52 protein-coding genes and 1 pseudogene (1 of these 53 running past the window's edge) are annotated in these 57,671 nt (G+C 54.5%); 20 read left to right on the top strand and 33 right to left on the bottom strand.

From position 1 onward, the window contains the following. Window positions 1-1,250, top strand: partial view of an MFS transporter gene (locus BC440_RS00265; RefSeq protein WP_063092115.1) — the 3' portion only. The gene continues 25 nt to the left of window position 1, outside the view; the window shows 1,250 of its 1,275 coding nt (coding positions 26-1,275); its start codon lies off the left edge, out of view; the stop codon is at window positions 1,248-1,250. A 188-nt stretch (window positions 1,251-1,438) separates the two neighbouring features. Here BC440_RS00265 and BC440_RS00260 read toward each other — a convergent pair whose 3' ends face one another. Continuing rightward, window positions 1,439-1,621, bottom strand: coding sequence for a hypothetical protein (locus tag BC440_RS00260; protein WP_007088277.1), 183 nt, complete (start codon window positions 1,619-1,621; stop codon window positions 1,439-1,441). 142 nt (window positions 1,622-1,763) lie between these two features. On the opposite strand from BC440_RS00260, the gene BC440_RS00255 reads away from it, so the two are divergent. Then, a complete protein-coding gene (locus BC440_RS00255) occupies window positions 1,764-2,753 on the top strand; it encodes a LysR family transcriptional regulator (protein ID WP_037989424.1) in 990 nt (329 codons plus the stop codon). Between the two features lie 12 nt (window positions 2,754-2,765). On the opposite strand, the gene BC440_RS00250 is transcribed toward BC440_RS00255, so the two are convergent. Together BC440_RS00250 and fmt are read right to left on the bottom strand one after the other, a co-directional pair. Further along, entirely contained in the window at window positions 2,766-3,281 is a 516-nt protein-coding gene (locus BC440_RS00250) for a GNAT family N-acetyltransferase (protein WP_063092114.1), read from the bottom strand. A gap of 4 nt (window positions 3,282-3,285) precedes the next feature. Beyond that, a complete protein-coding gene (fmt, locus tag BC440_RS00245; RefSeq protein ID WP_063092113.1) occupies window positions 3,286-4,215 on the bottom strand; it encodes a methionyl-tRNA formyltransferase in 930 nt (309 codons plus the stop codon). 75 nt (window positions 4,216-4,290) lie between these two features. Here fmt and BC440_RS00240 point away from each other — a divergent pair, with 75 nt between their 5' ends. Beyond that, complete coding sequence (locus BC440_RS00240; protein ID WP_223304952.1) at window positions 4,291-5,277, top strand: methyltransferase type 12; 987 nt, start codon at window positions 4,291-4,293, stop codon at window positions 5,275-5,277. Between the two features lie 45 nt (window positions 5,278-5,322). On the opposite strand, the gene def is transcribed toward BC440_RS00240, so the two are convergent. Together def and rmuC are read right to left on the bottom strand one after the other, a co-directional pair. Beyond that, window positions 5,323-5,841 (bottom strand): peptide deformylase, encoded by a 519-nt coding sequence (gene def, locus BC440_RS00235; protein ID WP_037989353.1) that lies wholly within the window; start codon window positions 5,839-5,841, stop codon window positions 5,323-5,325. Between the two features lie 125 nt (window positions 5,842-5,966). Then, complete coding sequence (gene rmuC / locus BC440_RS00230) at window positions 5,967-7,427, bottom strand: DNA recombination protein RmuC (RefSeq protein WP_063092111.1); 1,461 nt, start codon at window positions 7,425-7,427, stop codon at window positions 5,967-5,969. A 534-nt stretch (window positions 7,428-7,961) separates the two neighbouring features. Between rmuC and acs the strand changes: the two genes are divergently transcribed. The 3 genes from acs (at window position 7,962) to BC440_RS00215 (ending at window position 12,522) form a co-directional block, all read left to right on the top strand. Next, the gene (gene acs, locus BC440_RS00225; RefSeq protein WP_007088284.1) at window positions 7,962-9,908 is read left to right on the top strand and encodes an acetate--CoA ligase; all 1,947 of its coding nucleotides are present in this window, start codon (window positions 7,962-7,964) and stop codon (window positions 9,906-9,908) included. 256 nt (window positions 9,909-10,164) lie between these two features. After that, window positions 10,165-11,655 carry a SulP family inorganic anion transporter gene (locus BC440_RS00220; RefSeq protein WP_063092110.1) on the top strand — a complete coding sequence of 497 codons (1,491 nt, stop codon included), beginning with the start codon at window positions 10,165-10,167 and terminating at the stop codon, window positions 11,653-11,655. A 12-nt stretch (window positions 11,656-11,667) separates the two neighbouring features. Further along, window positions 11,668-12,522: a universal stress protein gene (locus BC440_RS00215; protein ID WP_071239327.1), complete on the top strand. Its 855-nt coding sequence runs from the start codon at window positions 11,668-11,670 to the stop codon at window positions 12,520-12,522. Between the two features lie 124 nt (window positions 12,523-12,646). Here BC440_RS00215 and BC440_RS00210 read toward each other — a convergent pair whose 3' ends face one another. The 4 genes from BC440_RS00210 to BC440_RS00195 form a co-directional block, all read right to left on the bottom strand. Next, window positions 12,647-13,519, bottom strand: coding sequence for an anti-sigma factor (locus tag BC440_RS00210; RefSeq protein ID WP_063092108.1), 873 nt, complete (start codon window positions 13,517-13,519; stop codon window positions 12,647-12,649). After that, window positions 13,516-14,055: a sigma-70 family RNA polymerase sigma factor gene (locus BC440_RS00205; protein WP_063092107.1), complete on the bottom strand. Its 540-nt coding sequence runs from the start codon at window positions 14,053-14,055 to the stop codon at window positions 13,516-13,518. Before BC440_RS00205 ends, BC440_RS00210 begins: the two co-directional genes overlap by 4 nt. A 201-nt stretch (window positions 14,056-14,256) precedes the next feature. Next, complete coding sequence (locus BC440_RS00200) at window positions 14,257-15,732, bottom strand: beta-propeller fold lactonase family protein (RefSeq protein WP_223304950.1); 1,476 nt, start codon at window positions 15,730-15,732, stop codon at window positions 14,257-14,259. A 181-nt stretch (window positions 15,733-15,913) separates the two neighbouring features. Further along, a complete protein-coding gene (locus tag BC440_RS00195) occupies window positions 15,914-16,420 on the bottom strand; it encodes a DUF305 domain-containing protein (RefSeq protein WP_007088290.1) in 507 nt (168 codons plus the stop codon). Between the two features lie 76 nt (window positions 16,421-16,496). Here BC440_RS00195 and BC440_RS00190 point away from each other — a divergent pair. Together BC440_RS00190 and BC440_RS00185 are read left to right on the top strand one after the other, a co-directional pair. Beyond that, window positions 16,497-16,736: pseudogene (locus tag BC440_RS00190) on the top strand (integrase core domain-containing protein); the annotation flags it as partial. A gap of 141 nt (window positions 16,737-16,877) precedes the next feature. Further along, entirely contained in the window at window positions 16,878-17,933 is a 1,056-nt protein-coding gene (locus BC440_RS00185) for an alpha/beta fold hydrolase (RefSeq protein WP_063092105.1), read from the top strand. Here the strand turns inward: BC440_RS00185 and BC440_RS23460 are convergent. The 6 genes from BC440_RS23460 to BC440_RS00155 all read right to left on the bottom strand — a co-directional run bounded on the left by BC440_RS23460 (window position 17,893) and on the right by BC440_RS00155 (window position 24,083). Beyond that, a complete protein-coding gene (locus BC440_RS23460) occupies window positions 17,893-19,026 on the bottom strand; it encodes an AraC family transcriptional regulator (protein ID WP_063092104.1) in 1,134 nt (377 codons plus the stop codon). The two genes, BC440_RS00185 and BC440_RS23460, sit on opposite strands and share 41 nt — an antisense overlap. 139 nt (window positions 19,027-19,165) lie before the next feature. Continuing rightward, a complete protein-coding gene (locus tag BC440_RS00175; RefSeq protein ID WP_063092103.1) occupies window positions 19,166-19,762 on the bottom strand; it encodes a hypothetical protein in 597 nt (198 codons plus the stop codon). Between the two features lie 116 nt (window positions 19,763-19,878). Then, window positions 19,879-20,832: an Hsp33 family molecular chaperone HslO gene (locus BC440_RS00170; RefSeq protein WP_007088292.1), complete on the bottom strand. Its 954-nt coding sequence runs from the start codon at window positions 20,830-20,832 to the stop codon at window positions 19,879-19,881. A gap of 137 nt (window positions 20,833-20,969) precedes the next feature. Beyond that, window positions 20,970-21,887 carry an ornithine carbamoyltransferase gene (gene argF / locus BC440_RS00165; protein ID WP_007088293.1) on the bottom strand — a complete coding sequence of 306 codons (918 nt, stop codon included), beginning with the start codon at window positions 21,885-21,887 and terminating at the stop codon, window positions 20,970-20,972. An 11-nt stretch (window positions 21,888-21,898) separates the two neighbouring features. Continuing rightward, window positions 21,899-23,056 (bottom strand): aspartate aminotransferase family protein, encoded by a 1,158-nt coding sequence (locus BC440_RS00160; RefSeq protein WP_063092102.1) that lies wholly within the window; start codon window positions 23,054-23,056, stop codon window positions 21,899-21,901. Window positions 23,057-23,288: 232 nt separating this feature from the next. Continuing rightward, window positions 23,289-24,083 (bottom strand): ABC transporter permease, encoded by a 795-nt coding sequence (locus BC440_RS00155; RefSeq protein ID WP_037989340.1) that lies wholly within the window; start codon window positions 24,081-24,083, stop codon window positions 23,289-23,291. A gap of 94 nt (window positions 24,084-24,177) precedes the next feature. Between BC440_RS00155 and BC440_RS00150 the strand changes: the two genes are divergently transcribed. The 5 genes from BC440_RS00150 (at window position 24,178) to BC440_RS00130 (ending at window position 27,398) form a co-directional block, all read left to right on the top strand. Further along, window positions 24,178-24,888, top strand: coding sequence for a RecX family transcriptional regulator (locus tag BC440_RS00150; RefSeq protein ID WP_063092101.1), 711 nt, complete (start codon window positions 24,178-24,180; stop codon window positions 24,886-24,888). Between the two features lie 122 nt (window positions 24,889-25,010). Beyond that, window positions 25,011-25,751: a MauE/DoxX family redox-associated membrane protein gene (locus BC440_RS00145; RefSeq protein WP_063092100.1), complete on the top strand. Its 741-nt coding sequence runs from the start codon at window positions 25,011-25,013 to the stop codon at window positions 25,749-25,751. 78 nt (window positions 25,752-25,829) lie between these two features. Continuing rightward, a complete protein-coding gene (gene arsC / locus BC440_RS00140) occupies window positions 25,830-26,171 on the top strand; it encodes an arsenate reductase (glutaredoxin) (RefSeq protein ID WP_063092099.1) in 342 nt (113 codons plus the stop codon). Window positions 26,172-26,304: 133 nt separating this feature from the next. Further along, window positions 26,305-26,673 (top strand): CidA/LrgA family protein, encoded by a 369-nt coding sequence (locus tag BC440_RS00135; protein WP_062960199.1) that lies wholly within the window; start codon window positions 26,305-26,307, stop codon window positions 26,671-26,673. Continuing rightward, a complete protein-coding gene (locus tag BC440_RS00130; protein ID WP_062949716.1) occupies window positions 26,673-27,398 on the top strand; it encodes an LrgB family protein in 726 nt (241 codons plus the stop codon). The genes BC440_RS00135 and BC440_RS00130 overlap by 1 nt, the downstream gene beginning before the upstream one ends. Before the next feature lie 29 nt (window positions 27,399-27,427). Here BC440_RS00130 and BC440_RS00125 read toward each other — a convergent pair whose 3' ends face one another. The 3 genes from BC440_RS00125 to BC440_RS00115 form a co-directional block, all read right to left on the bottom strand. Continuing rightward, entirely contained in the window at window positions 27,428-29,131 is a 1,704-nt protein-coding gene (locus BC440_RS00125; protein ID WP_063092098.1) for a methyl-accepting chemotaxis protein, read from the bottom strand. A gap of 255 nt (window positions 29,132-29,386) precedes the next feature. Beyond that, on the bottom strand, window positions 29,387-30,133 hold the full coding sequence (gene truA, locus BC440_RS00120; protein WP_063092144.1) for a tRNA pseudouridine(38-40) synthase TruA: 747 nt from the start codon (window positions 30,131-30,133) through the stop codon (window positions 29,387-29,389). 82 nt (window positions 30,134-30,215) lie between these two features. Continuing rightward, the gene (locus BC440_RS00115) at window positions 30,216-31,436 is read right to left on the bottom strand and encodes an argininosuccinate synthase (RefSeq protein ID WP_063092097.1); all 1,221 of its coding nucleotides are present in this window, start codon (window positions 31,434-31,436) and stop codon (window positions 30,216-30,218) included. Between the two features lie 220 nt (window positions 31,437-31,656). Here BC440_RS00115 and BC440_RS00110 point away from each other — a divergent pair, with 220 nt between their 5' ends. After that, window positions 31,657-32,373, top strand: coding sequence for a SprT family zinc-dependent metalloprotease (locus BC440_RS00110; RefSeq protein ID WP_063092096.1), 717 nt, complete (start codon window positions 31,657-31,659; stop codon window positions 32,371-32,373). A gap of 23 nt (window positions 32,374-32,396) precedes the next feature. Then, complete coding sequence (locus BC440_RS00105) at window positions 32,397-33,029, top strand: LysE family translocator (RefSeq protein WP_063092095.1); 633 nt, start codon at window positions 32,397-32,399, stop codon at window positions 33,027-33,029. Between the two features lies 1 nt (window position 33,030). On the opposite strand, the gene BC440_RS00100 is transcribed toward BC440_RS00105, so the two are convergent. Then, window positions 33,031-33,936: a LysR substrate-binding domain-containing protein gene (locus BC440_RS00100; protein WP_007088306.1), complete on the bottom strand. Its 906-nt coding sequence runs from the start codon at window positions 33,934-33,936 to the stop codon at window positions 33,031-33,033. A gap of 151 nt (window positions 33,937-34,087) precedes the next feature. Between BC440_RS00100 and BC440_RS00095 the strand changes: the two genes are divergently transcribed. The 4 genes from BC440_RS00095 to argE are packed head-to-tail and all read left to right on the top strand — an operon-like array spanning window position 34,088 to window position 38,370. After that, a complete protein-coding gene (locus tag BC440_RS00095) occupies window positions 34,088-35,077 on the top strand; it encodes a tripartite tricarboxylate transporter substrate binding protein (protein WP_007088307.1) in 990 nt (329 codons plus the stop codon). 37 nt (window positions 35,078-35,114) lie between these two features. Continuing rightward, window positions 35,115-35,645: a tripartite tricarboxylate transporter TctB family protein gene (locus BC440_RS00090; protein WP_063092094.1), complete on the top strand. Its 531-nt coding sequence runs from the start codon at window positions 35,115-35,117 to the stop codon at window positions 35,643-35,645. A 17-nt stretch (window positions 35,646-35,662) separates the two neighbouring features. Next, complete coding sequence (locus tag BC440_RS00085) at window positions 35,663-37,162, top strand: tripartite tricarboxylate transporter permease (RefSeq protein WP_063092093.1); 1,500 nt, start codon at window positions 35,663-35,665, stop codon at window positions 37,160-37,162. A 44-nt stretch (window positions 37,163-37,206) separates the two neighbouring features. Then, window positions 37,207-38,370 (top strand): acetylornithine deacetylase, encoded by a 1,164-nt coding sequence (gene argE / locus BC440_RS00080; protein ID WP_230729507.1) that lies wholly within the window; start codon window positions 37,207-37,209, stop codon window positions 38,368-38,370. 275 nt (window positions 38,371-38,645) lie between these two features. Here the strand turns inward: argE and BC440_RS00075 are convergent, their stop codons facing one another. The 9 genes from BC440_RS00075 to mutM all read right to left on the bottom strand — a co-directional run bounded on the left by BC440_RS00075 (window position 38,646) and on the right by mutM (window position 52,233). Beyond that, window positions 38,646-40,667 (bottom strand): PBP1A family penicillin-binding protein, encoded by a 2,022-nt coding sequence (locus BC440_RS00075; RefSeq protein ID WP_063092092.1) that lies wholly within the window; start codon window positions 40,665-40,667, stop codon window positions 38,646-38,648. 183 nt (window positions 40,668-40,850) lie between these two features. Then, window positions 40,851-42,770, bottom strand: a complete 1,920-nt coding sequence (locus BC440_RS00070; RefSeq protein WP_063092091.1) for a transglycosylase domain-containing protein — start codon at window positions 42,768-42,770, stop codon at window positions 40,851-40,853. 137 nt (window positions 42,771-42,907) lie between these two features. Beyond that, a complete protein-coding gene (gene gyrB, locus BC440_RS00065) occupies window positions 42,908-45,367 on the bottom strand; it encodes a DNA topoisomerase (ATP-hydrolyzing) subunit B (protein ID WP_063092090.1) in 2,460 nt (819 codons plus the stop codon). Between the two features lie 19 nt (window positions 45,368-45,386). After that, window positions 45,387-46,547 carry a DNA replication/repair protein RecF gene (recF, locus tag BC440_RS00060; protein ID WP_007088332.1) on the bottom strand — a complete coding sequence of 387 codons (1,161 nt, stop codon included), beginning with the start codon at window positions 46,545-46,547 and terminating at the stop codon, window positions 45,387-45,389. Between the two features lie 64 nt (window positions 46,548-46,611). Next, entirely contained in the window at window positions 46,612-47,730 is a 1,119-nt protein-coding gene (gene dnaN, locus BC440_RS00055; protein ID WP_007088333.1) for a DNA polymerase III subunit beta, read from the bottom strand. A gap of 309 nt (window positions 47,731-48,039) precedes the next feature. Beyond that, window positions 48,040-49,620 carry a chromosomal replication initiator protein DnaA gene (gene dnaA / locus BC440_RS00050; RefSeq protein ID WP_082822665.1) on the bottom strand — a complete coding sequence of 527 codons (1,581 nt, stop codon included), beginning with the start codon at window positions 49,618-49,620 and terminating at the stop codon, window positions 48,040-48,042. Between the two features lie 392 nt (window positions 49,621-50,012). Then, on the bottom strand, window positions 50,013-50,273 hold the full coding sequence (gene rpsT / locus BC440_RS00045; RefSeq protein WP_007088335.1) for a 30S ribosomal protein S20: 261 nt from the start codon (window positions 50,271-50,273) through the stop codon (window positions 50,013-50,015). Between the two features lie 176 nt (window positions 50,274-50,449). Next, window positions 50,450-51,226 (bottom strand): enoyl-CoA hydratase, encoded by a 777-nt coding sequence (locus BC440_RS00040; protein ID WP_063092089.1) that lies wholly within the window; start codon window positions 51,224-51,226, stop codon window positions 50,450-50,452. Window positions 51,227-51,393: 167 nt separating this feature from the next. Next, entirely contained in the window at window positions 51,394-52,233 is an 840-nt protein-coding gene (mutM, locus tag BC440_RS00035) for a bifunctional DNA-formamidopyrimidine glycosylase/DNA-(apurinic or apyrimidinic site) lyase (RefSeq protein WP_063092088.1), read from the bottom strand. 195 nt (window positions 52,234-52,428) lie between these two features. On the opposite strand from mutM, the gene BC440_RS00030 reads away from it, so the two are divergent. Further along, a complete protein-coding gene (locus BC440_RS00030; protein WP_063092087.1) occupies window positions 52,429-53,232 on the top strand; it encodes a TSUP family transporter in 804 nt (267 codons plus the stop codon). Between the two features lie 80 nt (window positions 53,233-53,312). On the opposite strand, the gene BC440_RS00025 is transcribed toward BC440_RS00030, so the two are convergent. The 5 genes from BC440_RS00025 to sppA form a co-directional block, all read right to left on the bottom strand. Continuing rightward, window positions 53,313-54,521 (bottom strand): MFS transporter, encoded by a 1,209-nt coding sequence (locus BC440_RS00025; protein ID WP_063092142.1) that lies wholly within the window; start codon window positions 54,519-54,521, stop codon window positions 53,313-53,315. A 234-nt stretch (window positions 54,522-54,755) separates the two neighbouring features. Next, window positions 54,756-55,478 (bottom strand): orotidine-5'-phosphate decarboxylase, encoded by a 723-nt coding sequence (pyrF, locus tag BC440_RS00020; RefSeq protein WP_063092086.1) that lies wholly within the window; start codon window positions 55,476-55,478, stop codon window positions 54,756-54,758. 134 nt (window positions 55,479-55,612) lie between these two features. Next, window positions 55,613-55,927 (bottom strand): LapA family protein, encoded by a 315-nt coding sequence (locus BC440_RS00015; RefSeq protein ID WP_063092085.1) that lies wholly within the window; start codon window positions 55,925-55,927, stop codon window positions 55,613-55,615. Between the two features lie 189 nt (window positions 55,928-56,116). Next, complete coding sequence (gene ihfB / locus BC440_RS00010; RefSeq protein WP_007088342.1) at window positions 56,117-56,392, bottom strand: integration host factor subunit beta; 276 nt, start codon at window positions 56,390-56,392, stop codon at window positions 56,117-56,119. Between the two features lie 73 nt (window positions 56,393-56,465). Beyond that, a complete protein-coding gene (gene sppA, locus BC440_RS00005) occupies window positions 56,466-57,389 on the bottom strand; it encodes a signal peptide peptidase SppA (RefSeq protein WP_063092084.1) in 924 nt (307 codons plus the stop codon). Window positions 57,390-57,671: the final 282 nt, after the last annotated feature.

Raw genomic sequence — 57,671 nt, 5'->3', positions numbered from 1 at the left:
AGGCACCCCGCCCGTTGGCATTCGGGGCGCTTCATAGTTTTGGCTCGTCATTCGGTCAGACCTTTCTGGTCGCCCTTTTCGTTCCGTTCATCGGCGCCAGCCTTTCGATCAATGAAACCGAGTTTGCCAATATTTATGCCGGGATCACCATCGCAAGCGCGCTTTGCCTGCCTTTCATCGGGCGATTGATCGACCGCATCGATATGCTGCGCTACAGCCTGGCGACCATGGTATTGCTGACCATCGGCTGCCTTGTGATTGCCGCCGCACAGTCGGCCTGGATGCTGATTGCGGCCCTGTTTATTCTGCGTCTGGCTGGACAGGGATTGATGAGCCATGTCAGCATGACCGGCATTGCGCGTTATTTTGACCGCAGTCGTGGACGTGCCCTCGCCATTGCAAGCTTTGGCTTTCCATTGGCAGAGGCAATCATGCCGGTAACCCTGCTGGCACTTATTGCCGGATTTGGCTGGCGGGCCACCTATGCCGGGGCCGGTATTTTCATCGTGGTTATCCTGATGCCGATTGCGATCCTGCTGATCCGCGATAACGCGAAATTCCGCGAAGCACCGGGCAAAATGGAAAACAACAGCAAGACCGCTAGTGCGAATCAGGAGGTCGCCCGGGATACGTCACCCACAGGCAGCCATCCGCGCCTGTTCCGGTCACGCTATATCTGGTTCTGCATGCCGATGCTGGCCGCCCCGCCGCTGGTGATGACCGCCCTGTTCTTCCATCAGGGATCGATTTCAGCCAGTAAAGACATCGACCTCACCTGGTTTGCAGCGGGCTTTACGGTTTTCGCCATCACATCGGTGATCGGGGCCTTTGGCAGCGGACCGCTGATTGACAGCCATACCGCTCGCAAGCTGTTCCCCTATCATCTGATCCCGGCCATCGGGGCGGTATCGTTGCTGGCGATCACCGAAACCCCGGTCATGATCCCGGTTTATATGGGGATGCTGGGGATCACCACCGGCTTTGCCACAACATTACGCACCGCGATTATCCCGGAACTGGTGCCACTGGATGAAATTGGTGCGGTTCGAAGCACTTTGACTGCGGTCATGGTTCTGGCATCGGCGATTGGCCCGGCGATCTATGGCTGGATGTTTGCCGCCGATATTGATATCGGCACGACGCTTTGGATCACCATCGTCGCAATGGCGGTTGTTTCGGTGCTGTCATGGATGTCGGAACGGCCGGGCTTCTATATCCCGCCGGGCGTCGCCCGCCAAACCGGTGAATAAGGCCGGGGGATTTCAAAGTCGGAAATCGACGATGAGACAAAAAAATGGCCCGGAGCTCAAAAGAGCCCGGGCCAGTCGGGAAAACAGCGTCGTCTAGGGAGGAAGACGCTAGAAAAAACGCGGTAGTCCATCGCGGGAGCGTCGTTTGGGGAGGAAGATCAAACGTCGCTCGACCGCGAGGTCGTCAATTAGGCAGCACCGCCAACGGTGCCAGCCGGATGCTTGATGTCGGCGGACTTGTCAGAGCCTTTGAACAGGCTGCGGAACAGGCTGCCGATATATTCAGCGCGAAGCTGTTGGCCTTTGCGCACGCCAGCTTCAATCTCGCTGGTTTTGATGTTCAGCTTGGTGATGTCAGCATAAGTGGTCATGGCAGACCTCCTTTAAGAATTTGGTTCATTGCGACAACGTGTCGCGTTTGATGAACCCAATCTAATTTCCTTTACGGCAGAAGAGAATTACCTCAATATGCACATTACTTGTGAATATTGGTCATAAATAGGAAATACACCGATGGATCGCGCCGCAGAAATGGAAATCTTTGTCCATGCCGTTGAAGAAGGCAGTTTTTCAGCTGCTGCACGGACCATGCGTCTGTCACCTTCGGCGGTTTCAAAATACATTTCGCGCCTTGAAGACAGACTTGGCGCGCGTCTTTTGATGCGCACCACCCGCCAGCTTAGCCTGACCGAAGAAGGCCGTGCCTTTTACGAACGCGCCCGCACGATCTTAAACGAGATCGAAGAAGCCGAAGAAGTCGTGACCCAGCTTTACGCAGCCCCGCGCGGAACGTTGCGTATCAACGCATCGGTGGCCTTCACCAAATATCAGGTCGTGCCGTTGATTCCGGAATTTCTGGCGCGTTATCCCGATGTAAGGATTGAATTGACGCTGGATGATAAATTCACCGATCTGGTCAACGATGGTTACGATCTGGCGATTCGCCTGTCCGCCCTTGAAGATTCATCCCTGATCGCGCGCAAATATGCGGTCAACCGCCGCATGATCGTCGCATCGCCGGAATATCTGGAAAAGAACGGTATCCCGCGTAAACCCCAGGAACTTGAAAACCACGACTGTCTGCATCTGTCTTCGCGCGAAAGCTTCAACGACTGGCATTTCGATACCCCCGAAGGTCATGTTTCGTTCCGGGCACAGGGCAGTTTTTCCGCCAATGACGGTGACGCATTGCACGAAGCGGTCGTTGCCGGACTCGGCATGGCGCGACTGGCCGAATATCTGGTTCATGAAGATATCCGTGCGGGCCGCCTGACGCCGGTTCTGACAGAATATGTTCACGATCTGGCGTGGATTTCGGCTGTGTATCCACACAAACGTCACCTGTCGCCAAAGGTCCGTGCCTTTGTAGACTTTCTGGCCGAAAAATTCACCCCGATCCCGCCATGGGAGCTCGGCCTGCGCGATGCTCGCTCCGTCCGCAAACCCGAAGCTGTTACCGAAACCAAGGCCATTGCAGCCCCGGTTACCGGGCAGCAAAGCTGAGTTCGCAAGCGGTCAGGTAATCCGAAGCAGAACATCGTTCGGTCGAGCTTTGAACCGGTATTCCGACGAGGCACTAAGATCATCAAGAATGCGGGTTTCGCCAGTTCGGGTGAACCCGCATTTTTCATAAAAGCGATGTCCGGCTTCAAACCGTGTATCGGTCCAAAGGACAAGTTCGGTGCTATCAGGATGGGTTTGCATCAGCCAATCAAGTGCCTTTGTCAGCATGCGTTGTGCAACGCCCTGCCCGCGGGTGGCCCGATCCAGATAGACCTTGTGCAATTCCGCCTGCTTTTGTGCCGGATCGTATTTGATGCCAAGGCATCCCAAAACACGCCCATCCCCCTCGACAACCCAGATACAACCATTCCCGGCGGTGAAATCATCGGCAATCGCATCAAGTTCAGGAAACTCGCCCGCACGGTCAAAGATGCAACCGGGATAGTCAGAAAAGACCGCATCAATCAGGATTGCGATTTGATCGCCGTCCCGGTTAGTGGCTTTGCGAATGTCGAATACCATTTCCATGGACTTAGCCCTGCAAAACCACGCCCTTGGCAAGCTTGTCATAGCCGCGCAACACCGCATCGGTATCCATAACTGCCTTGCCCGGCCGTTGAATGCGGGTCGGGCGCAGCGCACCGGTGCCGCACGCAATCGTCAGATTATCGTCAAGGATGGTGCCCACCGGACCGGTCTGGTCGGTAACGATGGCGGCCTGCACCTTGATACGTTCCTTGCCAAATTCGAAATAGGCACCCGGCCATGGGGTAAATGCGCGGATCTTGCGTTCAAGTGCCGCAGCATAATCGGTGAAATCAAGCTTTGCCTCGGATTTTTCAAGCTTGGCAGCGTAGGTCACGCCGTCTTCAGGCTGTTTGGTTGCCCGTAATCCACTGACCGGAAGCTTTTCAAGCGCCTCGACAATCAGTTTGCCCCCCAGCTCGGCAAGATCGTCATGCAGGGCATTGGCATAAGTTTCGGACGTGATCGGAATATCACCGACCAACAGCATGTCACCGGTATCAAGCCCGACATCCATCTGCATGATGGTCACACCGGTCTTGTCATCCCCCGCCAGTATGGCGCGCTGGATCGGGGCCGCACCACGCCAGCGCGGCAAAAGGGACGCATGAATGTTCAGACAACCATATTTCGGCGCATCGAGAATAGCCTTTGGCAGGATCAGGCCATAGGCCGCGACCACCGCAACATCAAGATCAAGGTCGGCAAAGGCCTGTTTCTGGTCATCTGATTTCAGGGAAACAGGCGTGCGGACCTCGATCCCCTGTTCTTGCGCCCATGCATGAACCGGGGTCGGCGTTTCCTTTTGCCCGCGACCGGCCGGGCGTGGCGGCTGGGAATAGACGCAGACAATATCATGACCGGCTGCGACCAGTTGCTTTAACGCCACAAGGGCAAAATCCGGAGTTCCCATAAAGGCAATGCGCAGCTTGGTCATCGGTCACGTCCATTCATCACAATGTCGGGGGTATTTTTCGATTACTGGTCGGCAATTTGGCGCTATCTTGTGGAAATGACAAGCCAAGCCTTTCCCGAGCCGCGCAAATACCCGGTCGAACATATATGGCATGCAGACTGGAGCATATCTGCCAAATCCCGATGGGTCGCCAAAGCACGCCGCAATACATCCGGATGGCTGATTTATGCGATCGAGCCGGTCGGACTGTTAAACCAGTTTCGCCAGTCACTTTCACAATACGGTCGGGACCACGCCCTTTGGCTTGGTCTTGATATGCCGGTCGGCTTTGTCGATCACTGGTATGATGGCGCAAATATTCAAGATTTTAAATCTTTGCTGGATATTATTTTCACTGGCAAATGGGATAGCTTTTCCGACGTCTGCACAAACCCGGACGAAATCACCCATCACAGACCGTTCTATCCCAAAACAGCCCGCGTAAAAGGCAGTGTAAAGCGTGGACATCTTGTAGATGCCCTTGGTGTATCAAGCTTTGATAAGCTTTATCGCCTGTGCGAAGGGGCCACCTATCACCGCCCCGCCGCCTGCCCGTCTTTCTGGACCCTTGGTGCCAATCAGGTTGGCAAAGCAATGTTGCACGGGCTCGAACATCTGATCATTCCCGGCTATCGCGATGGATTTAACATATGGCCCTTTACTGGTGATCTTTCGACATGCTGCCAACAGAACGGCGTAACCCTGATTGAAACCTATCCCGGTGAAATCTATGGCTGGCTCGGTATTGATGAGGTGACCAAATCAAATCATAAAAGCCGTACTCTGGCTGTTGCGGCCCTGATCGACTATGCCGTGGGAAATGGAATTGAAATAAACACCGCAGTTGCGGCCGACATCAAATCAGGTTTCGGCCCTGACGAGGGCAAGGACGATGCGTTTGATGCGCTGGTCGGAGCCCTGGGACTGATCCGCATTGCCGATGGCAAACATCCCGAATATCTGCCTGATCGCCCGATCATCCGCAAACGCGAAGGCTGGATCATCGGAATGGATATCGGCTCCCTCAAACCGCGCGCAAAATGAAAGGGCCGATCATACGGCCCTTCTTAAGACTGAAAACTGATCGACTCAGGCAGACTTTTTCGTCTTTTGCAGCTTCTGCACCTTTTTCAGGATCATGTTGCGCTTAAGCGCACTGAGATAATCCGTGAACAGAATGCCATCAAGGTGATCAAGTTCATGCTGGATGCAGGTGGCGAGCAGGCCATCGGCCTCAATTTCATGCTCCTTGCCGTTTTCATCCAGGTAGCGCAGGCCAACTTCGGCAGGGCGTTCGACATCGGCATATTGTTCCGGGATCGACAGGCAGCCTTCCTGATAGACAGATGTATCCTCGGATTCCCAGATGATTTCCGGGTTCACGAGCTTCAGCGGCTGGGGCTTTTCCTTGTCATCGGACACATCCATGACAACCACACGCTTCATCACGCCGATCTGGGGCGCAGCAAGGCCGATACCCGGTGCCGCATACATGGTTTCAAGCATGTCATCGAGCAATTCACGGATTTCGTCATTCACCTCTGCCACCTCTTCGCATTCCTGCTTAAGGCGGGGATCGGGAACAATGAGAATGTCGCGCAGGGCCATGTGTCTTCTGTCCGGTCTGGAAATCTATGCGTTCATCGCATTATAGCGAAATCAGCGCTTCGAGATAAGGTTTCGTCGCAGCTTAGTCAAGCAACAGCCCCATATTAACGCGATTAACGTGCAACTCAGCCATGATCGGTACCGGTATGGGGCGTTTCATCGTCATCATCATCGGTTTGGGCCGTCAAAACATCAGAAGGTGCGCCAAGCAATTCGGTTTTGGTGATTTCACGCACATGGGTTTCAGCATGAAGTGGTTCTTCGATGGCGCGGTCGTCGGCAACGATATGCTTTTCCTTGAGCTTGCGCGCTGAAACCAGAACCGTTCCTTCAAGCGTGCCAAGAGTCTTGTTGTAGTTTTTGACCGTGCTTTCAAGCGACTTGCCCATCAAGGCAAAGTTTTTGGCAAGGGTCCCCAGACGATCAAAAAGCTGCTGACCGATTTCGCTGATATCGCGGGCATTTTCGGCCAAGGCTTCCTGGCGCCAGCCATAGGCCACGGCCTTCAGAAGTCCCAACAAGGTTGTCGGGGTCGCCAGAATGACACCATCGCGGAAGCTGTCTTCGATCAGGCGGGGATCTCGTTCAAGGGCCGCCGAAAAGAAGCTTTCGCCGGGCAGAAACAGAACAACAAATTCGGGCGAATCGACCGATTTCCAATAGGATTTTTTTGACAGGTCGGAAATCACCTTGCGCACATTGGTCACATAGGTGCCCATCAGGGCCTCGCGACGGATGTCGTCGTGCTTTTCATCGATCGCCTCAAGATAGGCCGATGTCGGGGCCTTGGCATCGACGACGATGTTTTTACCACCCGGCAGATGAATGACCATATCGGGCTTCTGCGCGCCTTCGTCGGTATTGAAATGCACCTGTTCTTCGAAATCGCAATGTTTGAGCATGCCGGCCAGCTCAACGATCCGGCGCAGCTGCAATTCACCCCATTTGCCTGATACCGACGAACTAGACCGCAGGGCAGAGCTTAGCGTCTGGGTTTCCTTGGACAGACGGGTTTGCGATTCAACCAGCTGGCCGACCTGATTGCGCAATTCGCCATAAGCTTCCTTGCGCGAATTTTCCAGTTCATTGACCTTGGTATCAAACGCCTGCAAACGTTCCTGAATCGGTTTGACGAGGCTGTCGATGGCCTGCTGGCGTTTTTCCAGATCGCCTTTGGCCCCTTCCTGCATGCGCGAGAAATTCTCACGCGCCAGCTTCATGAACTCGTCATTGTTGACTTTAAGCGCGTCAGACGACAATGCCTTGAAGCTATCAAGCAGTTTGGTGCGCGCATCATCAAGCATCGCGAGCTTTTCGGTGGTGGCTTCGCGCTCTTTTTCCAGTCTGGTTTCGGCAATGGCGCGCTTTTCGGATTCTTCGGAAAGCCGGTTACGCGTGGTTGCCAATTCGTTTGTCAGTTCACGCCGGGTTGCATCGACCTGATCGAGTTGTGCCGCCAGCAAGGCGGTTCGCGACTCTGCCTCTGCCATCACGGCTTCTTTGGTGCGTTTGACCATCAGCACACTGAAAACCAGTGCGACGACAAGTGCCGCAATTGCGCCCGCTGCAAGAGAGATCGGATCCATGTTCCCACCGTTTGGTTATAGCCTGATTTCTTTGTATCTGTTTTGTTCCATTAAATCCAGAACGCAACCGATTTGATATATCGCTGTGAAACGTCGCAAAACGTCAGATCGTGACTGGCGAAATCGCAATAATATGACTATGTTTCAATTACCTACTTCGGGGAATGCTCGTTTGTCAGCATCGAGACAGGATTGCTGGGATGGATTGGTTGTGTTGCAACAATGCATTCAAACGCAAGGCAGGGAAATCAGAACGGTGCCGCGGCAGTTGCGCGCCATTTTGCCCCCCGTCTTAAGTTGTATTCCCTGAAATCCATCAGCGCACTAGCATAGGGCGCAAGCGACAGGAACCGATTTACGCCATATCGACCGGATGATCTTGCATCGCCCGTTCGGTTGTCCCGCACCAATTATTGCGACTGCGAAAACCGGTACCTGAAACGCACAAGAATATCGCACCGGCCCAAAGACCTTTCAGCGGGCAGGTAACCGGTGCGAACGTACAGACAACAGGAAACGAACAAGAGGCCACATATGTCTGCGAACGTTTATCCCGTATCCGACGACATCGCGAAGGGCGCGCTGATCGACAAGGCAAAATACGACGCCATGTACAAGCAGTCGGTCGAAGACCCCGAAGGCTTCTGGGGCGAACATGGCAAACGCATCGACTGGATCAAGCCGTTTACCAAGGTCAAGAATGTCAGCTTTGACACCAAGGACCTTTATATCAAATGGTATGAAGACGGTACGCTGAACGTTGCGGCCAACTGCCTTGATCGTCATCTGGCAAAACGCGGTGATCAGACCGCGATCATTTTCGAAGGCGACGATCCGTCCGTTTCCGAACATATCACCTATAAAGACCTGCATGAACGTGTCTGCCGGTTTGCCAACGCACTTAAATCGATGGGTGTGGGCAAGGGCGACCGCGTTGTCATTTATCTGCCGATGATCCCGGCCGCAGCGGTTTCGATGCTGGCCTGCGCGCGCATCGGTGCGATCCATTCCATCGTATTTGGCGGCTTTTCGCCCGAAGCATTGGCCGGCCGCGTTGAAGATTGCGGTGCGAAGGTTGTCATCACATCGGATGAAGGTCTTCGTGGTGGGCGCGGTGTGCCGCTGAAACGCAATGCGGACGAAGCGCTTTCGCATCCCGGTGTCAAATCCGTCGAAAAGCTTGTTGTCGTCAAGCACACCGGCAAGGACATTGCGTGGAACGATGCCCGCGACGTCTGGTATCACGAGGTCTGCGAGGCAGCATCCCCTGATTGCCCGCCGACCGAAGTCAATGCCGAAGACCCGCTTTTTGTTCTGTATACGTCGGGTTCGACCGGCAAGCCAAAGGGCGTTTTGCATACGTCGGGCGGTTACCTTGTTTACGCATCAATGACCCATCAGTATGTCTTTGATTATCACGAAGGCGATATTTACTGGTGTACGGCCGATGTTGGCTGGGTCACCGGGCACAGTTATATTGTTTACGGGCCGCTGGCCAACGGGGCAACGACCCTGATGTTTGAGGGTGTGCCGAGCTATCCGGATGCATCGCGTTTCTGGCAGGTGTGCGAGAAGCACAAGGTCAATATCTTCTATACCGCGCCAACCGCGATCCGTGCCCTGATGCGCGAAGGCGAAAGCTGGGTCAACAAGGCGGATCTTTCGTCCCTGCGTATCCTTGGTTCGGTGGGCGAGCCGATCAACCCCGAGGCATGGGAATGGTATCACGAGCATGTCGGCAAACGGAAATGCCCGATTGTCGATACCTGGTGGCAGACCGAAACCGGCGGCATCCTGATTACGCCGCTTCCGGGTGCGACCGACCTTAAACCGGGGTCAGCGACGCTTCCGTTCTTTGGTGTTCAGCCTGCCCTTCTGGATAATGAAGGCAAGGAACTTGCCGGCGCAACCGATGGCAACCTTGTGATCAAGGATAGCTGGCCGGGGCAGATGCGCACGGTTTATGGCGATCATGAACGGTTCATCCAGACCTATTTCAGCACATTCGCCAATGTCTATACCACCGGCGACGGTGCACGACGGGACGAAGATGGTTATTACTGGATCACGGGCCGCGTTGATGACGTGATCAACGTTTCAGGCCACCGGATGGGCACCGCCGAGGTTGAAAGTGCACTGGTCGCACATTCCAAGGTGGCCGAGGCCGCCGTGGTCGGTGTTCCCCACGACATCAAAGGACAGGGCATCTATGCTTATGTCACGCTGAATGCCGGTGAAGAACCGACCGAAGAACTGCGCAAGGAACTGGTTCAGTGGGTGCGCAAGGAAATCGGCCCGATTGCCAGCCCCGATTATATCCAGTGGTCACCGGGTCTTCCGAAAACCCGTTCGGGCAAAATCATGCGCCGTATCCTGCGCAAGATTGCCGCCAACGAATATGACCAGCTTGGCGATACATCGACCCTTGCCGACCCGGGCGTGGTTGATGATCTGATCGAAAACCGCCAAAACCGGAAATAGTCTGATCTGCCTAAATCGCAGAGATCAGAACTTCAGGACAAAACCCGCCGCTATTCCGGCGGGTTTTTCCGTTCCAGACTGGGTTTTGCACAAAATGCCCGGCAAAGATCACGCCCCCTGCGGTTGTGCCATATTTTAAATTGGTATAGGTACAGCCTTCTGCATTGCAATACTGACCGTTAGGGACGGCTTTCATGCCGCCAGATGACACTCCAGCCCCGGGGACAGACTGGGCTGTTTGATACGGAGAAATTCTGTGAATACCGATTTCCTTCCGCGTTTGCGGGCCGAATGGCTTGGCAATATCCGTGGTGATGTGCTTTCAGGCCTTGTGGTGGCACTTGCACTTATCCCCGAAGCCATTGCCTTTTCCATCATTGCCGGGGTCGACCCGAAGGTCGGGCTTTATGCATCCTTCTCGATTGCCGTGATTACCGCGATCTTTGGCGGACGCCCGGGCATGATTTCGGCCGCGACCGCGGCAACCGCCGTTCTGATGGGCTCGCTTGTACGCGATCACGGGCTTGATTACCTGCTGGCGGCAACCGTGCTTGCCGGGGTGATCCAGATGCTGGCCGGGGCGCTTCGGCTTGGGAACCTGATGCGGTTTGTCTCGAAATCGGTGATGACGGGCTTTGTCAACGCGCTTGCCATTCTGATTTTCATGGCGCAGCTTCCAGAACTGACCAATGTCAGCATCATGACCTATGTGATGGTTGCCGGTGGCCTTGCAATTATTTACCTGTTCCCGCGGATCACGAAAATTGTCCCCTCGCCACTGATCTGCATTATCGTTCTGACGATCCTGTCGCTGTTTATTGATGGTGATTTGCGCACGGTCGGTGATATGGGCGCATTGCCTGATGCCTTCCCGGCGATTTATCTGCCTGATGTGCCGCTGAACCTTGATACCTTCCTGATCATCCTGCCCTATTCGGCGGCGGTGGCGGCGGTCGGGCTTCTGGAAAGTCTGATGACGGCACAGATCGTCGACGAGCTGACCGATACACCATCGAACCGCATTCGCGAATGCTATGGTCAGGGGATTGCCAACTTCTTTACCGGTTTCATCGGTGGCATGGCCGGTTGTGCGATGATCGGCCAGTCGGTAATCAACGTGAAGTCGGGCGGGCGGTGCCGCCTTTCGACCTTCCTTGCCGGTATTTTCCTTCTGATCCTGATTGTGGTTCTGGGCGATCTGGTGGCAATCATCCCGATGGCAGCACTCGTCGCAATCATGATCATGGTATCAATCGGGACATTCAGCTGGTCTTCGATCAAAAACCTGCGCGAACATCCGCGCAGTTCATCCATCGTGATGCTGGCAACCGTTGTGACCGTGGTCGGCACGCATAATCTTGCGATTGGCGTTCTGATCGGGGTTTTGCTTTCGGGGATATTCTTTGCGTGGAAAATCGCGCAGATCTTCCGGGTTACCAGCACGCTTTCAGACGATGGCACATGGCGGACCTATGAAGTGCGCGGGCAGATTTTCTTTGCCTCGGTCGAGGATTTCACCAAGGCATTCGATTTCCGCGAGGCACTTGATAAAGTCACGATTGATGTCAGCCACGCCCATATCTGGGATATTTCAAGTGTTGCGGCCCTTGATATGGTCGTGCTGAAATTCCGCCGTGAGGGAGCCGAGGTCGAGTTGATCGGTCTCAATGAAGCCAGCGAGACAATTGTTGATAAGCTGGCGATCCATGACAAGCCCGGCGCGCTTGAACGCCTGATGGGCCACTAAGGGGAACGTTCAATGACACATCTGATCGCACTGATCGATGGATCGGGCTATTCGCAAAGCGTTCGCGACCTGACCTGCTGGGTAGCCAAACGCACCGAAGCATCGGTTGAGCTGATGCATGTGCTGGGCCGTCGCGGCGTGGGCTCCGAACCCGCCGACCTTAGTGGTAACCTCAAACTTGGTGCACGTAGCGCCCTTTTGCAGGAACTGGCCGACCTTGATGAACAAAAGGCCAAGCTGGAGCTGAAACGCGGGCGGCTGTTGCTTGAAGAAGCCAAATCGGGCCTTGAAGAAGCTGGACTTTCATCCGTTACCTCCAAGCTTCGTCATGGCGATCTGATTGATGCAATTGGCAAGTTTGAAGGCGATGCCGACCTGATCATCATTGGCAAGCGGGGCGAGGCCGCCGATTTTGCCAAACTGCATCTGGGGTCAAATCTTGAACGGGTTGTCCGGTCTGCGACCAAACCGGTTCTGGTCGCGTCGCGCGCATTCAAGCCGATCAACAAGTTCCTGATTGCGTTTGACGGCGGCGAAAGTGCGATGAAGGCCTTGCGCCACATTGCGGGTGGCAAGCTGTTTACCGGACTTCCGTGCGTCTTGCTGTGCGTTGGCAAACCAACAGATAGCCTTCAGGAAAAGCTTGATGACGCGGCGACCATTTTGCGCAAGGCCGGGTACGATGTTGACGCCGGTTTCGAGGCCGGTGAACCCGAAGACGTGATCAAAAACCGGATCGAGGCGGATGGCATCGACCTTCTGATCATGGGCGCATACGGCCATTCGCGCATCCGCAACCTGATCATCGGCAGCACCACCACCGAAATGGTTCGGTTCTGCCATGTGCCGGTAATGATGTTCCGCTAAATGACTGATCGGGCAGCAGCGAACGCAGTCGTTGCTAAGCGCCCTGTTCTGGCCTCTATCACCGGCCCGGATGCCGGACTGTGTAAAACGGTCCTGCATCCGGTATTCGTCAAACCGTCCCGGCCTATGCCGGGGTTGTTAGCTGTTTGCGCATTTGATCGGCGACCGGGTGCAAGAGGTCATCGGATAGCGGCCCGACCACACTGTAACCCGTGCCCATCGATGCCCAGGAAAACCCGGTGACACCATCGGCATGATGTTCCTGCATCGGGGCATTCTGGTCAGCCTGCATCGGTCGGGCCAGCATCACCAGACGCACCCCCTGATCATCATCATACATCAGCATTGCCGCCGGGCCGTGATCGGTAGCGACAACCCGCCCGCCCATAAACCGGTATCCATCCGCCGTCAGATCGGGTACATGCAAATTCATCCCGACCCGATCACTGATCCAGCGCAGCAAATCATCGGTTTTATCCGCCCGGATTTCGACCGGCCGGTTGCGATCTCGGGCATAGGCGACATAGCTGGCCGATGCCTCGCGTGCTAAAGCACCAATCCCTTCAGGCGCCGACAATGCCGTCAAAACCGGCACATCGGGATTTTGCACAAATCCGTGCAATCCCCATCCGGCCCCGCCACCGGCACACAGCAAAACAATCGCGGCTGCCGCCCCCTGCCAACCGCCAAACCACGCAATCCGGCCGCCCGCATTCCCACCCTGAAATCCATCCTGACGGTGATCGGTTACCGACGTGCCGTCATGACGGCGGTTTTCGATCAGGTGATGCAAATTCAATTGCGATGGCACCGGTTCATCGGCCACCGGGGCAAAAGCCGCGCGCATCAGGTCGCGATGCCGGGCATAGGCATCAACCCGTCTGGCAATATCGGGATGCTGCGCGATATAGGCCGCCACCGCATCGTGGCGCGCCCCATCAAGCGCACCATCAACAAAAGCATGCAGATCGTCTTCTGAAATGGGGCTGTGGCTCATTTGACCCTCCGCAAATTTGGGGTGCTTTGACGATCCCCGTTGTTCCGCCTGTCACCATCCAGAATCTGGCGCAATCTTTCTCGCCCGCGTGACAGACGCGACATAACCGTCCCTAACGGTATATCCAGCACCTTTGCCGTTTCTGCATAGGACAGATCTTCGATCGATACCAGCAGCAGAATGCTGCGCTGATCATCGGGAAGGGTTGCAATCGCGCCCATCACATCCTGATAATGCAGGCTGTTTTCCTGTGTACCGTCATGGGCAAATGCGGTTTCGACCGTATCATCAAGAGCGATATGCGGTCCGCGATACCGGTTTTGGCACCAGTAATTGACCGCTAGATTATGCAGGATGGTAAACATCCATGTGCGTGTATTGCCATCATCGCGGCGCTGGTGCCAGCGACTGATGGCGCGTTCCAGACAATCCTGCACCAGATCATCGGCCTGCGCGCGATCACCACAAAGGGCACGCGCATATCGCCGAAGGGCCGGGATCAGCGGTTCTATCCGCCGGATCATGTCGTCATGCATTCCTATCGTCCTGTGACAGGGGCGTGTTGTGGCACTGGTAATTCTTGTGCTGGGGCCAGACACCTCCATTGCCAATACGGTGCCGGGCATCTGGCAATGAAGGACACCAAACGGATCGCAGGACAAATAATGCAATCCGTTTCGTATATAATCCGTTTCACCCCGGCTCGCATCGGAACCGGGGTGAAATACCATATCGGGTCAGTCGGCCTGAACCTGCACCGGTGCGCCAATACCATCGGCGGTTTTCAGAGCCACTACCAGATAACGTTTGGGCTGCTCATCCTCGCCCTTGACCAACTGGCGGATCGGACCAAGCGCATTGACAATACTTGCCCCGGTCGGGTTGGCCTTGAAATTCGACAGGGCCTGCAATGTTCCGCTGCCATCCGGATTGCCCGCCAGTGCAAGGACGTATTCCTTTCCTGGTTCCAGACCGGTGACCGAGGCCTGCACCACCTGTGTCAGGCCCTGATCAAACAGCGACACGTTGCTGGGTGCCGAACCATCCCTGGCCCCGCCAACCGCACGCAATGACAGCTGCACCGAATTTTCCGTTGCCTTCAGCGGTTCCAGATTGTCGGTTCCCGTCCCTTCGGTTACCGCACCGGGGACATAGGCAATGGCCTGCGGGGCCTGACCGACAGGAATGGATGCAATCACCTTGTTGGTGGCGGTATCAATCGCCATCAGCTGGTCATCGTTTTCAATCCCAACATATACCCGCGATCCATCGCCAGATGGCCACAGACCATGGGGCAGCCGCCCGACCGGAATGGTCGCCACCTGTTCAAAGGTTTCCGTATCAAACACCTTGACCTGATTAAGGCCGCCAATCGTGACATAGGCAAAATTACCCTTGGCCGTGCGGGCAAAGTTTACATGGTTGGTGATCGGGCCGGTATCAATCGTCTTGATCACATCAAAGGGCGGTTTGGCATCAAATATCTGTACTTTGCCAATATCTTTAAGGGTGAACCACACCTGACTGCCGTCGGGGTTGGCGGCAATGTTCGGGCAGAACGGGCTGGCCTGCTTCACATGGCCGACGATCTTGTGATCGGCCACCGAAACCACGAGTGTTTCCGGATTGAAAGACGAACAGATATAGCCATATTTCCCATCGGGCGAGAAAATCTGCATGCCCGGACCGGCAGGGGTCTGGATACGGGTTTTGGGTTCGAATGTCTTGGCATCCAGCACCTGAACATAATCCTCACCGCGGATGGTTACCCAGATTTCACTTCCATCGGGTGTGAAAAAGGTTTCATGCGGGGACCGGCCCAGATAGGTGGTGTGCAGGACAGTGTTGTCATGGGTGTTGATAAAACTGATGGCGTTGCTGCCGACCGCGACAACCGCCAGCGTTTTGCCATCGGGCGAAAATCCCAAGCCATGCACCAGCAACTGCCCGCGATACAGCGGGCTGAGGTTGCGCGGCTGCGGATCGCCAAGGCGCAGCACGCCCAGCAATTTATTATCGGCAGGGTCAATCACCGACACTGTATTTGAAAACTGGTCGGCGGAATAAACCCGATCCTGATGGCCCAGCACCCGGTCGGGGCTGGCCGCCGGATAGGGGGCCTGTCCGGCGAGAACGATGGCGGAACTGCCCGCTAAAAGCGTACAGACCATAAGGGTTCTGGCCATAAGGGTTCTGGCAAAAATATTCTTCATGAGTACTCCTTGGCGTAAGGCGACTTACCCTGCCCTTGGTTTCTTCTGACCAGGGGCGGAGATATGGCGCACGGAAATGCAGCAGGCGTAGAAATATATCGAAGAAAGGCGATAGGCAGGTAACAGGCGGCCAATGTTAGGCGGTGAACGGTTGCCACTGCGTAGGCATGGGCATTCGTGGTTAACGAGTCGATGCCGGGGCCGAAGGCGGCAATTCCGCCCCGATGGCGAGATACATCGCAACAATTTCCTGTTGCTGGGTCACAATGATTTCCTGACACAGGCGTTTGAGCTGCGTATTGCCGGCATAAGGCAGATAGGCCGCGCACATATCAATTGCCCCCTGATGATGCGGGACCATCATGACCACAAAATCCCGATCAATATCGCCGGTCGGCGCGACATTCATATCAGCCATCATCTTGTCCATGGCGGCCGCATTTTTTGCCAGAAACGGCTTTTCATGTTCGGGAATATCAGCCGATGCGCTTTCGGGCATGGTATGCCCGCTATGGGCTTCGTGATCATCACGGGGCATTGAACCCTGTTTGCTATGATCAACACCGTTATGGGCATTGGCGACAATAGCCATGCCGACAATTCCGGCAACCGACATACAGGCAAATACGCCAAACGCCATGATGCGGCGCGCAACAAAGGAACGGGGCGAAAACGAAGCGTGGGACATCGGGGGACCTCTATGTTCAATGACGACATAAAGGTTAGACAGCTGGCAGGCCCAATTATTCCAAGATGCTGGAAAAAAAATTTTGAAAAATCAAATCACCCCGTCGATGACGGATGGATATGACCATTATCAGAACGCTTTGGCCGAGCGCGTCAATGGCATTCTCAAACAGGAGTTCATCCTGCACCGGTGCAAAACATTCGAAGATCTAGCCAAGCTGTTCAACGAAGCCATCAATGCTTACAATACCATGCGACCGCACATCGCTCTGGCAATGCAAACACCAGAATGCGTGCATCAAAAAGCCAGCGGATGATTAGGCCGCTGGCTTCTGGAAAAACCGTCAACGTATTTTAGGACGGCACACTGAAAGGTCCTTGATCGCGATCCAGGACGCCAACAGCTCCCCGACCGGTAAAACTCATCGCATCATTTCATTTGGTTTGAAGGATCAAGCATGTTGCGTTTTACCGTCACCACGCTGGCCACTCTGGCGGCTTTTGTCATGGCCACACCATCTCATGGCGCGCCCTATGCCGTTGGTTTCACGGAAACCACCATCGGCGCAAGCGATGGGAACCGCGCATTGGTTGGTGCAATCTGGTATCCGACCAGCGATACATACCCGGCAGTACCTGTTGGCGAAAACCCGGTCTTTTTCGGTCAGATGGTGCAGCCTGATGCCAAAATTCAGGACGGACGCCATCCCTTGGTCGTGATGTCGCACGGGTTTGGCGGCAACTGGCGCAATCAGGGATGGCTTGCCACCGCACTGGCGCAGGCGGGCTATGTGGTGGCCGCGATCAATCACCCCGGAACCACCAGCCGCGATGTTACCGCCGAAGTCGGATCTGCATTATGGCTCCGCCCGCTTGATATCAGTCACCTGATCACATCGCTGACCGAAGATCTCGCATGGTCGCCCCATCTGGACGGAACCAACATCACGGTCATTGGTCATTCACTGGGCGGATGGACTGCACTTGAGCTCGCAGGCGCGCAGATGGACATGGATCACATGGACGGGGACTGCAAACAGCATCCCGAACTCGCCGCCTGTGATGGCCTCAAAGAACTTGAAGTAGGCCGTACACCAAAAGAACGCACAAAGCTTGCCGCCGACCTTAAAGACAAACGCATTCGTGCTGCGATCTCGCTTGATCTTGGCCTTGCCCGTGGTTTTACCCCGGAAAGTCTGGCGGCCATCGACATCCCGGTTCTGGTCATTGCTGCCGGTTCATCCAATCCGAAAATCCCCAAGGAACTTGAATCGGGTTATCTGATCCAACACATGCCGACCAACTTAGTCCAATATCATGACCTGCCCGATGCCGCGCATTTCAGCTTCCTGCCGGAATGCAAACCAAATGCCGCGATCCTCCTTGAACAGGACGTCCCGGGTGATGGCATTATCTGTCTCGATGGCGATGACGCAACGGATCGATCAGATCTGCATCAACAGACCATCACGCTTATTCTCGACTTTCTGCATTCTCTAAAAACAGCTTCCTGATCGGACCGAACGGTTGATCGGGGGCCAGTTGATCAGAACTTGGGTCCGCGTCGCGATATGCCCGTGGACCCATCCCGGTCACGCGACCAAATTCGCGGTTAAAGTTCGATTTGGTCTGAAACCCGCAGTCAAACATGATTTCGGTTACCGGCTTAGCGGTCGTCTGCAACAGAATTTGCGCCTCTGCCACGCGGTATTCATTGACGACCTGTGACACATTGCGCCCGAACCGGCGGTTAATCGCCCCGGAAATTTGCCGCGCCGGGATCACCACACGGCGCGCCAACCGATCCAGTGTCAGATCAGGATCCCGATACAGATGCTGCGTGCGCATGACCTCATCAATCGCAGCAAGGATGGCATCATCCCCGGCGATATCGTTGTTGTCTTTGCGGTCGTCTTTGTGCTGCGCAAGTGCGGGTTCGGTCACGCTGTCAGTCAACTGCGTGGTCTGCGGACTGAGCCGCTCTAACCGGACCATGAGCAACGCCAACACCACCAGAACAACCAACTGCGCATAGCCGACGATTGTTGTAACGTTTGTGCCTTGCGTGATGCTGAAATCAAGGGCGATCAGCCCGTCAACGAGCCCTGAGAAAATCAGCGCCCCGCCAACCACGGCAACAATGCCCCGAACCGATCCGATATCGCCCAGCCGTGCCTGCGCAAAACGGTCTTCGCCGCGGCTGGCCAGAATCATTAGCGCAATACCATATCCGGCAAACTCCACTGAAATCAGGAAATCAACCTGGATATGCCATTTTCGCCAGGTCAGACTTGCGATGAAAATCGCCAAAACCGGGATAATGTGCAGCCAACGCCATCTGGTTTGCGACCGCTCCTCCGAACCGAGTGCGGCAAAGCATATCCAGGCGATGGGCGGCAGCATCGCGGCAAATAAGGGTCGCAAGAAACGGAAAACCAAAAGATCAAATTGCCAGCGCAACCCGACCATAATCACCAGTGCCAGACTGGCGGCAACGAATATCCGCATGCTCCGCCCGACAGGCCCGGCCGGACCGCGCAGGGTCAGGCGCACCAGCAAAATCGCCAGCAACAAGGCAACAACGAAGGGCAACGGGATCTCAAACATAAGGCTTGGCACAATCTGGCAACTGGAAATCGTAACTCGATGTTTGTCCCGCGTGTCGCAGTGGCGCGCAACAAAAAAGACCGCGATGGCCGATCATCGCGGTCTTTGGGCTTTGTTCAAATCCCAAACAGGAAGTCGATCACTGCAGCAGGAAACGCCCCAGATTGTTATTGATCTGGCGTTCCAGTTCACGATCTAGGTCCATCAGGAGCGTTGCAGTTTCGTCATAGACCGCCTTTTCACGTTCGGCGACGGACATCGATTCCGATAGGGTCCGGGTGCGAACTGCGGTTGCAGCAACTTCACCCTTCTGGGTGCCGTTCGGATCAAGGACTTCAAGCTTGGCCGAAACTTTCATTTCGACCTTTTCGGACTGATCATCGGTAAAAACACCCGAAAAACCCTTCTTCGTCTTAAGCACGCTTGAGGTAATGGATGCCTCCGTCACGCTATAACGCAAAACATCACTGGTGCCTGCCGTCTGGATGCGGTCATCAGGCCAGTTCATCGCCATCTTGCCAAGGCTGAACGGCAGATAGCTCTCAAGGTTGTTGTCACCCCCGGCCGGATAGGCTGCCACTTTTTCAATCGGCCCGGCTGCAAATACAATCGGGTCGAGATGGCGCCAGGTCACATCGGGATAGGTTTGCACCGGTGCGCTGGTACAGGCCGCCAGAAGAGCAACAACCGCACCCGCCAGGGCCATGCGCATTCCATTGATGGACAATGCCTTCATCAAGTCTTTCTCCTGCCTCAAATAAAAACGCCACCATACCTTTGTGTGGGCATGGTGACGTTGCTTGATGATTAAGGCAAGGCTGTGACGATCAAAAACCGCCCCGATGCAGAAACTTATGCATCCTCGCCGGATTTGAGCGCACGCAGATCGGCCTCGTTGAAGCCATATCGCGTGTTGCAGAACTGGCAGGAAACCGCGACTTCGCCGCTGTCGGGTTCGCGCATATCTAGAAGTTCTTCAAGCGGATAGGATACAAGCGCGCCTTCGATCTTCTGGCGCGAGCAACGGCATTTGAACTGCAACGCCGTCTGATCAAACACGCGCGGTTCTTCATCATGGAACAGACGCCAGATCAGGTCATGGGCGGATAGCGAAATATCGACCAGTTCGTTTTCGGTCGCACTTGCCATCAGGATCTTGGAGCGGTTCCAGTCCTCGGTGATTTTTTCTGCTTCTTCCGGGGTTGCCGCATCGCCCGAAGCACTGGCCGGGAGACGCTGCAGGAACAGACCGCCAACCCACCAGTCATTGGCCTGTTCACCCTGATGGACTTCAAGCTTGAAGGAAGCTTCGATCTGTTCGGACTGACGGAAATAGGCCTCCGCACATTCCGCAAGCGTATTGCCTTCAAGCGATACAATCCCCTGATAGCGTTCATGATCACCGCCCTGATCCACGGTGAAAGCGATATGGCCATGCCCCATCAGCTTGTGCACCTGTCCGCGCAGGGCGTCTTCACCGCCGTCTTCGGCTGCAATCATGGTGCTGAGGCGGTCTTCGTCAACACGCGCACAGGCGCGAATGTTGCCATCGCTATCGACGTCGACAACCATCATGCCAATCGGACCATCAGACGAGGTCTGAAGGGTGAAAAGGCCTTCGTATTTCAGCGCCGAGGACAGCAGGACAGCCAGCCCGATGATTTCGCCCAGCAGATGATTTGCAAGCGACGGATAGCTGTGCTGACCGATGATGGTCTGCACCGTCGGGCCAAGCCGTGCGAAACGGCCGCGAATATTGGAATGATCCAGCGTGAAGGGCTGACAAAAATCGACAGCGATCTGCATTTTCGGGTTCCGCGTTTTTACGTGTTCCGGGGCGTATAACAACAGCAGAACCGCATTGTCCAGCCATGTCACGCCAAAGCAAAGGGGCGAACATCACTGTCCGCCCCAAAATTCTGATGCCTATTTAGTCTGCACCGTCAGGAAGGCAAGCCATTAAAGCAGTATAGCAGAACCCCTTTCTGCGCATGCAGACGGTTTTCGGCTTCGTCAAACACCACCGATTGCGGCCCGTCGATCACATCGTCGGTGACTTCTTCGTTACGGTGGGCAGGCAGGCAATGCATGAAGATCGCATCCTTGTTTGCCTTGGCCATCGCGGCGGAATTGACCTGATAGGGGGCCAATGCTTCCATGCGGGCATCGGCGTCCTCGTCCCCCATCGAAACCCAGCAGTCGGTAACGATGACGTCGGCCCCGTCCAGCGCACTGTCCATATCGGTCATGCGAACCTTGCCACCCTCCGCATTAGCGGTTTCGATCAGGCCCTGATTGGGGCGATAACCCGCCGGACAGGCCATATCAAGCGAGAACCCGAATTTCGGCGACGCATGAATAAAGGACGCCGAAACATTGTTGCCATCCCCGACCCAGGCGAATTTAAGTCCTTCAAGGCGGCCCTTGTGTTCCTTGACGGTCATAAGGTCGGCCATGATCTGGCAGGGGTGGCTTTGATCGGTCAGGCCATTGATCACCGGAACGGTGGCATATTTCGCCAGTTCCAGCAGTTTCGATTCGTCCGTGGTACGGATCATGATCGCATCAACAAACCGCGACAGGACACGCGCGGTATCGGCAATGGTTTCACCACGGCCAAGTTGCGAACTTGCGGCATCAAGGATTACAACGTCACCGCCAAGCTGTCGCATGCCGACTTCGAAAGACACACGTGTACGTGTTGACGGCTTTTCAAAGATCAGGGCAAGGGTTTTGCCCGCCAGCGGTTTGTCACCAAACGGTGCCTTGCCTGCCTTTTCCACCGCTCCAAGTTCAAGAATATCGTTCAGCGTTCCCGCCGACATTTTGTCGAGATCGAGAAAGTGCCTGATATCAGTCATTTCAATCTTCCTTATTGCGCCAAGGCTGCCGCGGCGGCATCGATTGCTGCCAGCGCCTCGTCGACATGGGTTTTGGTGATGTTAAGCGGCGGCAACAGGCGCACCACATTATCGCCTGCCGGAACGGTCAAAAGACCCAGTTCACGCAACTTGGCGACAACATCAACATTGGTCGGCACAGTTTTCATGCCCAAAAGCAGGCCCATGCCACGAACTTCCGCGATAAAGCCCGGATGTTTGCGGGCAATGACCGCAAGGCCGTCACGGATCAACTGGCTCATGGCAAGAACATTGTCCATGAAACCGGGTTTAAGAACTTCGTCGAGGACCGCATTTGCAGCCGCCATGGCAAGCGGGTTACCGCCAAAGGTTGTGCCATGCATACCCGCCGTCAGGGCCGCCGCCGCCTTTTCATTGGCAAGCAAAGCCCCGACAGGGAAACCACCGCCAAGGCCCTTGGCCGACGAAATGATATCAGGAACCATGTCCGACCATTCATAGGCGTAAAGTTTGCCCGTGCGACCAACGCCGGTCTGGACTTCGTCAAACATGACCAGCAGGCCGAACTCGTCGGCAGCCTTGCGCAGCCCTTCAAGATACCCTTCGGGGGCCTTGCAGATACCACCTTCACCCTGGATCGGTTCGACCAGAATACCGGCGGTCTCGGGCGTGATCGCATCGCGCAATTCGTTCAGATTGCCAAATGCCACACGATCAAAACCATCAGGCATCGGGCCAAAGCCCTCGCGGTATTTATCGCTATAACCGGCGGTCAGGGTACCAAGCGTCCGACCGTGGAAGGCATTGGTTGCCACCAGAATCCGGTTCTTTTCGGCATGACCGCTGACATACTGGTAGCGGCGCAGCATCTTGATGCCAGCTTCGTTGGCCTCCGCCCCGGAGTTGCAGAAGAACACGGTGTCGGCAAAGGTATTTTCAACCAGACGTGCTGCCAACTTTTCCTGCCCCGGAATCCGGTACAGGTTCGACGTGTGCCAAACCTTTTTGGCCTGTTCGGTCAAGGCTTCGACCAGATGCGGATGCGCATGGCCAAGGGTATTCACTGCAATACCCGACCCGAAATCGAGGAATCGTCGGCCGTCCTGCGCATAGAGATAAGGTCCTTCACCTTTCTCAAAGGCCAGATCGGCCCGCGCGTAGGTCGGCATGACGGGAGTAATCACTTCTTCATTCCTCAATCAGGGGTAAAAAATCATTCCTGACCAACAGGTCAGCTCCAGCAGAATACCGGGAAGCCGCGGAGTATCAAGAGATTCCTGACCTCTGTCAACGACGCAAAACCCCTTAGATAGACAGGGCTGATATGAAAAAGGGCAGCATCCGATGCGGAATGCTGCCCTTAAACGGAATTTAATGCTGAAATCCGCCCTGTTTTGGCGATCAGGCCTTGAGCTTGTAGCCGCTTTTGATCATCCGATAGCACAGAATCCAAAGCAGGACATTGACCACGGCCAAGACCACAACTCCGGTCATTACCGTGCCGTCCGAAACCCCGGTAAAACCATAGCGGAACCCGTCAATCATGTAGAAGAACGGGTTGTAATGGACCAGTACCTTGCCAGCTTCGGGCAGGTTTTCGGCGCTATAGAACGTGCCCGACAGGAAGGAAAGCGGGGTGATGACAAAGTTGGTCACAACAGCAATGTGATCGAATTTCTCCGACCAGACGCCACCGGCAATCCCCAGAAGCGACAACATCAGCGATGCAGAGATTCCGAAATACAGGATAGCCCAGATATTATGGATGCCGACATCAACAAAGAACGCCATGACAATGGTGGTGGCGACACCCACCATGATGCCGCGCGTAACCGCGCCGAAGGCAAAACCGGCAACCATTTCACCGGCCGAAAGCGGTGGCATCAGAACATCGACAATATTGCCCTGTACTTTCGATATGATGATCGAGCTTGAGGTATTGGCAAATGCGTTTTGGGCCATGGTCATCATGACCAGACCGGGGGCAAGGAAGGTGGCGAAGGGAACGCCATTGACCGTCTCGACCGCGCGCCCGAGTGCCAGAAGGAAGACCGCCATGAATAACAGGCTGGTAACCACCGGGGCCCCGATGGTTTGCAGATGGACGTTCAGAAAACGTCGAACTTCCTTGGCATAAAGCGTCCACAGACCGAGCCAGTTGATCGCGCCCATTTGACGCGGTGCTAGCTCTTGCATGAAAAATCCTTCGAAAAAATGCAGACAATTGCCGGTAAAATAGGGAGAGTCGGGCATCAAGTGCAAGGGTGCGTATCGATCAGCATTGGGTGAAATGAAAGAATCACACGAAAACCGCAGTGATTTAGCGCCTGACAGCCAAGCGGAAAAATTTGGCGGAAACGCCAGTTTTACCGGCAAAGGCAGGGCTAAAGGTAAAGACCATAACCCACGCGAACCCAAAAAGCCGCGCCGGGTAACGCGCGACTATCTGATGAATTATGCCACCTGGTATCTGGAACGCTTTGCCGCGTCACGCGCCCGGCTTGAAAAACTGATGCGTGGTAAGATCAGGATTTCAGTTGCGGAATACGACACCGATCCGCAGGAAGCCGAAGAATGGATGAAAAGCGTTCTGAACACTTGCGAGAATGCCGGATTTATCAATGACACCGCCTATGCCAAGGGACGTGCCAGATCGCTTCTGCGCAAGGGCAAGGCCATACGGGTTATTGCCGCCGATCTGAATGCACGCGGCATTGCATCGCACATGATCGATGACACCATCACCGACCTCAGGCAGGAAGCCGATCAGGCGGCCTATGAAGATGTCCGGGGTACTGATCCCAACCTTGCCGCCGCCGCGGCCTATGCCCGACGCCGTCGGCTTGGCCCGTTTCGCCGCCCCGACCAGCGGGATGAAAAACGCGACAAGGATCTGGCCGCACTTGCACGACAGGGGTTTGGCTATGACACCGCCACCCGGATCATTGATAGCGATCTGGATCACCTGAACGATCTGCTCTCCATGATTGACGGCATCTGATTGTCGCCCTGGGGTTTTTCGAATCCCCGAAAGAAGGCGTTTCTGCGTTATGTGGAACAAATGCCGACCCGACAAGTTCCATAAAAGCGTAGACCCAAAGGCAAGACGAGAGAGATCAAGTCATGACCGCACAGACACGCAAGGCAACGCTTTACCGGATGGTGATGGACGAGCATATCTGCCCGTTCGGCCTGAAATCGCGCGATCTTTTGAAAAGCGAAGGATACGCCGTCGATGATCACTGGCTGACCACCCGGGAAGAAACCGACGACTTTCAGGCAGAACACAATGTCGATACGACACCGCAGACATTCATTGATGGCGAACGGATCGGTGGCCATGACGAATTGCGGGAATATTTCGGCAAGCCGGTAAATGATGGCAATTCGGTTACCTATCAGCCGGTCATTGCCGTTTTTGGCATGGCAGCCCTTATGGCGCTGGGCCTTAGCTGGGCTGCTTTTGGCGATTTCCTGACCGTTCGGGCAGTTGAATGGTTCATCGCAACGTCGATGTGCATCCTTGCCATCCTGAAGCTTCGGGATATCGAAAGTTTTTCCAACATGTTTCTGGGGTATGACCTGCTGGCGCAACGGTGGGTGCGATATGCCTATCTTTACCCGTTTGGTGAAGCACTGGCAGGTGTGCTTATGATTGTTGGCGCGCTTATGTGGATTGCAGTTCCCGTTGCCCTTTTCATCGGGACAATCGGGGCGATATCGGTTTTCAAGGCGGTTTATATCGACAAACGCAACCTCAAATGCGCCTGTGTCGGTGGGGACAGCAATGTTCCGCTTGGTTTCATTTCACTGACGGAAAACATCATGATGGTCGCGATGGCGATCTGGATGATGGTGAAATAGGCAACAACAGACTGGTGCAATCGGTATCGAGCCCCTAAAAAGAACCGATACAGGCTGCCTTTTACGTGAAGGAGAACCATGAATATGATGGTCCGTATCTATCACAATCCGCGTTGTTCCAAGTCGCGCCAGACTCTTGCACTGATTGAGGAGCAGGGGATTACCCCCGACGTGATCGAGTATCTGGATACACCACCCACCCCACAGGAATTAAAAGAAATTCTTGGCATGCTGGGCATGGCTCCGGAAGATATCCTGCGCAAGAAAGAAGCCAAAGAAGAAGGCATCGCCGATCTTCGTGGTGACGCCCTGATCGGGGCCCTGTGTGCCCATCCGCGCGCGATTGAACGCCCGATTGTGGTCAATGGCCACAAGGCCGCCCTTGGGCGACCGCCGGAAAGTGTTCTGGAAATTCTTTAGCGTCACCTGAAATATCGAATGACTTCAAACGCCTGTGCCATTTCCGCACGGGCGTTTTTCGTTATTAATAAAAGTCGAACGAGCGCAAAGTCATTATGTCTAATCCAAAGACATAAATGTCGGGAGGTTGCTGATGATTGCTGCGTTTGCCCTGATCCTTGTCTGCCAGCTGTTTGGCGAGGTGATATCGGAACTGTTTGACTTGCCTGTACCCGGCCCTGTGATCGGGCTTGGGCTTTTGTTTATCGGGCTGATTGTCAAACGCCACCCGCCCAAGGTTCTGACCGATGCCGCCGATAACCTTCTGATCCATTTTTCGCTGCTGTTCGTTCCGGCCGGTGTCGGTGTGGTGACACAGCTTGACCGGCTGCGTGGGGACTGGTTGCCGATTACGGCCGCCCTGATCTTTTCCACCCTGCTTGCGATGGTTCTGACCGCCCTTCTGATGTCGAAACTTCTTCCCAAACCCAAGGCATCCGTCGGCGACGGGGACGCAAAATAATGGGCGAGACAGATATCACGCAGCTTTGGGTTTATCTTTCGACCAAGCCATTGACCGGCCTTACCATTACGCTTGTCGCCTATTCCATCGGATTCTGGCTGTATCAGAAAACCGACCGCAATCCGGTTTGCAATCCGGTGGTCATCGCCATTGCATTGATTGCGTTGCTGCTGGAAAGCACCGGCACCCCCTATGCGACCTATTTCGAAGGGGCACAGTTCGTGCACTTCCTCTTGGGGCCGGCGACGGTGGCACTTGCCGTACCGCTGTTTCGCCAGATGGAAACACTGAAACGGGCATTGCCGGTGATTATTTTCGGTGTGCTGTTCGGATCGCTGGTTGCGAGTGTCAGCACAGTTGTTCTGGCCTGGATCCTTGGCGCGAGCCCGGAAACACTGGCTTCCCTAGCACCGAAATCGGTCACGACACCGGTTGCTATGGGTATTGCCGATGAAATTGGTGGTGTCCCGGCTCTGACTGCGGTTTGCGTGATCGCAACCGGCATTGTCGGGGCAACACTGGGCCCGATGGTGATGAATTTGGCCCGATTGAAAGACTGGCGGGCGCGCGGATTTGCCATGGGGGTTGCCGCACACGGAATCGGAACGGCACGGGCGTTTCAGGTCAATGAAACAGCCGGGGCGTTTTCAGGATTGGCGATGGGGTTAAATACGCTGGCCACCGCCCTGACCCTGCCATTCCTGTGGCATTGGTTCTTCGGGTGAGCCGAAACTCACCCGAAGCCACAAAACCCTTAACCGGCACGTAGCTGTTTGAGGAAGTCGGAGACCGTTCTGTGAAGGGTTTCGATCTGCCCTGACAGGGCACCGACATTTGTATCAAGCTCGCTTGCGGCAGCACCGCTGCTGCTTGCGGCCTGATGGATTTCCTCGATATTGCTGACAACCTCGCTTGAACCACGCGATGCGGTCGAGGCGCTATTGGCAATTTCACCAACAGCAGCATTCTGTTCGGACACTGACGACGAAATGCCATTGGTGATATCGTTGATGGTTGCGATGGTCTGGGTCACCTTTTCGATGGCCTCGACCGTCAGTTTGGTTTCACTTTGGATCGCGCCAATCTGTTGGGCAATTTCATCGGTTGCCTTTGCCGTCTGATTGGCAAGGTTTTTGACTTCCTGCGCAACAACAGCAAAGCCTTTGCCCGCCTCGCCGGCGCGGGCGGCCTCGATGGTGGCGTTTAGTGCCAGAAGGTTGGTCTGTGCGGCGATATCGTTAATCAGACTGACAACTTCGCCAATCCGCTCGGCAGCTTCGGCGAGGCCGCTAACCATTTCGTTGGCCCGCGATGCTTCGGTAACGGCGGTCTCCGCAATTGATGTCGATTCGTCAACCTGGCTTCCGATGCCGGTAATTGATGCCGAAAGTTCCTCGGTCGCGGCGGCAACAGTCTGCACGCTTCGGGCTGACTCGTTGGCCGCTTCGCTGACATGGCTGCTTTGGCGAACCGAATGATCGGCAGAATCCCGCATCTGACGGGTCGAGCGCATCATGCCCTCGGTCGCCTGACGCACCGACGAAACGATCTGACCGACCGATTCCTCAAGTTGCTTAGCAAGACGGTTGCGTTGCTGAACGCGTTCATCCTCGTTACGTTTTTCGGCTGTGATGCGTGCTTCTTCGGCTTCCTTGATCTGGCCTGCTGTTTCCTTCCAGCGGACAAGACCATCGGCAATCACACCGATCTCATCGGTTCGCCCGGTATAGGCGACTTCACCGGAAAAATCGCGATCCACAAATCGGGCGATGGTATTGCCCAGAACGTGAAGCGGGCCAAGCTGCCAGCGCAACAGAACCACCAGCAACACCCCGGCGATCAGGGCAACGACAATACCTGCAATCGCGATACGAAGCTCGATAGCAGTTGCAACTTCGGCAACTTCGGCCTTGGCAATACCGACATAAAGAATGCCGATCACATCACCGCCCGGATTAAAGATCGGCGTATATTGGGTGATATAGGCGGTGCCAAGAATGACCGCCTCGCCACGGAATGTTTTTCCCGAGGTGGTAGGGCCATAGGCAGCACTGCCATTCCCCAGCATCGTACCAACGGCCCGCTGGCCATCTGGTTTGATGATATTGGTCGAAACGCGGATGAAGTCCTTTTCGGCAGGCACCCAGGAAAACACAGTTGCCGTCTGGCCTGTGGCGGTTCCGATACGGTCGATCAGGCTATGCGATGAAAGATCGGGAATTTCCGGCATAACCAGTTTGGTCGTTTCACCATCGGCGCCGATGGTCACTTTCAAATCCGGATAGGCATCCTGCAACAAAAGAGCGGCAACACGCAGGTTGAGCTTTTGCGATTGCAGACTGGTATCACTGACCTGCTGATCAATACGCTGCATGATCACAACGCCAAGCAGGAAAATACCGCTGATCAAAATGATCAAAGCGGCCAACGCAACCTTGAAAACAATACTTCTGGACATGATCTATCGCCCCCTGACCCCATTGCACTGGCCCCCAAGACACCAACGCAAAAAACTCCCACAACCCATAATCCTGACCGATAGTCAGGATGGATCAGACCTGAACAACATAGCGATTTAAAAATCGCATTTATCCTATTGGAATCTGGTGTTCTTTAACTGTCAGTTCAAGAACAGAATATCAAAACAACTGAACATTTGTGCAAAAAATGATCAAAACGACCAGAAAGCCAAATTTCGGCAGATCCGTAATGCTCAGTAATCGACCTTGACGAAATAAAGCCCGTCAGCCGGAGCAGTCGGGCCGCCTGCCTTACGATCGCAAGCTTCCAGTGCTGTTTTGACGTCAATCGGCTTCCAGTTGCCCTTGCCGACCAGAACAAGAGTACCGACCATATTACGAACCTGATGATGCAGGAATGACCGGCTTTCGGTATGCACACGAATATCAAGCGGGTCATGCTCGCTGCGCGTCACGACAAGCTTTTCCAGTGTTTTGATCGGGCTTTTGGCCTGGCATTCGCTTGCGCGGAAGGTTGTGAAGTCATGCGTACCGATAAGATAGGCCGCAGCTTCGTTCATCGCATCAATATCAAGCGGCTTGAAAATGCCCCATGCAAGACCGGCATCAATCGTCAGCGGCGCACGCCGATTGATGATGCGATACATGTAGTACCGTTTCTTGGATGAAAACCGGGCGTGAAAGTCTTCACCGACTTCAACGCAGTCAATCACGGCAACCGGGTCAGGTTTGAGGTGATGATTGATTGCATTCATTACGGCATCGGCCGGATAGGTACGGGGCAGGTCAAAATGCACGACTTGGCCAAACGCATGTACCCCGGCATCGGTTCGGCCAGATACATATACGCGTACGAATTCGCCGATGAACTTTTCCAGCGCGGTTTCAAAAACCTGCTGGACCGAGATCACCTCGTCCTGGAACTGCCACCCGTGATAGGGACGTCCATTATATTCGACGGTACATTTATAGCGCTGCATCGGGTGCTTATAACCAAGCTTCAAAACAAAAACGAGGGATGATGATCACCCCTCGTTTCGTAATGGATCACAACGGTGAAACTTACTTCATCCCGTCGCGGTCAAAACCAAGACGCAGGCGAAGAGCGTTCAGCTTGATGAAGCCTTCTGCGTCGCGCTGGTTGTAAACGGTATCAGCTTCGAAGGTGACATGCTCTTCGGAGTAGATCGAGTTCGGCGACTTGCGGCCGGTAACCGTGACGTTGCCCTTGTACAGGTCAAGACGAACAACACCGTTGACGGTTTTCTGGGTTTCGTCGATCAGGCGCTGCAGGGCCTGACGTTCCGGCGACCACCAGTAGCCATTATAGATCATCTCGGCGTAACGCGGCATCAGCTCGTCCTTGAGGTGACCGGCATTACGGTCAAGCGTAATGCTTTCCATTGCGCGGTGCGCCACCGACAGGATGGTGCCACCCGGGGTTTCGTAAACGCCGCGCGATTTCATGCCGACATAACGGTTTTCGACCAGATCAAGACGACCGATGCCGTTTTTGCCCGCAACGTCGTTCAGCTTGGTCAGAAGGGTCGCCGGACTCATACGTTCACCGTTCACGGCAACCGGATTACCCTGTTCAAACTCGATTTCAATCGTGGTGATCGCATCGGGTGCATTTTGCGGCGACACGGTACGTTCGAACATCTGTTCGTTCGGCTTGACCCACGGATCTTCCAGCGCCTTGCCTTCATAGGAAATGTGCAGAAGGTTGGCATCGGTTGAATATGGGGGCTCATCCCCGCCCAGCTTGTCAGCCGAGATCGGAATCTGATGTTCGCGGGCAAAGTTAAGAAGGGCGGTACGCGAATTCAGTTTCCATTCACGCCAAGGCGCAATGACCTTTACGTTCGGCTTAAGCGCATAATAGCCAAGCTCGAAACGGACCTGATCGTTGCCCTTGCCGGTCGCGCCGTGGGAAACGGCATCTGCACCGACTTCTTCGGCGATTTCAATCTGGCGTTTGGCAATCAGCGGACGCGCGATTGAGGTACCGAGCAGATACACACCTTCATAAAGGGCGTTCGCACGGAACATCGGGAAGACATAGTCGCGAACGAATTCTTCGCGCAGATCTTCGATGAAAATCTGTTTGACGCCAAACATCTCGGCTTTCTTGCGGGCGGGTTCCAGTTCCTCGCCCTGGCCGAGATCGGCGGTGAAAGTCACGACTTCGCAGTTATATTCTTCGCGCAGCCATTTCAGGATGATGGAGGTATCAAGCCCGCCTGAATAGGCAAGCACCACCTTTTTGACCTGATCGCTCATTGGAGTGACGCCTTTCTTCTTCCGATGTAAACCGGGGCGCGGCACATTCAGGCCAACGTCCCTTGCGGGGTTGCAACACATACATTGCAAAAGTCCCCTAGACCTTGAGCGCGGAGTATAGGAAAACACTACTGCCGGGCAAGGGGCAAGATGCCCTTCCGGCCAAAAAGGCGCAAAAAGTACGAAAATTCCACCCCGCTTTTGGAAAAATTCACCCTGAATGCTGCGAAATATCGAAGAAACCGAAATCGATCTGCCGCAAATCGGCCCCTTGCCGGTCCGGTTGCGGCCAAGCGCGCGTGCGACGCGACTCAAATTGCGGATCGATCCGGCATTTGACGGTGTTGAAATCGTCGTTCCGAACGGTATATCGCGCAAAACAGCGATCTCGATGCTGTATCAGCATGGCGACTGGGTCACCGCCCATATGAGCCGCCTGCCTGAACGTGTGCAGTTCGTTCCGGGGGCCTGGGTGCCGTTCATGGGTAATGAACATGCGATCCGCACGGTGCCCGACGCCAAGCGCGGTGTTTGGGCCGAAGCAGGTGTCATCTGGGTTTCGGGACTTCCGGAGCATACCAATCGCCGGGTTTCCGACTGGCTGAAAAAGCAGGCAAAGCTTGAAATCGCGCCCCGTGCGCACGCCTATGCCGAACGGATCGGCAAGAAGGTCAATCGCATTTCGCTGAAAGATACGCGAACGCGCTGGGGCAGTTGTTCATCGAATGGCAATCTGTCCTTTAGCTGGCGACTCGTCCTCGCCCCTGAAGATGTGCTGGATTACGTCGTCGCCCACGAGGTCGCCCATCTTCAGGAACTGAACCATAGTGCGCGTTTCTGGGCTGTCGTCGAAGATCTTTATGGCCCATCAAAGAAACAGCAGCACTGGTTAAAGAAGAACGGTTCAGCCCTGCATCGTTATGGCGCAGGCAGCTAAACGCCCCACCCGGAGTCCCTGATATGCTGATCCCTATTGAAATCCTGCTGATTTTCATCCCGACCGCGCTGGCGCTGAACATGACGCCGGGTAACGACATGCTGTTTTGTCTGGGGCAGGGGATCAAATCCGGGCCGCGTGCCGGTTTAGCCGCCAGCTTCGGGATTGCGACGGGGGCCATGATCCATACGCTTCTTGCCGGCTTGGGACTGGCTGCCATGGTGGCCGCCCATCCGGTTGCGCTGGAAATTCTGCGATGGGCGGGGATTGGCTATCTGGTATGGCTGGCCATTCAGTCCTTCCGGGATCGCGGGGACGTTCTGAAACCAACGAAAACCGCACCGGCTACCGCGATGAAAGCCTGGGGCGACGGGATCGTCGTCAATCTGCTCAATCCCAAGATCATTGTGTTCGTTCTCGCCTTCATTCCCCAATTCGTCGATCCGGGACGCGGATCGGTGCTGGCGCAGTTTCTGATCCTTGGCGTAATCCTGAATATCGGCGGCACGATCATCAATTGTCTGGTGGGCGGTTTTGCCGGAAAACTTGGTCAGTTCCTATCGCGTTCGGCCCGCCTGGCACGCGCGTTTCAGATTTTCACCGGTTGCGTATTTCTGGCACTGGCTGCACGCCTTGCCTTTGACCGGCGCGCATAGGTTACAGCACACAGCCTGCATTGCGCAGATTAGGCAATTCCGCCCGCAGGAAAGACAAAAACCGGCGTTCAACCGCGCTGAGTTCCCCCGATGATCGGAAAAGTGCGACGTCCCATTCGATTGCCGGGGTCAGCGGGCGTGCGACAACCTTTTCCTCGTCGACCAGCAAAGTGGCAAACGGATCAATAACAGCGATACCGACATTGCGTTCAACCAGTCGGGAAATGGTTCGGATGGTGCGGGCTTCGACCGCGATCTTGCGCGGCCAGCCTGCGATCTGGAAAATGTAATCAATCTTGGTGCGAAGAGGCGATCCGATCGAAAGTTCGACAAAGCTTTCACCGCGCAAAAGATCGATATCAATGGTTTCAAATCCGGCCAGCCGGTGATTGCGCGGCATCAGGCACACCGCGCGACATTGCGCAAGCGGCATGACTTCCATATTGGGATCCTGAAGGTCAAGCGTGATGCCGATTCCCAAATCACATTGCCGGGTCGTCACCATATCAAGCATGCCTTCAAGACCGGTATCGGTAATACTGACGGCAACATTGGGATGGGCACACTTGAACTTTGCAACCACATCAAGAAGATAGGTATCAACATAGATCGGCTGGGCCGCAATCCGGATGCTGCCAAGCTGCTCGTTGGCAATCGCGCGGGCCTGTGTTTCGATTTCACGCAGAGAATTAAGCGACCGCAGAACCGTTGTGTGAAACTGCAATGCCTCGGTCGTTGGCGAAAGCTGGTTTCGTTTGCGGTTGAACAACGCAAACCCGACAGATTTTTCAAAACTGTTTAACAACCGACTGACCATGGGCTGACTGATATTCATGGCCTGTGCTGCCTTGGTGACGGAACCGTAGGTCATAAAGGCGTTGAAGCTTTCAAGTTCTCGCAAATTCATCGGTTGGCCTGCGACTCATTTCAGTATGTAAATTAGTTATACTGAAATTAATTTTTTGCGTCACGAGTTATAGTTTGCGATGGAATGTATACAAAACAAAAAACGACGAGCTCGGGCAATCCTGCCACCACCAAACAGGGAGACATGAAAAATGTTTCGACAGCTCAAAAAGGCCGCGACTTTTGCGGCTGCAGTTCTTGCAACCACAACACTGGTTTCGACCGCACAGGCCGCTGACTATCCAGAAAAAGCCATCACCCTTGTCGTGCCTTATGGCGCAGGTGGCGCATCGGATCTGGCCGGTCGTGCCTTGGCTGAAACCGCGCGCAATTACACCAACGAACAGCCGGTCGTGGTTGTGAACAAAACCGGCAATGGTGGCATGAATGGTGCCCGTTACGTCACCGAACAGAAGCCGGATGGTTACACCCTGCTGCTGTCACGCGTTGGCATGGCGCTTTACCCGGCCGTTTACACCGACAGCCCGGTTGCCTGGGATGATTACACCTTCCTTGGCATTCTTGAATCAACCCCGATGATCCTTGCAGTCAATGCAAACTCGGACATCAAAACCGTTGATGAGCTGCTTGCCAAAATCAAATCAAGCAATGGCGCGACCACCTATGCTGCATCCGGCCCCACCGCGATTGACGGCTTTACGGTTCAGGCCCTTCTGGCCGATGCCGATCTGGATCCGCTGTCTGCTTCCACCCTCGTGCCATACAAAGGCGGCAGCGCCCTTGCCGCAGCTCTTCTTGGCGGTCACGTCGACTTCCTGGCTATTGCGGCCGGTTCGCTGATGCCTCACATCGAAGCTGGCAAAATGCGTGCACTGATGGTTTACGCTCCGAAACGCATGGATGCCCTTCCTGACGTTCCAACTGCCAAGGAACTTGGTTACAATCTTGCCGGACAGGTTGACGGCTGGAGCGCATTGTTCGCCCCGAAAGATCTGCCGGAAGACGTTGTTGCAAAATGGAAAGACATCCTTTCGAACGTTGCAACCAACGACCAGTGGCTTGATCTTGCCAAGAAACGCGGCTCTGTCTCAGTCGTTGGTGATCAGGACCCGGCTGCCTTCGTCAAGAGCCAGTACGAGCTCTATAACGGCATGGCCAAGAAATTCGGTTACATTCAGTAATCCGCACCCCTTAATTTTCTGAATGTGAGACGGAACCATGACTCCCAATCGCGATTTTTATACCGGACTGATCGCAACGGCATTCTTTGCCTTTGTCCTGTTCGTCCTGATCCCGATCTATGTGAAGGTTCCGTCTTTCATTCCAGGATTTGCCCCGCCACCTGATATGTGGCCACGTGTTATTACCGTGGTCGGGCTGGTTATGGGCATCCTTGCCATTCTTTTAGCCATTCCAAAGATGCGGGCGACCGCGAACGACCGTGTCATGTCAATTGGCGCAACAATGCACCGAAATCGTAAACTGATTGTGCGTTTTGCCGGAGTCCTGATCGGCTTTGCCGCATTCGCCTATGCGATGCCGGAAATCGGTTTTGTCCCCGCGACCATTCTGCTTCTGGCCTATCTTTTCCTGATGACCGGCAATTACAGCCGCAAAATCTGGATGATCGGACTGACAATCGTTTTTCCGATCCTGCTTTATCTTGTTTTCACCGAAGTCACCCACACGCCTTTCCCCGAAGGCCATCTGTTTTCGGCATTAGCGGCCGATTTCGTGACCCTGATCTGATTTGAAAGCGCCCCTTCATGTGGAATGAACTGCTTTACGCCTTTGAAGCCGTCGCAACGCTGCCCAACTTCATTGCCATGGCGGCCGGGATCTGGGGTGGTGTGATCATCGGTGCCATACCGGGTATGACCGGTACGATGGCCGTGACCCTTGCCCTGCCATTTACCTTCTATCTGCCGCCGGTCACCAGCATTCTGCTTCTGGTTGCCCTTTACAAAGGGTCGACCTATGGCGGATCGATTTCGGCGATCCTGATCAAAACGCCGGGTACCGCGTCTGCGGCCTGTACCGTTCTTGATGGTTATCCCCTTGCCCAGCAGGGCAAAGGTGGCAAGGCGCTTAATATGGCGCTGGTTTCAAGCTGCATTGGCGACTTTATTTCGAATATCTCGCTGTTCTTCCTGGCGATGCCGCTTGCGATGTTTGCACTTCGGGTCGGACCGCCGGAATATTTCATGCTGATGGCCTTTTCACTGACCATCGTTGCCAGCATTTCAGGTCGGTCACTTGTTCTTGGCATCATTTCCGCCTGTATCGGTTTGCTTCTGGCAACCGTGGGCGAGGATATATATGGCTCGTTCCGTTTTGCGGTAACAGAAGACATGAAATCGGGTCTTGGTGTTGTACCGGTGCTGATCGGACTGTTTGCCTTGCCGGAACTGATCAAGATGATCGTCTTCCGGCCCGAGGACAACAATGCGGCCATGAAGCTTGGCGATAACCGCCTGACCATGGCCGAATTCCGCGGCAGCGTGAAATCGATCCTGCGGGGCAGTGTTATCGGTGTGATACTCGGCGCCATTCCGGGCATCGGGCCGTCAACTGCCGCTTTCTTTTCCTATAGCGAAGCCCGCCGGACATCGAAAAACGGCGATAAATTCGGCGAAGGCGAACTAGAAGGCGTTGCGGCATCCGAGTCTGCCAACAATGGCTGCTGCGGGGCGACCATGATCCCGCTTCTCGCACTCGGTGTTCCGGGTGACGTCATTACGGGTGTGATGCTGGGCGCATTTATGATCCATGGCCTGACGCCGGGTCCGCTGCTTTTCCAGAACAATATCGGTGAAGTCTATTCGCTGTTTATCGGCATCCTGTTCAGTTCGGTGTTCCTGTTTGTTGCCGGCAAACTGACGGCAGGTGCCTTTGCGAAAATTTCGCGCATTCCCCAGACGCTGCTTTTGCCCTGCATTCTGGTTCTGTGCGTGTTTGGCATCTATTCGATCGGTGCCAGCCCGTTTGATGTCAGCGTCCTTCTGGTCATGGGGATTGTCGGCTTCGTCATGATGATCCTGAACATTCCGGCAGCACCGTTCCTGATTGCCTTCATTCTGGGGCCGATGTTCGAAGACAATATGCGCCGGTCGCTGGCAATTTCGCGCGGCGATCTGGGCGTATTCTTCCATTCGTGGATTTCATGGGCGTTCTTTGCCCTGACCGTCCTGTTCATCGCCCTGACCATTCGCCGTGAATGGCAGAAATGGCGCGAGAAGTCCCGCAATACGGCGCAGTCGGCCTAATATTCCGAGAAACGAGAAGCGATAATAAAATGAGCAAACCAAACATGTCCCGCCTGCATAATGCCATTGATCTGCTTGGCAAACTTGTGGCGTTCGACACCACCAGCAAGAACTCGAATCTCGGTCTGATCCATTTTGTCCGTGACTATCTCGCGCAATATGGCATCGAAAGCACACTGTTCCATGACGAAACCGGCGAGAAGGCAAACCTTCTGGCAACCATCGGTCCGAAGGATGTCCCTGGCATCGCGCTTTCGGGGCATACAGACGTGGTTCCCGCCCTTGAAAAAAGCTGGATCAGCCCGGCATTTGAACTGACCGAACGCGACGGCAAACTGTTTGGTCGCGGTTCTGCCGACATGAAAGGTTTTTCGGCCTGTGCGCTGGCAATGGTTCCGGAACTGGTCAAACGCGATCTGGCGATCCCGTTCCATCTTTGCCTGTCCTATGACGAGGAAGTCGGTTGCCTGGGTGTGGGTTCGATGGTCGATCATCTGGCAAACCTTAAAACTCCGCCACGCCTTGCCGTGATTGGCGAACCGACCGAGATGAAAGTCATCAATGGTCAGAAGGGTAAATTTTCGATGCGGGTTGCCGTCACCGGAACAGCCGGGCATTCATCCTTTGCCCCCCGCCATGTCAACGCCATCGAATATGCGGCACGCGCCATTACGATGATTTCCGATCTGGCACGTGAATTTGAAGAAAACGGCCCCTTCGACAATGACTTCACGGTGCCGCATAGCACCATGCTGACCACCACCATTGGCGGCGGAACAGCGACCAATGTCACACCGGATTTCTGTGAATTCACGTTCGAAATTCGCCATCTGCCGGAACACGACGCCAAGGCCGTCCTTGACGGGATCAAAGAGAAAATCCTTGAAACCCTCGATGCGGAAATGAAAGCCAAAGAAGCCGAAACCGGATTTGAATGGGAAGAAATCTTTTCCTATCCCGGAATGGGTGATTGCACGGATGCAGAAGCGTTCGAGCTGGTTCGCAACATCGTCCCGGAAGTTTCGGGCAAGGTTTCTTACGGTTCCGAAGGCGGGATTTTCGAAAAGCAGGGCAATATCCCGTCGATCATCTGCGGTCCTGGCAGTATCAAACAGGCCCATAAGGCCAATGAATTCATCGAAATTTCGCAGATCGAGGAATGTCTGGAATTCCTCGAGAAGCTCAGTGATCAGGCTGTAGCGGCCTGATGCTCTCGCCGATGTACCGCCCTGAACGGTGCATGCGGATGTCCTTGCGATGCAAGGGGAAGATTGCACCCCTGACCCTTGATCACATCGCGATATTCGACAGGTGAGACCTCCCTCGGCTTCGTCGGACTCCCCCGATGAAGCCATGCAAACTGCAAACTTGATGGCCGGTTTTCCGTAACGGATACCGGCCATTTTTTCTTGGCCGAAACGAAAAGGGGCGATGCATCCGCACCGCCCCTGAAGCACCTTTGCGGTACTTGTGTCAAAGCCGGTTACTGCTTTTTGTTGCCGGTTGTGAAGCCAGAAGTAAAGTCACGCCAACTACCGTCTTCGCCCACCTTTTGCGACCGCGCAAGCGCAGCCTTGCCAAGTGAGCGAACCGGCAGGTTCTGATGAGCATGCAGCATGAAATCATGCCAAAGCTTGGCTGGAAGGTCCCCCCCGGACACATCATCCATCGGACTGCCGTTATCATTCCCCATCCAGACCCCTGCAACCAGTTCAGCGGTATAGCCAATGAACCACGCATCACGGGAATCCGATGTTGTGCCCGTCTTGCCCGCAGCAGGGCGATCAATGATCGCATTGCGTCCCGTGCCCTTGGCAACAACAGATGACAGCATATTGTTCATTTCCCCCGCGTGCAGCGGGTTCATCAGACGGACAGGGAATTCGTCATTGCGCTCATATAGAACTTCGCCGCCCTGACCGACAATTTTACGGATCGCATGCGGAAACACCGAAAATCCGCCATTGGCGACGATGGCATAGGCACCGGTCAGCTCAAGCATCGAAACCTCGCTGGTGCCCAATGCCAGACTGGGTTCCCGCCCGAGTTCGGCAGAAACACCCATATCGTGAGCCTTTTTGATCACATTATCCAACCCGACTTCCATGGCGACCTGAACCGCGATTGAATTATTCGATGTTGCCACCGCATCGCGGATCGACATGGTGCCATGGTGTTTGCGATCAAAGTTTCGCGGTTCCCATCCGTTAACGGATATTGCCATGTCACGCATCCAGTCGTTCGACCCGATCCCCTTATCCAAGGCTGCCAGATACACAAACAGTTTGAACACGGAACCGGGCTGGCGCCGTGCCTGTGTCACACGGTTATACTGGCTTTCGAAATAGTTACGCCCACCAACCATTGCGCGAACGGCCCCATCCGGGGTCATCGCCAGAAGGGATGCCTGGCCTACACGCTTTTGCTGCGCAACGGGGCTTGCCAAAGCACGTTCGAGATTGAGTTCGGCAATTTCCTGAAGACGGGAATCAAGTGTGGTGTTGATCGTCAGATCCTGATCAACGTAACCGATGTAATCACGGACACGATCCAGCACCCAATCGGTAAAATGCCGGACACCGGGCCCGCTTTTTCCCTGTCGAGTGGTACGGACAGTCCGCTGTTTGGCGCGCTCGGCACGCGCGCCAGTAATCACCCCATTTGATGCCATGGCATCGAGAACAATATTGGCGCGTTTTGCGGAATCTTCTGGATCAACCAGCGGGTTGTAACGACTTGGTGCCTTTGGCAATCCAGCCAGAACTGCCGCCTCGTAAAGATTAAGGCGCCGAGGGTCGGTTCCGAAATAGTGCCGGGACGCGGCATCAATGCCATACATCCCCGATCCGAAATAAATACGGTTCAGATAAAGCGACAGAATCTGTTGCTTGGAAAATTTGAATTCCAGCCAAAGCGCCAGCAGGACTTCTTCGATTTTACGCCCGAAATTGCGTTCCGGTGACAGGAACAGATTCTTTGCAAGTTGCTGGGTGATCGTGCTACCGCCCTCGGCGATACGCCCTGACATCAGATTGACCCAGCTGGCACGCAGAATCCCTAGAATATCGATACCAAAGTGATCGTAAAACCGGCGATCTTCGATGGAAACAAACGCCTGTCCGACATGGTCCGGCAGATCTCCGACCTCTACCGGGCTACCATAACGATCACCGTAAGAACCGAGTACCACGCCATCAACGCTGACAACGCGGATGGAAGGCTTACGTTCGCTGGCAACCTCGAAGCTTACCTTTTCAGGCAGTCCGTAACCGTAATAAGCAACCACTCCGCCAGCAATAACCAGCCCCCAAATCCCCATAATAACAATAAAACGTGCAATCGCCTCGGGCCCCGGGATCATCCCGCCGATTTTGCTTAAAATGCCCGACCCGTTTTTCTTGCTGCTTGTGCTGCTGGCGCCACTAGCACGCTTCTTGTTGCGTTTACGCGGCGTCGTTGCCCCCTTGCGCACGGTCTGCTGTCGTTTGAATGGTCTTTGGGCCACGAAGCACCTTTGATATCAAATAGGGACGCCGGTTTGTGCCCGTGAACGCCCGATCTGTCAACATATCTGCCAGATTTGCGGACGACAGGTGCCAAACCGCTCCACTCAGCCATTTCGACTGAAATTTACAGGTTGTGCCCCAACATCGGCAGGAGACCCCAATCCCCTGCTCATTCGACGATCTTACTGCTTTTCATTCGATAAATCGTTTTTCCACATATCTGCTACGCCATCACTTTCACGGCGTCGTTGTGATGCGGCTCGAATCATCGAACGAATTGGTAAACCATCATGTGCATCCAGCATAAATAACCGCCAAAGAGACGCAAGCTCTACATCGCCGCGGATTTGCGGAATTCGGCTATTATCGTCATTCCCCGCCCAGACAACCGTAATCAGGTCGGACGTAAAGCCGGTAAACCAAGCATCGGACGCACCGCTATCCTGTGTGCCATACCCGGCAAACGGTCGGTCCAGACGAAGCTGTGGGTCTGTGACGCTGGAAAACAGCGTATAGGCACCCTGAATGGCTTCGTCTGTCAGGCGCTTTTGGACCGTTTGCTCGACGCGCTGGTAAACCAATTCGCCGGTTCCGGCAAAAGCCACCCTGTTGACCAGACTAAGCTGTACCGGTTTACCTGAATTTTGCGGTAGGGCGTGAATGGATGCGATATCGGCCAAGGTCACCGGATCAAGACCAACTACCGTCCGGATATCGTTCGAAAGCGGGCTTTTGACCCCGATGGCCTGGGCGTATTCCTTGACCTTGAGCAAACCAAACTGATCGGCCAGATTGACCGGCACAGTATTGACATCAAGCACAAAGGCTTCGCGCAGTGAAATCTGTCCGCGATATTCGTGATCCGGATTTACCGGTCGCCAGCCCCCCACTGCCATACGGTTGTCACGCACCCATTGGGCAGGATCACTGTTTTCATTCATCGCATAGTAATAGGGAACGATTTTGATCATCCGGCCCGGGAAATGGCGAACATCCAATGCCCGGTTGGGACGAAACGGGCTGTAACTTGCACCGCCAACAATCGCACGAATACGACCATCCGGGCTCATGGACAACAAGGCCGCCTGCTCAACGCCCTTGGGCTTCAGGCGAAGATTGGAAACCTCGCGCACGACGTCCTGCGCCAGACGCTGAATGGTCAAATCAATGCTGGTGGTGACTTCGATATCGCGGCTTGTATAACCGATCCGAGAAGCGACCTCATCCATCACCATATCGACAACATAGCTTGAAACCACGCCATCCCTGTACTGAACATCCAGCTTTGGCTCGACCAGTGTAAGGGCGGATACACGATCAAGTTCGATATATTTATACCGCCCCATATTCAGAAGGATTTCGTTGGCCGCATTCGCTGCGTCACGGGGGTGATATAGCGGATCAAATTTTTTCGGGTCATTCATCGCAGCCGCAAGAACGGCGGCCTGATGCAGCGTTATCCGTTCGGCCGGACTGCCGTACCAGATACGCGATGCCGCAGTGATCCCGAATATCCCGCGCCCCATATAGCTGCGTTCAAGATAGCTGCGCAGAATGGTTTTCTTGTTGAATTTAAACTCAAGCCATAGCGCAACCAAAAGTTCCTGCAAGTGGCGACCTGCACTGACTTCCGGGGTTTTGAAGAAGCTTCGTGCAACCCGCATCGTGATGGTCGAACCAGGAATATCGTTGCTTGAAAAGACACGCACAAAGTCGCTGGTCGATACCCCGAAGTGGCCATAAAATCCGGGATCGGTTCCTGCGACGAACACATTCTGTATTCGTTCCGGAATGGTGGTAAGGGATACGTCCTGGCTGTATCGCCCCTGAACAATTTCAAGCGTTGCACCATCAAAGCCCATGATACGGACTTCGGGGCTTCTGATCATGTTGCGGCTGAAATCAAGATTGGACTGAATTGTCAGTACAATCGCCATCACGGCAGCGAACCCGATTAACGAGAAAAAGCCGATCAGCAGCGTGCGCCGACGACGACGCCGGCGCCTGATGATACGCAGTTCACGTTCTGTAATTTCCTGCATTGCCGCCTGCGCGGCATTTGCACCACCGCGTTGCGGTTCGTCCCGTTCTTCTTCTGCCACGCCCGGTTCCGCTTTTCCCACAGGTTTACTATGCCAACGTACAGTAAACCGACAAGCTATTAATAAAGTACTTCTCCCAAACGCAAACAGGGCAGCCCAATGGACTGCCCTGCATATTTCTGCGACTTCCGAACCGATCAAACGTCGAGATTGGCAACCTTCAGCGCGTTCGACTGGATGAAATCACGACGCGGTTCAACGACGTCACCCATCAGGGTCGAGAAGACTTCCTCAGCCTCATCTGCATGATCAACACGGACCTGAAGAAGCGAGCGGACATTCGGATCAAGGGTGGTTTCCCAAAGCTGATCGGGGTTCATTTCGCCCAGACCTTTATAGCGCTGGATCGAAATTCCGCGACGACCATATTCCATTACCGCGTTGACCAGATCGACCGGACCATTGATTTTCCAGATCTTGTCCTTGGCACCGAATTCAGCACCACTTTCGAACAATTCGCGAAGTTCAACGAGCAACCCGGCAATCGCACGGCTTTCGGCTGAACGCAGGATATTGCCATCAATGACGTGACGTTCTTCGACACCGCGCAGCATACGCCACATGACGATTTCATCCTGGGATGCCTCGCCCTTCCATCCGCGATCAAAATCTTCGGACAGAAGATCAAGACGACCAGCAAGCGTATTCGCTGCTTCCTGACGTTTGGCATCATCGTCAAGCAATGCCGGGTTCAGGGCACCCGCCAGTACGGCCTGTTCGAGAATCGAAATCGGCAATTTCAGCGAAAGCGGCTCCAGCAGTCCCTTGGCCTTGCGCGCCAGTTCCACAATCCGCACCAGATCCGAACCAGCAACCTGCACGCCGCCATTGAGCGTCAGCAACGCATCTTCGGTCCCTTGTGCGGTCAGGTACTGTTCCATCTCGCGGTCATCTTTGAGGTACTGGACCGAGTTACCTCGCTTGGCGCGATAAAGCGGTGGTTGTGCGATATAGAGATATCCCCGTTCAACCAGTTCAGGCATCTGACGATAGAAGAAGGTCAGAAGCAGGGTTCGGATATGCGCACCATCGACGTCGGCGTCAGTCATGATGATGATTTTGTGGTAGCGCGTTTTTTCAATATTGAAATCATCGCGGCCAATCCCGGTGCCAAGGGCGGTAATCAGCGTACCGATTTCCTGACTTGAAAGCATTTTATCGAAACGCGCGCGCTCAACGTTCAGGATTTTACCACGCAATGGCAGGATTGCCTGGAAGCCACGTTCACGGCCCTGTTTGGCCGATCCACCTGCGGAATCACCCTCCACGATGAACAGTTCGGCTTTGGACGCATCGCGTTCCTGACAATCGGCAAGCTTGCCCGGCAGGGATGAGATATCAAGCGCACCTTTACGACGGGTCAGTTCACGTGCCTTGCGCGCCGCTTCGCGGGCCGACGCGGCCTCGACCACCTTGGTGACGATTTTGCGTGCATCCTGCGGATGTTCTTCCAGCCACTGCTGAAGCCTGTCGTTCACGATGTTTTCGACAACCGGACGAACTTCGGACGAAACCAGCTTATCCTTGGTCTGGGATGAGAATTTCGGATCCGGTACCTTGACCGAAATCACACAGGTCAGGCCTTCCCGGGCATCATCCCCCGAAAGACTGACCTTTTCCTTTTTCACAATCCCGCTTTCCTGTGCATAGGAGTTGATCTGACGGGTCAGAGCCGCACGGAAACCGGCCATGTGGGTTCCGCCATCACGCTGCGGAATGTTGTTGGTAAAGCACAGCGTGGTTTCGTGATAGCTGTCGTTCCACTGCAGGGAAACTTCAACGGTAATACCGTCTTTTTCACCCACAATGGCGATTGGCTCCTCGATCTGCGGTGCCTTGTTACGATCGAGATATTCGACAAAAGCACGAATGCCACCTTCGTAATGCAGCTTGGTTTCAACCGGTTCGCCATGGCGTTCATCACGCAGCGTCAGGATCACGCCAGAGTTCAGGAAAGCCAGTTCGCGCAGACGATGTTCAAGCGTCGGCAGGTTGAACTCGGTCATCGTGAAGATTTCGGCATCGGGATAGAAGGTAACTTCGGTCCCGGTCAGCGGCTTGCCCTCTGCCGTCATCGGCGCATCACCAACAATTTCCAGCGGCTTGATCGCATCGCCACCGGAGAATTCCATGTAATGCTCCTTGCCATTACGCCAGATGCGCAGTTTCAGCAAAGTCGACAGGGCGTTCACAACCGACACACCCACGCCATGCAGACCGCCAGAAACCTTATAGGAGTTCTGGTCAAACTTACCACCGGCATGCAGCTGGGTCATGATGACCTCGGCTGCAGAAACGCCTTCTTCCTTGTGCAGATCGGTCGGGATGCCACGGCCGTTATCGCGGATCGTTGCCGACCCATCACCGTTTAGCTGCACCCAGACAGTATCGCAATACCCGCCGAGTGCCTCGTCAATCGCGTTATCGACAACTTCGTAGATCATGTGGTGCAAGCCACTGCCGTCATCGGTATCGCCGATATACATGCCCGGGCGTTTCCGCACCGCTTCAAGGCCCTTAAGAACCTTGATCGATTCTGCACCGTAATCCTGCGCCTGCTGTTCGGCGGTTTTCGGAGCTTCTGTTTCGTTGGTCATAGCGTCACAACCTCGGCATTCACGGAGTGGTTTCAGCGGTCAGTGTGGCATCTTCCACGCGGAAGAATTGCGCACGTCCGTCCAAACCTTCAAACAGCGCCCGGTCCGTGCCTGTCATCCAGGCCTGGACGCCAAGCGCCACGATTTCATCAAACAGGTAGCGGCGACGCTCTGCATCCAGATGCGCCACAACCTCGTCAAGCAACAGCAACGGACCAGCTCCGCGTGCTTTGCTCTGCAAGCGGGTATTGGCCATAATCATCGATAGCAGTAGGGCCTTTTGTTCGCCCGTCGAACACTGATCTGCCGACTGGTTCTTGGCATCATGCCACACCAGCAAATCACTGCGTTGTGGTCCGACGGAAGCCCCGCCATAGGTAGCATCGCGTGACCGTCCATCGCGCAATGCCGCCCGCATCCTGTCTTCAACCTCAATCGCTGGCAACTGCTCCAGCCAGTTTTCAAGATCCCCTGCAAGTGCAAGTCTTGCCGCCGGAAAAGGCCCAACAACCATAGTCCCGGCCCGGCCAAGCTTTGCCAGCAATTCAGCGCGCGCAACCGCAACGGCAATACCATGACGCACCATCGAATCCTCGATCGAGGCCAGCCACCTGTCGTCACCTTTGCCTTCTTTCAAAAGCTTGGCACGACTGCGCAAACTATGTTCATACGCGGCGACCCGGCTGCTATGTTCGGGATCAAGGCCATAAACCAGACGATCCAGAAAACGGCGACGCGCCGATGGGCCGTCCAGAAACAGACGATCCATTTGCGGTGTCAGCCAGACCGCGGCACAAACCCGGCCCAGTGATGCCTGCCCACGCTGGCTTTCACCATCAATACGCACGGCGCGTTTTTCGCGCCCCTGCGCAAGAGCCGCAGGATCAAGGCCTGATCCAACCTGATATTCACCATCCGGTGTGGTCAGGTGCGCTGAAACGGCCCAGGCCCTTACGCTACCCTCGTCTTCGCCCGGCACCCTGCGCGATATCTCGCCCAGCTTGGCTCGCCTTAACCCGCTTCCCGGCGAAAGAAGCGATAACGCTTCAAGCAGATTGGTTTTCCCGGCCCCGTTCGGACCGGTCAAAACCACCGGAGCCCCGTCAAGCGACAGGCGCAGACTTTCGTAACACCGAAAGTCACCAAGCTGTATACGGGAAACTGCAAGACGGTTCGTCATCGACGTACCGTCTTGGTGTGGAAGATTATGGGCAAGAACAGCCACAGCAAAAGTGCGCTAACCGTCAGACGCGCATCGGCATCAGAACATACAATGCCGACAGATCATCGGTATCGCGCAGAATGGTCGGCGATGATCCGTCCGACATCAGAAGGTTCAGGGTGTCACCCTTCACCTGCTTGGCGATATCGAGCAAATAACGCGAGTTGAAACCGATTTCGATGTCATCAGCATCATAATTGATTTCGAGTTCCTCGGATGCGGTTCCGTGTTCCGGGCTCGACGCAGAAAGGGTCAGGGTATTACCCGACATGACGACTTTGACCGCACGCGATTTTTCGATCGAAATGGCGGAAACGCGGTCAACAGCGTCTGCAAATGCCTTGCATTCGATATCAAGGGTCTTGTCATTGCCAGACGGAATGACTCGCTCGTAATCCGGGAACGTACCATCGATCAGTTTGGAGGTCAGAACCGCCTTTCCGAAACCAAAGCGAATTTTGGTATCGGACAATGCGATATCGACCGCTTCGCCGGTTTCCTCGATCAGCTTGCGCAATTCGCCAACGGTTTTGCGCGGCACAATGACGCCCGGCATGTTTTCCGCCCCATCGGGAAGCGGTGCTTCGACCCGCGCCAGACGATGGCCATCGGTTGCAACCGCACGCAGGATCTTGGTTCCTTCGGCGTCTGTCGCATGAAAATAGATACCGTTCAGGTAATAACGGGTTTCTTCGGTCGAAATCGCAAATTCGGCACGATCAATCAGACCGCGAAGTTCCGCCGCGGCAAGGCCGAAGCTGACCGGAAGCTCGCCACCAGACATGACCGGGAAGTCATCAACCGGAAGAACCGCCAGATTGAATTTCGAACGACCCGCCGACAGGGTAAGACGCCCTGCACCTGGCTCAAGCGCGATTTGCACCTGCGAGCCTTCCGGCAACTTGCGGACAATCTCGTAAAGGGTATGGGCGGGGGTTGTGGTTGCACCGGCTTCACTGACTTCTGCAGTGGTGGTTTCAATCACCTCAAGATCCATGTCCGTTGCCGTCAGAGAAAGCTGGTCATTCTCCGCCCGCAGCAAAATATTGGACAGAATCGGAATGGTATTGCGCCGTTCGACCACACTTTGAACATGGGTCAAAGATTTCAACAGAGCCGCGCGTTCAATGGTCAGCTTCATGCCCGTCCTATCCGTCTGTCAGTATTGGTTTAACAAATTGATTTATAATCGGTTTTGTCGCTTTTGCTCCACCCTTTCGGGCAAGGCAGACGCATTATAACATGCATGCTGGGAAATCGAAGGATTTTTAAGGCTTAAACCCAAGCAAACAAAACGAGTCGTTGTATATTTTTCCACCCAATGCACGCAAAAGGCGGACCCCCGCGCGATGCCTGATTTTCAGCCCGTCGATTACCGTAAATATCCGACTGGAATCAGAACGGGCCACCGTCCCTGGACCGTGACCCGTAGCGTATTTTCAAACTGCGATCAGCCTTCAAGCATACGACGCAACAGGTCGATGTCTTCCGACAGCGACGGATCACTCACGTGCAACTCTTCGATCTTGCGAACTGCATGCATGACGGTCGTATGGTCACGACCGCCAAATTTACGACCGATTTCCGGTAGGGAATGCGTCGTCAATTGTTTGGACAGATACATCGCAACCTGACGCGGACGGGCAACTGCCCGGGCGCGACGGGCGGAATGCATGTCCGACACCTTGATGTTGAAATGCTCGGCAACTTTTTTCTGAATTTCTTCAATCGAAACCCGGCGTTCGGATGCGCGCAGGACATCGTGCAGCACGTCCTGAACCATCTCGAGACTGATTTCACGACCGACCAGCTGCGCATGGGCGATCACGCGGTTAAGCGCACCTTCAAGCTCGCGCACGTTCGCGGTGATCTTGTGAGCCAGAAACTCCATCACACGCTGTGGCAGCTCTATGTTCTGACGCTCTGCCTTCGATTCGAGAATACCCAGACGCAGTTCATAGGTCGTAGCATGAATATCGGCAACAAGGCCCGAGCCAAGACGCGAACGCAGGCGTTCTTCGATATCTTCCAGATCGGATGGCGACTTGTCAGCAGACACAATGATCTGACGCCCCTGATCCACCAGCGCATTGAAAGTGTGGAAGAATTCTTCCTGGGTCGAGTCCTTGCCCGAAATGAACTGAACGTCATCAACCATCAGAACATCGACGGACCGGAACTGATCCTTGAAATCGACGGTGTTCTTGTCACGCAGGGCCCGGATGAAGCGGTACATGAATTTTTCAGCAGACAGGTAAATCACCGTGCGGTGCGGCTGCGTGCGGCGAATATGCCATGCAATCGCGTGCATCAGGTGGGTTTTACCAAGACCGACACCGCCATAAAGGAACAGCGGGTTGAATGGCACCGATTCGGCCTCTGCCAAACGGCGTGCTGCCGCATAGGCGAATTCGTTCGGCTTTCCGATCACGAAATTGTCGAAAGTATATCGGGGATCAAGAGCCGCCGATATGCCGTCGTCGGACATGGTGCCAATTGCCTTGCGACCACCCGACACCAGCCCTTTTGCATTGCCCGCATAGGACAGGCCGGAACCTTCGGCACCAGTCACCTCGTTCGCAGCCTTATCCAGTCGCGCGACATCGTCAGAGATGCGTCCGCGTGCACTGCTATTGGCAGACTGGGCCGCTGAATTAGAAGTTGCGGAAGAAGATGCGTTTTTTTGGCCGTTTCCATTTGCCGGTTGGACAACAACGATCTCGACAAAATGGATATTCTCGTCCTCGGAATGCCAGAAGGACTGAATACGATCCAGATAGTGCTGGGTTACCCAGTCACGCATCGCACGCGTTGGCGCACCAAGACGTGCGACCCCCGCTTCGACGGCGATCAATGCGACGGGATCAAGCCAATAGCGATAAGCAGTCGCGCCAAACTCCGAACGAAGCTTTTCGCGGACAACCTGCCATGTCGCTTTCGCGTGATCGTCTAGTGCCGCCTGCTGGTCACCCGGAATCCCCCCGTTGGACTCCCCGAGTGCCGATTGCGTTCCCCTAACGGCGTGCTGCACTGTTAGAACCTTTCCCCGCTTAATCAATCTTCACTACCAAACAAAACGCGAAAGACAAAAAAGTACTCTCCCGCGTTGATCACGATCATGATCAACACGCCTGTCTTCCACCAAGTCTTGGAAGCGTACTCGCGCCTTTTGTTTTTTGGTTCTTCGTCTTTCGCCGCGTTGCGCGGCCAGCGAAGTCAAAACACTGTACTGATGCGATCCACATCAGGCAAGGCGATCTTTAACAGAACGTTAAAAGGATTTCGGCACCAAAACAGTCCTTTGTTTGTGCGGTTTTTTGCGATGCCGCAACCAAGGAACAAAAGGTGATTCGACGAAATCCGGGCAGCGAAAAGGCCGTGCTACAAGCACGGCCTTCGACTCGCCATCCCGTAAGGGATAAATTAGAGCGCTTTGACGCGAGCGGTCAGACGCGAGACCTTGCGAGCGACGGTGTTCTTATGCAGAACGCCGAGCTGCGCGCCACGCGCCATTTCCGGCTCTGCAATTTTCAGCGCAGCCAGAGCAGCATCTTTGTCGCCAACGTTCAGCGCAGCCTCGACCTTCTTAACGAAGGTACGAATGCGACCGATGCGTGCACCATTAACTTCTGCACGTGCGGCGTTGCGGCGAATGCGCTTCTTGGCCGATTTATGGTGAGCCATTGCGAACCTGTCTCTTAAAACAAATGTTACGTAATTCGGAGCGCGGCTTATAGCTCCGTCGGAAACCCTCGTCAACCCCCGATACCTTCAATCCCGGTGAATTTCCGCGGTTTACGACTCTTGACTGCTACAGGGCAGCAATACATCGCCGGTACCGGGGCAATAAGCCATCAGATTCAACGATGCTTGAAGTCCGGTTTTCTCTTTTCAGAAAAGGCTTTCATGCCTTCTGCACGGTCATCAAGGGCAAAGGTCGAATGGAATTCGCGACGTTCAAACATCAGCCCTTCCGTCAGGGTCATTTCATAGGACTTGCTGACACTTTCTTTGACCTTCATCGAAACAGGGCCAGAGAAAGAAGCGATTTTATCGGCCAGTTTCATGGCTTCTTCCAAAAGCGAGTCGGCCGGGACGACTCGCGCAACGAGTCCCGAACGTTCAGCTTCCTCTGCATCCATCATCCGACCGGTAAGACACATTTCCATTGCCTTGGATTTGCCAATGGCGCGAGTAAGGCGTTGTGTCCCGCCCGCACCGGGGATGGTTCCGATGGTGATTTCGGGCTGGCCAAACTTTGCGGTGTCAGCCGCAAGAATGATGTCGCACATCATCGCAAGCTCACAACCGCCGCCAAGCGCAAAGCCCGCTACGGCGGCAATAACCGGCTTGCGGCAGCTTGCCACCCGCGTCCAGCCCTTGGTGATGAAGTCGTTCTTATAAACATCCATGTAATCGTAATCGGCCATTTCCTTGATGTCGGCCCCGGCGGCAAAGGCCCGTTCCGATCCGGTAATGACGATGGCGCGAATGTTTTCATCATTTTCGAACTGATCAAACGCTTCACCGATATCGGTAATCAATGCCGCACAAAGTGCGTTCAGCGCCTGCGGGCGGTTAAGGGTAATCAGACCGACATTACCCTTAACCTCGGCAATGATGTTCTCGTAAGACATTCTGCTAATCCTTTGTCGGAGAATCGCGCCCACATTCAAAAGCAGGCCGATTCGGTCGAAACCATATTTTGATACTGTTTTACCGATTTTATTTACTGGCCGCAACCAAACCGGCAAGATCAAATGATAACCAGGTCGGTTTCCCGGTTCATATGCGGGTCAGGGATTTATTTCTGACATGTCGGGCAGAAGAAGGTTGATCGCCCTGCCTGTACGATTCGCCCGACGGTGCTGCCGCAACCATCGGCAAAGCAACCCTCACCCTCTCGGCCATAGACGCGGAAGCTGTGCTGAAAATAGCCAAGCTCGCCATTGGCCTGACGATGATCTTTCAGGCTCGATCCTCCGGCGGCAATCGCGTCCTCAAGAACCAACCGGATTTCCCGATAAAGACGTTCAATCTCGTCCGGTTTCAAATCCTTGGCCAAACGGTCCGGCGCGATGCCCGATCTGAACAATGCTTCGCATACATATATATTACCAAGTCCCGCAACCAATCGCTGATCAAGCAGCACCGTTTTGATCGGACTTGCGCGTTTGGCTATTCCCGCCGCCAGAACGGTCGCATTGAAACTGTTGCCCAATGGTTCCGGCCCAATATCGGCAAGCATCTTGTGGGTGTTAACCTCGTCCGCAGCAATCAGGGTGATGACACCGAACCGCCGCGGATCGGTAAACCGGACAACCGCGCCACTCTGCATGACAAAATCGACGTGATCGTGCTTTGCAGGGGCTGGAACCCGCACCAAGGGATCATCAAAAATCGTCATCCGGCCCGACATTCCAAGATGGACCAACAGAACCTGCCCGTCATCCAGATAGCCCAGGATATATTTTGCCCGACGGGTCAGCTGATTGATCCGGCGCCCCGCCATGCGCCCCACAAAATTTTCCGGAAATGGAAAACGCAGGTTTGGACGGCGTTGCACAACGTGATCAACCACGAAACCTTCCATCACCGGCGTCAGACCGCGTGTCACCGTTTCGACTTCAGGCAATTCAGGCATTGGAAAACTCGCAAAATGAATGGGTCAAACATATCTAGAACCCGGCCCGGTGATTGGCAAGCCAGCACACCAAACAACATTGTCGCCATTACAAAGTAACAATGGACGATAACCGCCAAGTACATATGATTGCGCCGTTTATTGCCACCCGGCCCGTCTGCCCCACCTTACGTGCCATCCACAGGATTTCAGTCAATGGAATTTGGCGTTGATCTTTTACTGATACTTTTTGCTGTCGCAGCCTTCGCCGGCATGGTTGATTCAATAGCCGGCGGCGGCGGATTGATTACCATCCCGGCCCTGCTCTGGGCGGGCATTACCCCGGCACAGGCTTTGGCAACCAACAAGCTGCAGGGCAGCTTTGGCAGCCTGACATCTTCAATCAACTTTATCCGTAAGGGTTATGTTGATCCGCGCGATATGGTACTGGCGATTGTCCTGACATTTGCCGGATCAGCACTTGGCACCGTGCTGGTACAGATGCTTGATGCCAGCATCCTGCTTAAAATCCTTCCGGCCCTGTTGATCCTGATTGCGCTTTATTTCCTTTTCTCGCCGCGCGTTGGTGACATTGACGCCCATCAGATCATCAGCAAGTCCGTATTTGCCTTTACGGCTGGATTTGGCATCGGCTTTTACGACGGCTTTTTCGGACCGGGTACCGGGTCATTCTTTTCCATCGCTTTTGTCGCCTTGCTTGGCTTCAACATGACAAAGGCAACTGCTCATACCAAGGTTCTGAACTTCACATCAAATTTTGCGTCACTGGTCATGTTCATTGCCGGTGGCGAAGTCGTCTGGATCATCGGAGCGGTTATGGCCGTCGGCTCTTTGATCGGCGCCCAGATCGGATCGCATATGGTGATGAAGGTCGGTGCACGGCTCGTACGCCCGCTTCTGGTTGTCACCTCTATCGCGATTTCGATCAAACTGATCATCGACCAGTACGGCAGCACCATCAGCCAGTATTGGGATCAGATGCAGGTTTGGACCGGATAAGGTTCTACATAGCTTATTTACAACACGACAAAGCCCGCCGAATGGTTTCCGGCGGGCTTTGTATTTGGTTCCGAAATCCGTCAGGCGCTGGCTGCGGTTTCGATAAAGGCCTCGTCCCGGCGATCAATCAGGTGGCTCCAGACTGCAAACACTAAGGCAATCACCGCAATCCCGGCACCAAGCCATGGGATATCCTGATAGGAAACGCCCTGTGTAATCGCGATACCGCCAAACCAGGCACCAGAAGCATTACCAAGATTGAAGGCCCCCTGATTAAGGGTCGATGCAAGATTGGGTGCCTCCGTGGCTTCGTTAACCACCCGCATCTGAAGCGGCGAAACCAGTGCAAAGGAAACCACCCCCCAGACAAAAACCGTTACCACAGCAGGGATCACATTGGTGATGGTTTCAGCAAATACGGCAAGTATCGCAATCAGGAGAACAAACGTCGCAATGATCGCGGGCATCAGGCGCCAATCCCCCAGACGGCCACCGATATAGTTGCCTATCGTCAAACCGGCACCGAACAGCAACAGAACATAGGTCACCTGCCGTGCCGAAATGCCGGTGATGTTCTGCAACATCGGGGTGATATAGGTAAACACGCTGAACATGCTGGCAGAAGCCAGAACACTGATCGCCATGGCAAAGATAACCTGGGTTTTCGCCAGAGCCCGGGCTTCGGCAATCAAGCTACCGCCCGATGCGGCGATTTTACGCGGCAAACAGAAATAAAGTGCCACAGCCGCAAAAACCCCGATCCCGACAACCGCCCAGAAAGTCGAACGCCAACCAAGTTCCTGACCAAGTGCCGTGCCAAACGGGACACCAAGAACATTCGCCAATGTCAGACCGGAAAACATCAAGGCAATGGCCTGTACCCGTTTATGTGGCGCAACAAGATTTGCCGCAACAACAGCCCCCAGACCAAAGAATGCCCCATGGCAGAATGCGGTCACAACACGGGCCGCCATCAAAAGCCAGTAGTCCGGTGCCATCGCACACAGGAAATTGCCGAAAATGAAAATTGCCATCAGCATCAGCAAGGCATGACGACGATCCATTTTTGACGTCGCAATCGCCAGAAACGGCGCGCCAAACGTAACACCCAACGCATAACCGGTAACCAGCAACCCGGCATCGGGAATACTTACACCAAGATCTGTCGCCACATCCGGCAACAATCCCATGATAACAAATTCGGTCGTGCCGATCCCGAAGGATGCGAGCGCAAGAGCAAGGATCGGAAGGTTTCCAAAGAAACCATTACGGGCAGCAGCAGTTATCATGATCAGGATGTCCAGGGGTGCATCGCACCAATGCGGGATAATGTCGGGCGACAAGTTTCGGACGTGTTTGCGAAGCGCTTTAATCAGCCGAAAGCTTGAAACGATTCAATTCTGCGTGCAGCGCACAAATTCCACCATCGCGAAATTGGCATAAAAACTATGCGGTTACGTCACAACTGAAACAGGCCCGGTTGAACACCGGACCTGCGTGAATTACAAAATGGATAAATCGGATCAGGAGAGTTCTGCAACAATGCGTTTTGCGGCCACAACCGGGTCATCAGCTTTGGTAATCGGTCTACCAATCACCATCACATCCGTTCCCATCGCCATGGCATCGTGCGGCGTGACAATGCGTTTCTGATCATCTGTACTTGCCCAGGTTGGCCGAATGCCCGGTGTGATCAATTTGAAATCAGGTCCACATGCCGCACGTGCCGCTGTAATTTCCTGTGCGGAACAAACAACCCCGTCCAGACCGGCCTTCTGGGTCAATTCGGCAAGTTTGACAACACGATCACTGATCGGTCCCCTCAGACCAACATCATCGAGGTCAGCCTGATCCAGACTGGTCAGGATCGTTACCGCGATAACCCACGGCGCGTTAACACCTGCTTTGTCGGCGGCTTCACGTGCGGCTTCACCAGCACGTTTCATCATCTCAAGGCCGCCCGTGGCATGAACATTCACGATCCTGAGGCCAAGCGGCGTTACCGCACGCACGGCACCAGCAACGGTATTGGGAATGTCGTGATATTTGACATCCAGAAAAATCGGCAGCCCGGCTTTTGCGACTTCACGCACGCCCTGCGGGCCGTGGGCCGCAAAGAATTCCTTGCCAAGCTTCGCCCCACCAATCACTCCGCACAAACGAGAAGCCAGATCAACTGCATGTGCAAGATCAGTGGTGTCGATGGCGCAAAAAATACGGTCTTGGGGGGCTATAGCTTGGGTCATGGGTCCTCCGGCGGGCTGGAATTTCATGATTGGCCCACGAAGTTGCGGCGGACCGGGCATGACTTAGCCGATTTTAACCGAAATACCAACCCGAAATAGGCACAATATTGGCCCGCGCGTCGCAGTCTTTCCTGTCAGGACGCTTTCTGCTGGCTGATCACCTTGTTGTCATTTGGCGTGTCGTTGCCGGTTTCTTCCGGGCGCAATCGACGCAATTCTGTATCCATGCGCTTGACCGCACGACGATGCTTGCCATGCACCAGCCATTCATATGTCAAGCCGATACCAAGCCCGATCAACAGTGCAACCATGATCGGCAGGAAAAGCGGCATATCGACTTCATAGGGTAACGGCCACAACGACAATGTCACCAACGCCCGGTTCGACACGGCAAAAATCGCAATCAGGATCGCAAGCGGAATGGAAATGATCCAATAGAGAATGCGCATTTTAACTCCTGGTGCCGACGGGCAAAAAGGCATGGTGTCATAGCCCACACATCAGACAAGCCAAAGCATGGACCCGATATGGTCAAACGGAAATATTTTCAAATGACTTTACAGCCACCGTGAAAACCCGGCAGGCTTGGTTTAACGCAGTTCGCATACGAACAGCAAGCCGCTCAAAACGGTAAACTGTCAGTTAAGACGCTCGCGCAGCTGCTTCCCGGTTTTGAAATAAGGAACCTTTTTCTCGCCCACAGGCACAGCCTCACCGGTACGCGGATTGCGTCCGACCCGGGAATCACGCTGTTTCACGGAAAATGCGCCGAAGCCGCGCAGCTCAACCCGATCCCCGCGTGCCAGAGCCTCGGTAATTTCGTCAAAGATCGTCGCCACGATCCGTTCCACATCGCGCTGATACAGATGCGGGTTCATCTCGGCCAGCCGGGCGATCAGTTCTGATTTTGTCATATTCAGGCCCCATCCTGTTCGTTCTGACAGATATCCAATCAACCAAAGGTTAGATTACGTCACGTCGGCGCTTTCACTCAGGTTGCCAGACAGTCAGCAACCCGTCAAGTTTAAGCCCCTCAGATGACAGCATTTTTCCGATATTTCCCTCGAATAACACCGTCATGAGGGAGTCATCCGGATAATCGATTTCAAGCGGCACAACTGCCACATCGGGTGCAACACCCTTTTCATCCTGCAGCCAACGCAAAGCTTCGCGTCGACCACCAATTTCGTCGATCAGACCGTTCGCAACGGCCTGCTGACCGGTATAAACCCGACCATCGGCCAATTTCCGTACGGTATCGGTATCCATGCCGCGTCGTTCAGCGACCATGTCGACAAACACGCCAAACATGTCTGAAATCAGGCTTTCCATAGCCGTTCGCGCGGCATCGTCCGTCGGTTCAAACGGGTTTGGCACGGCTTTCAGGGGGCCGCTTTTAACCGTTAGCGGCTCGACACCAAGCTTTTCCAGCGTGCCGTTGAAATTCATCGACTGGAAAATCACACCAATCGATCCCGTCACCGTCCCGCGATGGGCGACAATATGATCGGCGGCAATGGCGGCCATATAACCACCCGATGCGGCCACGGTTCCCATTTCAGCAACGATCGGTCGGGTTTCACCAATCCGGCGCAGGCTTTCAAACAGCGCCTCGCCACCGACCATGGTGCCACCGGGGCTGTTGATATGGACAATTACACCTGCGACATCGCTGTCTTCTTCAATCTCCTCCAGCGCATCCAGAAGATAGGGATCTTCTGTAATCACCCCTTCGATGTTCACCTCGACAATGCGCGGACCAATATTGCCCCATACGGCGTCACTTGCGCCGCTGCGTGCAAAGGCGATCACGATGGCAATGATGACGGCAACGACCGCCAGGACCCGCCAGCGGAAAATCGATTTTTTCAAACGTCGACGATCAAGAAGGATATCGGCATCAAGTGCCATTTAATGTGCCCCGGTATTCAGTATGAACTAACAGCTTCAAAAACCTGCCTTTTCAAATGGTTTTTCTTCATTCGCTTGGCAAGGACAAAAACTGTTTGAAACCAAAATTCTCGCTAAAAAATGACACGGCGACGGCAAAGTCGCGTCCAAACGGGGAATTTTGAACAAAATTGATAAAAAAACGGGCCGTGCAATGCACGACCCGTCAGACCGCTGACAAACCCCGTCATATTTTGGCGGGGTTTTTCTTTTAGAGGTGTTTGAAAGCTGGCTTGAGTGTGC

The organism is Thalassospira sp. MIT1004 (assembly GCF_001858545.1).
GTDB lineage: Bacteria > Pseudomonadota > Alphaproteobacteria > Rhodospirillales > Thalassospiraceae > Thalassospira > Thalassospira xiamenensis.
This window is presented reverse-complemented; position numbering and strand designations above follow the sequence as displayed.

Bases quoted from the DNA above. Each gene is read 5' to 3' on its own strand.
- BC440_RS23460 (WP_063092104.1), bottom strand. From the start codon at position 19,026: ATGTTTGAGATCCCGTTGCCCTTCGTTGTTGCCTTGTTGCTGGCGATT.
- pyrF (WP_063092086.1), bottom strand. From the start codon at position 55,478: ATGACCCAAGCTATAGCCCCCCAAGACCGTATTTTTTGCGCCATCGAC.
- acs (WP_007088284.1), top strand. From the start codon at position 7,962: ATGTCTGCGAACGTTTATCCCGTATCCGACGACATCGCGAAGGGCGCG.
- fmt (WP_063092113.1), bottom strand. From the start codon at position 4,215: ATGACCAAGCTGCGCATTGCCTTTATGGGAACTCCGGATTTTGCCCTT.
- rpsT (WP_007088335.1), bottom strand. From the start codon at position 50,273: ATGGCTCACCATAAATCGGCCAAGAAGCGCATTCGCCGCAACGCCGCA.
- BC440_RS00240 (WP_223304952.1), top strand. From the start codon at position 4,291: ATGACAAGCCAAGCCTTTCCCGAGCCGCGCAAATACCCGGTCGAACAT.
- BC440_RS00250 (WP_063092114.1), bottom strand. From the start codon at position 3,281: ATGGAAATGGTATTCGACATTCGCAAAGCCACTAACCGGGACGGCGAT.
- argF (WP_007088293.1), bottom strand. From the start codon at position 21,887: ATGACTGATATCAGGCACTTTCTCGATCTCGACAAAATGTCGGCGGGA.
- gyrB (WP_063092090.1), bottom strand. From the start codon at position 45,367: ATGACCAACGAAACAGAAGCTCCGAAAACCGCCGAACAGCAGGCGCAG.
- BC440_RS00260 (WP_007088277.1), bottom strand. From the start codon at position 1,621: ATGACCACTTATGCTGACATCACCAAGCTGAACATCAAAACCAGCGAG.
- BC440_RS00015 (WP_063092085.1), bottom strand. From the start codon at position 55,927: ATGCGCATTCTCTATTGGATCATTTCCATTCCGCTTGCGATCCTGATT.
- BC440_RS00195 (WP_007088290.1), bottom strand. From the start codon at position 16,420: ATGTCCCACGCTTCGTTTTCGCCCCGTTCCTTTGTTGCGCGCCGCATC.
- sppA (WP_063092084.1), bottom strand. From the start codon at position 57,389: ATGGCACTTGATGCCGATATCCTTCTTGATCGTCGACGTTTGAAAAAA.
- BC440_RS00130 (WP_062949716.1), top strand. From the start codon at position 26,673: ATGGGCGAGACAGATATCACGCAGCTTTGGGTTTATCTTTCGACCAAG.
- BC440_RS00200 (WP_223304950.1), bottom strand. From the start codon at position 15,732: ATGAAGAATATTTTTGCCAGAACCCTTATGGCCAGAACCCTTATGGTC.
- recF (WP_007088332.1), bottom strand. From the start codon at position 46,547: ATGACGAACCGTCTTGCAGTTTCCCGTATACAGCTTGGTGACTTTCGG.
- BC440_RS00255 (WP_037989424.1), top strand. From the start codon at position 1,764: ATGGATCGCGCCGCAGAAATGGAAATCTTTGTCCATGCCGTTGAAGAA.
- BC440_RS00085 (WP_063092093.1), top strand. From the start codon at position 35,663: ATGTGGAATGAACTGCTTTACGCCTTTGAAGCCGTCGCAACGCTGCCC.
- BC440_RS00160 (WP_063092102.1), bottom strand. From the start codon at position 23,056: ATGCCGACCTACGCGCGGGCCGATCTGGCCTTTGAGAAAGGTGAAGGA.
- BC440_RS00170 (WP_007088292.1), bottom strand. From the start codon at position 20,832: ATGCAGATCGCTGTCGATTTTTGTCAGCCCTTCACGCTGGATCATTCC.
- ihfB (WP_007088342.1), bottom strand. From the start codon at position 56,392: ATGACAAAATCAGAACTGATCGCCCGGCTGGCCGAGATGAACCCGCAT.
- def (WP_037989353.1), bottom strand. From the start codon at position 5,841: ATGGCCCTGCGCGACATTCTCATTGTTCCCGATCCCCGCCTTAAGCAG.
- BC440_RS00175 (WP_063092103.1), bottom strand. From the start codon at position 19,762: ATGAAGGCATTGTCCATCAATGGAATGCGCATGGCCCTGGCGGGTGCG.
- arsC (WP_063092099.1), top strand. From the start codon at position 25,830: ATGAATATGATGGTCCGTATCTATCACAATCCGCGTTGTTCCAAGTCG.
- BC440_RS00090 (WP_063092094.1), top strand. From the start codon at position 35,115: ATGACTCCCAATCGCGATTTTTATACCGGACTGATCGCAACGGCATTC.
- dnaN (WP_007088333.1), bottom strand. From the start codon at position 47,730: ATGAAGCTGACCATTGAACGCGCGGCTCTGTTGAAATCTTTGACCCAT.
- BC440_RS00145 (WP_063092100.1), top strand. From the start codon at position 25,011: ATGACCGCACAGACACGCAAGGCAACGCTTTACCGGATGGTGATGGAC.
- BC440_RS00115 (WP_063092097.1), bottom strand. From the start codon at position 31,436: ATGAGCGATCAGGTCAAAAAGGTGGTGCTTGCCTATTCAGGCGGGCTT.
- BC440_RS00135 (WP_062960199.1), top strand. From the start codon at position 26,305: ATGATTGCTGCGTTTGCCCTGATCCTTGTCTGCCAGCTGTTTGGCGAG.
- BC440_RS00095 (WP_007088307.1), top strand. From the start codon at position 34,088: ATGTTTCGACAGCTCAAAAAGGCCGCGACTTTTGCGGCTGCAGTTCTT.
- argE (WP_230729507.1), top strand. From the start codon at position 37,207: ATGTCCCGCCTGCATAATGCCATTGATCTGCTTGGCAAACTTGTGGCG.
- BC440_RS00125 (WP_063092098.1), bottom strand. From the start codon at position 29,131: ATGTCCAGAAGTATTGTTTTCAAGGTTGCGTTGGCCGCTTTGATCATT.
- BC440_RS00030 (WP_063092087.1), top strand. From the start codon at position 52,429: ATGGAATTTGGCGTTGATCTTTTACTGATACTTTTTGCTGTCGCAGCC.
- BC440_RS00150 (WP_063092101.1), top strand. From the start codon at position 24,178: ATGAAAGAATCACACGAAAACCGCAGTGATTTAGCGCCTGACAGCCAA.
- BC440_RS00210 (WP_063092108.1), bottom strand. From the start codon at position 13,519: ATGAGCCACAGCCCCATTTCAGAAGACGATCTGCATGCTTTTGTTGAT.
- BC440_RS00185 (WP_063092105.1), top strand. From the start codon at position 16,878: ATGTTGCGTTTTACCGTCACCACGCTGGCCACTCTGGCGGCTTTTGTC.
- BC440_RS00155 (WP_037989340.1), bottom strand. From the start codon at position 24,083: ATGCAAGAGCTAGCACCGCGTCAAATGGGCGCGATCAACTGGCTCGGT.
- BC440_RS00105 (WP_063092095.1), top strand. From the start codon at position 32,397: ATGCTGATCCCTATTGAAATCCTGCTGATTTTCATCCCGACCGCGCTG.
- BC440_RS00100 (WP_007088306.1), bottom strand. From the start codon at position 33,936: ATGAATTTGCGAGAACTTGAAAGCTTCAACGCCTTTATGACCTACGGT.
- BC440_RS00110 (WP_063092096.1), top strand. From the start codon at position 31,657: ATGCTGCGAAATATCGAAGAAACCGAAATCGATCTGCCGCAAATCGGC.
- BC440_RS00025 (WP_063092142.1), bottom strand. From the start codon at position 54,521: ATGATAACTGCTGCTGCCCGTAATGGTTTCTTTGGAAACCTTCCGATC.
- BC440_RS00215 (WP_071239327.1), top strand. From the start codon at position 11,668: ATGACACATCTGATCGCACTGATCGATGGATCGGGCTATTCGCAAAGC.
- BC440_RS00040 (WP_063092089.1), bottom strand. From the start codon at position 51,226: ATGTCTTACGAGAACATCATTGCCGAGGTTAAGGGTAATGTCGGTCTG.
- mutM (WP_063092088.1), bottom strand. From the start codon at position 52,233: ATGCCTGAATTGCCTGAAGTCGAAACGGTGACACGCGGTCTGACGCCG.
- rmuC (WP_063092111.1), bottom strand. From the start codon at position 7,427: ATGGATCCGATCTCTCTTGCAGCGGGCGCAATTGCGGCACTTGTCGTC.
- truA (WP_063092144.1), bottom strand. From the start codon at position 30,133: ATGCAGCGCTATAAATGTACCGTCGAATATAATGGACGTCCCTATCAC.
- BC440_RS00205 (WP_063092107.1), bottom strand. From the start codon at position 14,055: ATGCATGACGACATGATCCGGCGGATAGAACCGCTGATCCCGGCCCTT.